The organism is Georgenia daeguensis, assembly GCF_039537705.1.
GTDB classification, from domain to species: domain Bacteria; phylum Actinomycetota; class Actinomycetes; order Actinomycetales; family Actinomycetaceae; genus Georgenia; species Georgenia daeguensis.
The window spans coordinates 1-55,047 of record NZ_BAABBA010000024.1; the positions used below are offsets into that span (position 1 = coordinate 1).

56 protein-coding genes, 1 tRNA gene and 1 pseudogene (1 of these 58 only partly in view) are annotated in these 55,047 nt (G+C 74.5%); 23 read left to right on the forward strand and 35 right to left on the reverse strand.

Annotation, left to right across the window (positions count from 1 at the left end):
• From ABD774_RS17910 to ABD774_RS17935, 6 genes and pseudogenes are all read right to left on the reverse strand, one after another.
• Positions 1–649, reverse strand: a pseudogene (locus ABD774_RS17910) (hypothetical protein); the annotation flags it as partial.
• Between the two features lie 360 nt (positions 650–1,009).
• On the reverse strand, positions 1,010–1,213 hold the full coding sequence (locus tag ABD774_RS17915; protein WP_345044225.1) for a YbdD/YjiX family protein: 204 nt from the start codon (positions 1,211–1,213) through the stop codon (positions 1,010–1,012).
• Positions 1,210–3,519, reverse strand: coding sequence for a carbon starvation CstA family protein (locus tag ABD774_RS17920; RefSeq protein ID WP_345044227.1), 2,310 nt, complete (start codon positions 3,517–3,519; stop codon positions 1,210–1,212). The genes ABD774_RS17915 and ABD774_RS17920 overlap by 4 nt, the downstream gene beginning before the upstream one ends.
• A 129-nt stretch (positions 3,520–3,648) precedes the next feature.
• Entirely contained in the window at positions 3,649–5,199 is a 1,551-nt protein-coding gene (locus ABD774_RS17925) for a DUF7059 domain-containing protein (protein WP_345044231.1), read from the reverse strand.
• 21 nt (positions 5,200–5,220) lie between these two features.
• Complete coding sequence (locus ABD774_RS17930) at positions 5,221–6,105, reverse strand: NAD(P)H-hydrate dehydratase (RefSeq protein ID WP_345044234.1); 885 nt, start codon at positions 6,103–6,105, stop codon at positions 5,221–5,223.
• Entirely contained in the window at positions 6,102–6,833 is a 732-nt protein-coding gene (locus tag ABD774_RS17935) for a histidine phosphatase family protein (RefSeq protein ID WP_345044237.1), read from the reverse strand. Before ABD774_RS17935 ends, ABD774_RS17930 begins: the two co-directional genes overlap by 4 nt.
• A gap of 145 nt (positions 6,834–6,978) precedes the next feature.
• Between ABD774_RS17935 and ABD774_RS17940 the strand changes: the two genes are divergently transcribed.
• Positions 6,979–8,718, forward strand: coding sequence for a phytase (locus ABD774_RS17940; protein ID WP_345044239.1), 1,740 nt, complete (start codon positions 6,979–6,981; stop codon positions 8,716–8,718).
• Positions 8,719–8,810: 92 nt separating this feature from the next.
• Here ABD774_RS17940 and ABD774_RS17945 read toward each other — a convergent pair whose 3' ends face one another.
• Together ABD774_RS17945 and ABD774_RS17950 are read right to left on the reverse strand one after the other, a co-directional pair.
• Positions 8,811–11,219, reverse strand: a complete 2,409-nt coding sequence (locus ABD774_RS17945) for a sodium-translocating pyrophosphatase (RefSeq protein WP_345044242.1) — start codon at positions 11,217–11,219, stop codon at positions 8,811–8,813.
• 137 nt (positions 11,220–11,356) lie between these two features.
• A complete protein-coding gene (locus tag ABD774_RS17950; RefSeq protein WP_345044244.1) occupies positions 11,357–11,719 on the reverse strand; it encodes an STAS domain-containing protein in 363 nt (120 codons plus the stop codon).
• A gap of 129 nt (positions 11,720–11,848) precedes the next feature.
• Here ABD774_RS17950 and ABD774_RS17955 point away from each other — a divergent pair, with 129 nt between their 5' ends.
• The gene (locus ABD774_RS17955) at positions 11,849–14,302 is read left to right on the forward strand and encodes a DEAD/DEAH box helicase (protein WP_425554595.1); all 2,454 of its coding nucleotides are present in this window, start codon (positions 11,849–11,851) and stop codon (positions 14,300–14,302) included.
• Between the two features lie 23 nt (positions 14,303–14,325).
• Here ABD774_RS17955 and ABD774_RS17960 read toward each other — a convergent pair whose 3' ends face one another.
• The 7 genes from ABD774_RS17960 to ssd all read right to left on the reverse strand — a co-directional run bounded on the left by ABD774_RS17960 (position 14,326) and on the right by ssd (position 18,979).
• Positions 14,326–14,688 (reverse strand): Rv3654c family TadE-like protein, encoded by a 363-nt coding sequence (locus ABD774_RS17960; RefSeq protein WP_345044249.1) that lies wholly within the window; start codon positions 14,686–14,688, stop codon positions 14,326–14,328.
• A gap of 17 nt (positions 14,689–14,705) precedes the next feature.
• On the reverse strand, positions 14,706–15,026 hold the full coding sequence (locus ABD774_RS17965; protein ID WP_345044252.1) for a TadE family type IV pilus minor pilin: 321 nt from the start codon (positions 15,024–15,026) through the stop codon (positions 14,706–14,708).
• A 74-nt stretch (positions 15,027–15,100) separates the two neighbouring features.
• Positions 15,101–15,319 carry a DUF4244 domain-containing protein gene (locus ABD774_RS17970; RefSeq protein ID WP_345044255.1) on the reverse strand — a complete coding sequence of 73 codons (219 nt, stop codon included), beginning with the start codon at positions 15,317–15,319 and terminating at the stop codon, positions 15,101–15,103.
• 150 nt (positions 15,320–15,469) lie between these two features.
• Positions 15,470–16,048: a type II secretion system F family protein gene (locus ABD774_RS17975; RefSeq protein ID WP_345044258.1), complete on the reverse strand. Its 579-nt coding sequence runs from the start codon at positions 16,046–16,048 to the stop codon at positions 15,470–15,472.
• Positions 16,045–16,794: a hypothetical protein gene (locus ABD774_RS17980; protein WP_345044260.1), complete on the reverse strand. Its 750-nt coding sequence runs from the start codon at positions 16,792–16,794 to the stop codon at positions 16,045–16,047. Before ABD774_RS17980 ends, ABD774_RS17975 begins: the two co-directional genes overlap by 4 nt.
• Positions 16,791–17,981 carry a TadA family conjugal transfer-associated ATPase gene (locus tag ABD774_RS17985; protein ID WP_345044263.1) on the reverse strand — a complete coding sequence of 397 codons (1,191 nt, stop codon included), beginning with the start codon at positions 17,979–17,981 and terminating at the stop codon, positions 16,791–16,793. The genes ABD774_RS17980 and ABD774_RS17985 overlap by 4 nt, the downstream gene beginning before the upstream one ends.
• Entirely contained in the window at positions 17,978–18,979 is a 1,002-nt protein-coding gene (gene ssd, locus ABD774_RS17990; RefSeq protein WP_345044266.1) for a septum site-determining protein Ssd, read from the reverse strand. The genes ABD774_RS17985 and ssd overlap by 4 nt, the downstream gene beginning before the upstream one ends.
• 194 nt (positions 18,980–19,173) lie before the next feature.
• Between ssd and ABD774_RS17995 the strand changes: the two genes are divergently transcribed.
• Positions 19,174–19,971 carry an HAD family hydrolase gene (locus ABD774_RS17995; protein WP_345044268.1) on the forward strand — a complete coding sequence of 266 codons (798 nt, stop codon included), beginning with the start codon at positions 19,174–19,176 and terminating at the stop codon, positions 19,969–19,971.
• Positions 19,972–19,983: 12 nt separating this feature from the next.
• On the opposite strand, the gene ABD774_RS18000 is transcribed toward ABD774_RS17995, so the two are convergent.
• A complete protein-coding gene (locus ABD774_RS18000; protein WP_345044271.1) occupies positions 19,984–20,898 on the reverse strand; it encodes a Fic family protein in 915 nt (304 codons plus the stop codon).
• A 71-nt stretch (positions 20,899–20,969) separates the two neighbouring features.
• Here ABD774_RS18000 and ABD774_RS18005 point away from each other — a divergent pair, with 71 nt between their 5' ends.
• The 6 genes from ABD774_RS18005 (at position 20,970) to ABD774_RS18030 (ending at position 27,294) form a co-directional block, all read left to right on the forward strand.
• The gene (locus ABD774_RS18005; RefSeq protein WP_345044273.1) at positions 20,970–21,971 is read left to right on the forward strand and encodes a hypothetical protein; all 1,002 of its coding nucleotides are present in this window, start codon (positions 20,970–20,972) and stop codon (positions 21,969–21,971) included.
• Positions 21,972–22,045: 74 nt separating this feature from the next.
• Positions 22,046–22,972 (forward strand): hypothetical protein, encoded by a 927-nt coding sequence (locus tag ABD774_RS18010; RefSeq protein WP_345044276.1) that lies wholly within the window; start codon positions 22,046–22,048, stop codon positions 22,970–22,972.
• Between the two features lie 117 nt (positions 22,973–23,089).
• Positions 23,090–25,087 (forward strand): acetate--CoA ligase, encoded by a 1,998-nt coding sequence (gene acs / locus ABD774_RS18015; RefSeq protein WP_345044279.1) that lies wholly within the window; start codon positions 23,090–23,092, stop codon positions 25,085–25,087.
• A 97-nt stretch (positions 25,088–25,184) separates the two neighbouring features.
• On the forward strand, positions 25,185–26,018 hold the full coding sequence (locus tag ABD774_RS18020; protein WP_345044281.1) for an AzlC family ABC transporter permease: 834 nt from the start codon (positions 25,185–25,187) through the stop codon (positions 26,016–26,018).
• Entirely contained in the window at positions 26,011–26,334 is a 324-nt protein-coding gene (locus ABD774_RS18025) for a branched-chain amino acid transporter permease (protein ID WP_345044284.1), read from the forward strand. The genes ABD774_RS18020 and ABD774_RS18025 overlap by 8 nt, the downstream gene beginning before the upstream one ends.
• 42 nt (positions 26,335–26,376) lie before the next feature.
• Positions 26,377–27,294 carry an alpha/beta fold hydrolase gene (locus tag ABD774_RS18030; RefSeq protein ID WP_345044286.1) on the forward strand — a complete coding sequence of 306 codons (918 nt, stop codon included), beginning with the start codon at positions 26,377–26,379 and terminating at the stop codon, positions 27,292–27,294.
• A 12-nt stretch (positions 27,295–27,306) separates the two neighbouring features.
• Here ABD774_RS18030 and nth read toward each other — a convergent pair whose 3' ends face one another.
• Positions 27,307–28,035 (reverse strand): endonuclease III, encoded by a 729-nt coding sequence (nth, locus tag ABD774_RS18035; RefSeq protein WP_345044288.1) that lies wholly within the window; start codon positions 28,033–28,035, stop codon positions 27,307–27,309.
• Between the two features lie 119 nt (positions 28,036–28,154).
• Between nth and ABD774_RS18040 the strand changes: the two genes are divergently transcribed.
• Positions 28,155–28,844, forward strand: a complete 690-nt coding sequence (locus ABD774_RS18040; protein WP_345044290.1) for a Crp/Fnr family transcriptional regulator — start codon at positions 28,155–28,157, stop codon at positions 28,842–28,844.
• A 91-nt stretch (positions 28,845–28,935) separates the two neighbouring features.
• Here ABD774_RS18040 and ABD774_RS18045 read toward each other — a convergent pair whose 3' ends face one another.
• The 3 genes from ABD774_RS18045 to ABD774_RS18055 are packed head-to-tail and all read right to left on the reverse strand — an operon-like array spanning position 28,936 to position 29,952.
• Positions 28,936–29,403, reverse strand: coding sequence for a RidA family protein (locus ABD774_RS18045; protein ID WP_345044293.1), 468 nt, complete (start codon positions 29,401–29,403; stop codon positions 28,936–28,938).
• A complete protein-coding gene (sp36, locus tag ABD774_RS18050) occupies positions 29,400–29,564 on the reverse strand; it encodes a Sp36 family protein (protein ID WP_345044295.1) in 165 nt (54 codons plus the stop codon). Before sp36 ends, ABD774_RS18045 begins: the two co-directional genes overlap by 4 nt.
• A gap of 46 nt (positions 29,565–29,610) precedes the next feature.
• Positions 29,611–29,952 carry a WhiB family transcriptional regulator gene (locus ABD774_RS18055; protein ID WP_345044298.1) on the reverse strand — a complete coding sequence of 114 codons (342 nt, stop codon included), beginning with the start codon at positions 29,950–29,952 and terminating at the stop codon, positions 29,611–29,613.
• A gap of 212 nt (positions 29,953–30,164) precedes the next feature.
• On the opposite strand from ABD774_RS18055, the gene ABD774_RS18060 reads away from it, so the two are divergent.
• From ABD774_RS18060 to ABD774_RS18070, 3 genes are all read left to right on the forward strand, one after another.
• On the forward strand, positions 30,165–32,600 hold the full coding sequence (locus ABD774_RS18060; protein WP_345044301.1) for a penicillin-binding protein: 2,436 nt from the start codon (positions 30,165–30,167) through the stop codon (positions 32,598–32,600).
• Between the two features lie 89 nt (positions 32,601–32,689).
• Entirely contained in the window at positions 32,690–33,541 is an 852-nt protein-coding gene (locus ABD774_RS18065; protein WP_345044304.1) for a metallophosphoesterase, read from the forward strand.
• Positions 33,542–33,659: 118 nt separating this feature from the next.
• Positions 33,660–33,733 (forward strand) — tRNA-Pro (locus ABD774_RS18070).
• 90 nt (positions 33,734–33,823) lie between these two features.
• Here ABD774_RS18070 and ABD774_RS18075 read toward each other — a convergent pair.
• Both ABD774_RS18075 and ABD774_RS18080 read right to left on the reverse strand, forming a co-directional pair.
• Positions 33,824–34,501, reverse strand: coding sequence for a TetR/AcrR family transcriptional regulator (locus ABD774_RS18075; RefSeq protein WP_345044307.1), 678 nt, complete (start codon positions 34,499–34,501; stop codon positions 33,824–33,826).
• Between the two features lie 135 nt (positions 34,502–34,636).
• Positions 34,637–34,777 carry a hypothetical protein gene (locus ABD774_RS18080; protein ID WP_345044309.1) on the reverse strand — a complete coding sequence of 47 codons (141 nt, stop codon included), beginning with the start codon at positions 34,775–34,777 and terminating at the stop codon, positions 34,637–34,639.
• A 159-nt stretch (positions 34,778–34,936) separates the two neighbouring features.
• On the opposite strand from ABD774_RS18080, the gene ABD774_RS18085 reads away from it, so the two are divergent.
• Both ABD774_RS18085 and ABD774_RS18090 read left to right on the forward strand, forming a co-directional pair.
• Entirely contained in the window at positions 34,937–37,006 is a 2,070-nt protein-coding gene (locus tag ABD774_RS18085) for a PhoX family protein (protein WP_345044311.1), read from the forward strand.
• A gap of 123 nt (positions 37,007–37,129) precedes the next feature.
• The gene (locus ABD774_RS18090; RefSeq protein WP_345044314.1) at positions 37,130–37,615 is read left to right on the forward strand and encodes an NUDIX hydrolase; all 486 of its coding nucleotides are present in this window, start codon (positions 37,130–37,132) and stop codon (positions 37,613–37,615) included.
• Between the two features lie 43 nt (positions 37,616–37,658).
• Here the strand turns inward: ABD774_RS18090 and ABD774_RS18095 are convergent, their stop codons facing one another.
• From ABD774_RS18095 to sqr, 3 genes are read right to left on the reverse strand one after another with little or no spacing between them, the layout of a single operon-like run.
• Positions 37,659–38,234 (reverse strand): DsrE/DsrF/DrsH-like family protein, encoded by a 576-nt coding sequence (locus tag ABD774_RS18095; RefSeq protein WP_345044317.1) that lies wholly within the window; start codon positions 38,232–38,234, stop codon positions 37,659–37,661.
• 11 nt (positions 38,235–38,245) lie between these two features.
• Complete coding sequence (locus tag ABD774_RS18100; RefSeq protein WP_345044319.1) at positions 38,246–38,560, reverse strand: TusE/DsrC/DsvC family sulfur relay protein; 315 nt, start codon at positions 38,558–38,560, stop codon at positions 38,246–38,248.
• A gap of 5 nt (positions 38,561–38,565) precedes the next feature.
• Positions 38,566–39,813 (reverse strand): type III sulfide quinone reductase, selenoprotein subtype, encoded by a 1,248-nt coding sequence (gene sqr, locus ABD774_RS18105; protein ID WP_345044322.1) that lies wholly within the window; start codon positions 39,811–39,813, stop codon positions 38,566–38,568.
• Between the two features lie 150 nt (positions 39,814–39,963).
• On the opposite strand from sqr, the gene ABD774_RS18110 reads away from it, so the two are divergent.
• Positions 39,964–40,431 (forward strand): YgaP-like transmembrane domain, encoded by a 468-nt coding sequence (locus ABD774_RS18110; RefSeq protein ID WP_345044324.1) that lies wholly within the window; start codon positions 39,964–39,966, stop codon positions 40,429–40,431.
• Between the two features lie 15 nt (positions 40,432–40,446).
• On the opposite strand, the gene ABD774_RS18115 is transcribed toward ABD774_RS18110, so the two are convergent.
• The 7 genes from ABD774_RS18115 to trxA form a co-directional block, all read right to left on the reverse strand.
• Entirely contained in the window at positions 40,447–41,526 is a 1,080-nt protein-coding gene (locus ABD774_RS18115; protein WP_345044327.1) for a sensor histidine kinase, read from the reverse strand.
• Positions 41,523–42,212, reverse strand: coding sequence for a response regulator (locus ABD774_RS18120; protein ID WP_345044329.1), 690 nt, complete (start codon positions 42,210–42,212; stop codon positions 41,523–41,525). Before ABD774_RS18120 ends, ABD774_RS18115 begins: the two co-directional genes overlap by 4 nt.
• A 59-nt stretch (positions 42,213–42,271) precedes the next feature.
• Entirely contained in the window at positions 42,272–42,577 is a 306-nt protein-coding gene (locus ABD774_RS18125; RefSeq protein ID WP_345044331.1) for a hypothetical protein, read from the reverse strand.
• Positions 42,578–42,695: 118 nt separating this feature from the next.
• The gene (locus ABD774_RS18130) at positions 42,696–42,857 is read right to left on the reverse strand and encodes a hypothetical protein (protein ID WP_345044333.1); all 162 of its coding nucleotides are present in this window, start codon (positions 42,855–42,857) and stop codon (positions 42,696–42,698) included.
• Positions 42,857–43,120, reverse strand: a complete 264-nt coding sequence (locus tag ABD774_RS18135) for a metal-sensitive transcriptional regulator (RefSeq protein WP_345044335.1) — start codon at positions 43,118–43,120, stop codon at positions 42,857–42,859. Before ABD774_RS18135 ends, ABD774_RS18130 begins: the two co-directional genes overlap by 1 nt.
• Positions 43,121–43,194: 74 nt before the next feature.
• On the reverse strand, positions 43,195–43,584 hold the full coding sequence (locus ABD774_RS18140) for a DUF302 domain-containing protein (protein ID WP_345044337.1): 390 nt from the start codon (positions 43,582–43,584) through the stop codon (positions 43,195–43,197).
• Between the two features lie 56 nt (positions 43,585–43,640).
• On the reverse strand, positions 43,641–44,018 hold the full coding sequence (gene trxA, locus ABD774_RS18145; protein WP_345044339.1) for a thioredoxin: 378 nt from the start codon (positions 44,016–44,018) through the stop codon (positions 43,641–43,643).
• Between the two features lie 189 nt (positions 44,019–44,207).
• Here trxA and ABD774_RS18150 point away from each other — a divergent pair, with 189 nt between their 5' ends.
• The 5 genes from ABD774_RS18150 to ABD774_RS18170 all read left to right on the forward strand — a co-directional run bounded on the left by ABD774_RS18150 (position 44,208) and on the right by ABD774_RS18170 (position 50,678).
• Positions 44,208–44,585, forward strand: coding sequence for a rhodanese-like domain-containing protein (locus tag ABD774_RS18150; RefSeq protein WP_345044342.1), 378 nt, complete (start codon positions 44,208–44,210; stop codon positions 44,583–44,585).
• Between the two features lie 44 nt (positions 44,586–44,629).
• A complete protein-coding gene (locus ABD774_RS18155; protein ID WP_425554599.1) occupies positions 44,630–46,339 on the forward strand; it encodes an FAD-dependent oxidoreductase in 1,710 nt (569 codons plus the stop codon).
• Between the two features lie 25 nt (positions 46,340–46,364).
• Positions 46,365–47,885 carry an NfeD family protein gene (locus tag ABD774_RS18160; RefSeq protein ID WP_345044347.1) on the forward strand — a complete coding sequence of 507 codons (1,521 nt, stop codon included), beginning with the start codon at positions 46,365–46,367 and terminating at the stop codon, positions 47,883–47,885.
• Positions 47,882–48,721 carry a slipin family protein gene (locus ABD774_RS18165; RefSeq protein ID WP_345044349.1) on the forward strand — a complete coding sequence of 280 codons (840 nt, stop codon included), beginning with the start codon at positions 47,882–47,884 and terminating at the stop codon, positions 48,719–48,721. The genes ABD774_RS18160 and ABD774_RS18165 overlap by 4 nt, the downstream gene beginning before the upstream one ends.
• Before the next feature lie 91 nt (positions 48,722–48,812).
• On the forward strand, positions 48,813–50,678 hold the full coding sequence (locus ABD774_RS18170; protein ID WP_345044351.1) for a S9 family peptidase: 1,866 nt from the start codon (positions 48,813–48,815) through the stop codon (positions 50,676–50,678).
• Here ABD774_RS18170 and ABD774_RS18175 read toward each other — a convergent pair.
• Both ABD774_RS18175 and ABD774_RS18180 read right to left on the reverse strand, forming a co-directional pair.
• Complete coding sequence (locus ABD774_RS18175) at positions 50,639–52,390, reverse strand: alkaline phosphatase D family protein (protein WP_345044354.1); 1,752 nt, start codon at positions 52,388–52,390, stop codon at positions 50,639–50,641. The genes ABD774_RS18170 and ABD774_RS18175 overlap by 40 nt on opposite strands.
• A gap of 67 nt (positions 52,391–52,457) precedes the next feature.
• The gene (locus ABD774_RS18180) at positions 52,458–53,144 is read right to left on the reverse strand and encodes a TetR/AcrR family transcriptional regulator (protein WP_345044356.1); all 687 of its coding nucleotides are present in this window, start codon (positions 53,142–53,144) and stop codon (positions 52,458–52,460) included.
• A gap of 126 nt (positions 53,145–53,270) precedes the next feature.
• Between ABD774_RS18180 and ABD774_RS18185 the strand changes: the two genes are divergently transcribed.
• Positions 53,271–53,816, forward strand: coding sequence for a hypothetical protein (locus ABD774_RS18185; RefSeq protein ID WP_345044358.1), 546 nt, complete (start codon positions 53,271–53,273; stop codon positions 53,814–53,816).
• 59 nt (positions 53,817–53,875) lie between these two features.
• Complete coding sequence (locus ABD774_RS18190; protein ID WP_345044364.1) at positions 53,876–54,499, forward strand: hypothetical protein; 624 nt, start codon at positions 53,876–53,878, stop codon at positions 54,497–54,499.
• A gap of 483 nt (positions 54,500–54,982) precedes the next feature.
• Here ABD774_RS18190 and ABD774_RS18195 read toward each other — a convergent pair whose 3' ends face one another.
• A protein-coding gene (locus tag ABD774_RS18195; RefSeq protein WP_345044367.1) for a hypothetical protein crosses the window boundary here: on the reverse strand, positions 54,983–55,047 show its end. 379 nt of this gene lie beyond the right edge of the window; 65 of the gene's 444 nt are visible here — the last part of the coding sequence; the start codon falls outside the window, past its right edge — the gene reads right to left on this strand; the stop codon is at positions 54,983–54,985.

Here is a 55,047-nt window from a genome sequence, read left to right on the forward strand (position 1 = left end):
CCTGGACCCGCCGGTGCGCCGCCAGGACCTCGATCCCCGCGACCCGCCCCAGCCTCGACACCTCCGTGCCGGTCAGCACCGCCGCCAGGTCCGCACCCCCACGCATCCCCGCCAGCACCCCCACCCCCAGCGACGCCGCACCCTCCCCCGCCACCGCCGGGTCGAAGACCTCCGACACCCGCCGCCGCAACGCCCGCGACCACGCCGGACCACCACCCACAAAACCCTCAGGATCCGGCGCCCCAGCACCGTCACCGGCCACCTCGGCGGCCCCGGCGTCTGCCTCGGCGGTGCCGGCGTCGGTCTCGGCAGGTGCCTCGGCCGGCAGCGCGCTCGTCCGCGTGAACCCCGCCGGCGCCAGCCCGGCCAGCACCGCGAACCCCTCCACGTCGTCCGACGCCACAGGCCCGGCCGCGGGCTCGTCGTCCGGGCCCAGCAGCTCCTCCAGCACCCCCTGCGCCCACGGGTCACCCGCCTCCAGCAGCACACCAAGACCCTGCAGCCCCGCGCTCGAGAGCTCGTCCGCCCGCGCCAGCCGCTCCGCCGCCCTCTGCTCAGCGGCGAAAGCACGCAGATGCCGGCATGGGCCGTGCCGCCCGTCCTCCGAGCAGCACCACCCGCCGCCACCACTCCGAGCGTCTTCGAACATGAGTACAAGGCTAGGGGAGCCCACTGACATTTGGCTCGACGCCCGCCCCCGTCTGTGGAAATCCCTGCGTCAGGGAAACGAGGCGGGCACTGGGCCGTGTGTCTGGGGAAGCGTCACTCCCGGACGGCGCCGAGTCGCGCCGGCCCAGGGCTGGGAGGCCGCCGGCCGCCGAGGACCCCGGCGAAGTCTGCCGGGTCGAGCCACCCACCGCGGCAACCGTGAACGCCGGTGTCCGACGCCGCCACCGGACGGACAGGAGGACGCAGACCGACCAGTGCACCAGAGAACGGCCGAGGCCCCCACCCAATCGGGTGAGAGCCTCGGTCCGTGGTGCGCTCGGGGCGCGCTTGGCCGCCGCGCTCAGCAGCAGCGCGCGTTCGGCTCCGCCTCCTGCTCGGCCCAGCGCCGTCGCCAGAACTCCTTCTCGCCCGGCACGGGCGCCGACGGGTGAGCCCGCCGCTGGTGGGCGACGAACCGCTCGTAGTCCTTGTCGCCCATGACGGAGCCGACGTACCAGTGCACGGCCCGGAGGCCGCGCGCGATGCCGCTGACCAGAGCCGTCATCGCACGGGCTCCCGGACGCCGTCGTCGTCCCCCGAGCGCGTGCGGTCGTGGGCGTGCCCCTTCGCGCCGTGGAAGACGGCGTCCGGGTCGACCGCGAGCCACTGGGCCTCGATCTCCTTCTCGGCCGGCGTGGCGATCAGGCCGCGCGGCGCGAACCGGTGCGAGGGCTCCTCGCCCTCCTCCGACGTCGGCAGCCCGCCGGCCCGCACGGACCGGACGACGACGACCATGCCCGCGACAAAGACCGTCAGGACCAGCACGGCGAAGAGCACCGACAGGGTGGTCTGGATGTAGGTGTTGCGGATGACGGCGTCCATCGCCTCCGGCGTGGTCGCGGTTCCCAGCGAGGTCTCCCCCGCCTCCCGGGCCGCCACGAAACGCCGATTCTGCGCCCAATAACTGAGCGCAGGGTCGGCGGAGAAGATCTTCTGGTAGGACGCGGTCATGGTGACCGTCAGGTCCCAGGCGAGCGGGACGCCCGGGATCCAGGCCCACTTGTACAGCTTCTTCTTCATGACGACGACGAAGATCAGCGTCAGCGCGATGGCGGCGAGCAGCTGGTTGGCGATACCGAACAGCGGGAACAGCGTGTTGATGCCGCCGAGCGGGTCGGTGACGCCCATGAGCAGGATCGCGCCCCACGCGGCGACGACGACGGCGGAGGCGACCCAGGCGCCGACGCGCCACGACGGGTCACGGAACTTCTTGAAGCCCCCGCCGAGGTTGCCCAGGGTGTCGGTGAGCATGAAGCGGGCGGTGCGGGTGCCGGCATCGACCGTCGTGAGGATGAACAGCGCCTCGAACATGATGGCGAAGTGGTACCAGAACGCCTTGAGCGAGTCCCCGCCGAGCAGCTTGGAGAGCACCTCGGACATCCCGAAGGCGAGCGTCGGGGCGCCGCCGGTGCGCGAGATGATCGACTCCTCGCCGACCGAGGCCGCAGCGCCGGAGATCTGCTCGGGGGTCACCGCGGACGTGGCCAGGCCCAGCCCGTTGACGTACTCGGCGGCCGTCTCGGGCGTGCCGCCGGTGAGGGTGGCGGGGGCGTTCATCGTGAAGTAGAGGTTCTGGTCGATGACCACCGCGGTGACCAGCGCCATGATCGCCACGAAGGACTCGGTCAGCATGCCGCCGTAGCCGATGATCCGCGCCTGGCCCTCCTTCTCGAGCAGCTTGGGCGTGGTGCCCGAGGCGATGAGGGAGTGGAAGCCGGACAGGGCGCCGCAGGCGATCGTGATGAACAGGAACGGGAAGAGCGAACCCGCGAAGGCGGGCCCGGTCCCGTCCAGGGCGAAGTGGCTGACCGCCGGGGCCTGCACGGTGGGCCCGACCCAGAGAATGCCGACGGCGAGCAGCGCGATGGTGCCCACCTTCATGTAGGTGGACAGGTAGTCGCGCGGCGCGAGCAGCAGCCACACCGGCAGCACCGAGGCGGCGAAGCCGTAGATGATCAGGCACCACGCCAGCGTGACCTTGCTCAGCGTCAGGTACTCCTGGCCCCACGCCGTCTCGTTGACCCAGCCGCCCGCGACGATGGCGAGCAGCAGCAGCGCGACGCCGATGGCGGAGACCTCGCTGACCTTGCCCGGCCGGATGTACCGCAGGTACAGGCCCATGAAGATCGCGATCGGGATGGTCATCGCGATGGAGAACACGCCCCACGGGCTCTCGGCGAGGGCGTTGACGACGATGAGGCCGAGCACCGCGATGATGATGATCATGATGGCGAAGACGCCGACCAGGCCGGCGACGCCGCCGACGGTGCCCGTCTCGTCGCGGACCATCTGGCCCAGGGAGCGCCCGCGGCGCCGCACCGACAGCCAGAGGACCAGGTAGTCCTGCACGGCGCCGGCCAGGACCGCGCCGATGATGATCCAGATGGTGCCCGGCAGGTAGCCCATCTGGGCGGCCATCACGGGGCCGACCAGCGGGCCGGCCCCCGCGATCGCGGCGAAGTGGTGCCCGAAGAGCACCCGCCGGTCGGTGGGCTCGTAGTCCTTGCCGTTGTCGTACAGCTCGGCGGGGGTGGCCCGGTCGTCGCGGGGCCGGACGACTTTGTACTCGACCAGACGGGCGTAGAACCGGTACCCGACGATGTAGGTGCCGATGGCCGCGACGACGAACCAGCGCGCGTTCACCTCCTCGCCGCGGGCGAACGCGATGATCGCCCAGCCCACGGCCGCCGCCAGCGCGATGGCGGCGAAGAGGAGTTTCTTGCGGAAGGTCATCGGTGTGCGGTCGACCACCGCGACCGGCGGGCGGTCGGGGCTGGTGCGCACGACGTCGATGTGTCTGGTCTGAAGCATCGTTACTCCACGTAGGGAAACCGCGGTGCCGCTCGGCATGGCCGACGGGCAGCGTCCCAACCGGACGCCGCCGTATTCTATAGCGCTGCGTTCCGCATCCTCGGCGCCCCTCCCAGGGACGCCGGCGTCTCAGGCGAGGTGCAGGAAGCCGTCCACGAGAAGCTCCCGGGCGGCCGGCAGCAGCTCCGCGGCGACGTCGTCGGCCGGCACCTCGAGCAGAGCAGCGAGGGCGCCGGCGATCTGACCGAGGGAGAGCTCGCCGTCGCACGCCCCGACGGCGCCCGCCACCAGCGTCCCGGGCCGCACCACCCGGCCGAGCCCGCCGCCCTGGCGGAGCTGGAGGACCTGCGGGTCGGCGTCACCCGGGGTGAGGTGGTGCTCCTCGGTGACGTCCGCGGACCGCACCGGCCGCAGGCCGGCGAGGGCCGCGTCGTCGAGCTCGGCGAGCCTCTCGCGAACGGCCAGCGTGGCGGCGACGTGCGGCCCGAGCGGCTGGCGCACCGGGCCGGTCACCTCCTCGAGCCGCCGCCACGGTGCCCGGGCCGTCGCGGGCCGCTGCACGAGCACGCAGCCGAAGCCGACGCCCTCCACACCGCGTGCCTCGAAGTCCGCGAGCCAGGCGGCGTAGGCGGCCTCGTAGCCGCCGCGGTCGAGCTCGGGGCGCATCCCGCCGTCGCGCAGCCACAGCTCGGCGTACTCGGCGGGGTCCTGGACCTCACGCTCGACCACCCACGCGTCGCACCCCTCCGGCAGCCAGGCCCCCACGCGCTCGCGCCAGTCCTCGCCCGCGTGGTGCTCCCAGTTCCCGAGCAGCTGCGCCACCCCGCCGGGCGCGAGGTGCTCGCCGACGGAGGAGACCAGGTCCTGCACGAGGTCGTCCCCGCCTCGCCCGCCGTCGCGGTACTCCATCACCGGGAGCCCGGCGTCGTAGGCCGCGGCCGGCGTGATGACGAACGGCGGGTTGGACACCACGAGGTCGAACGTCTCCCCCGCGACCGGCTCGAGCATCGACCCCTCCCGCAGCTCCAGGTCCACGCCCGCGAGCCGGGCGTTGAACGCGGCGAAGCCGAGCGCACGCGCGGAGATGTCCGTGGCCACCACGTGCTCGCTGTGCCGGGCCGCGTGCAGGGCCTGCACGCCGCACCCGGTGCCCAGGTCGAGGGTGCGCCGCCGCGGCGTGCGCACGGTGACCTGGGCGAGCGTGAGCGAGGCGCCCCCGATCCCGAGCACGTGGTCGGCGTGGAGCACGGCCCCGGTGGCCAGCTCGCCGAGGTCCGAGGCCACCCACCACAGCGCCGTGCCGGCAGCGTCCGCCGCCGCGTAGGGCCGCAGGTCGACGACGGCGCTCGCCAGGTCCCCGTCCGCCTCGCCGGCCGTCCGCACGAGTCCGAGCCGGACGGCGCCGTCGGCGCCGGTCGCCGGCAGCGCCCGGTCGACCTCGGCGCGTGTGACGTGGTCGCCGAGCATGAACAGACGCAGCAGCACGGCGGCCGGGTGGTCCTGGCGCCGCGCGGCACGCATCGCGGGCAGCCGCTGCTCCCGGTGGAGGGCCCCGGAGGCGACGTCTCCCACGAGGGCATGGACGCTCTCGAGCGTGAAGTCGGCGCCCTCGAGGTCACGCCGCAGGGTGTCGACCTCGGCCCGCTCGCCGGCCGGAGGTGGTGCTGCGCTCGAGGTCATCCTGGCAGCGTAGTGAGGTGCTCAGGCCGAGAGCTCGTGCAGCCGGTGAGGCAGCTCGTCGAGCAGCTCGCGGGCGAGGAAGCCCACCTTCCCCACCCGCGCCGTCAGCGAGTCGCCGGCCGCCGCGTGCAGGTGCATCGCCCACACGGCGGCCTGGGCGGGGTCCGCGCCGCGCGCGACCAGGCCCGCCAGCGCCCCGCCCATGACGTCTCCGCTGCCGGAGGTGCCGAGCCCCGTGTGACCGGTGGTCTTGCGCCACAGCCGGTCGCCGGCACTGACGAACCCGTGCCCGCACACCACCGCGTCGAAGCGGCCCGCGGTCTCGACGACGGCGTCCGCGGCGTCGTCGTCCTCGATCTCCTCCCGGCCGAGGAGCCGGGCGAGCTCGACGAGGTTGGGCGTGAGCACCAGCCGGCCGCGGAGGGCGTCCAGCACGTCGTCGGGCGCGTCGGCGAGCACCCCGAGCGCGAAGGCGTCCAGCACCACCGGCACCTCCGGCGGCACGTGCGGGACCAGCCCGCGCAGCAGCGCGAGCGTCCCGCCCGGCTCGCCCAGCCCGGGTCCGAGCAGGACCACGTCGGCGCGCCCGGCGTCCTTCGCCAGCACGTCCGCGTCGGTTCCGGTGACGTCCCCGCCGTCGTCCTCCGCGAGACCGCGGACCCCGGCCTCCGGGACGGCGACGGCCACCGCGGGGGCCACCGAGCGCGCGACGGCGAGGGTGAGGCGCCCGCCCCCGACGCGCAGCGCCGCCAGCCCGGCGAGCATCGCGGCCCCCGGCGTGGCCCGTGCGCCGCCGACGACGAGGACCTGACCGCGCCCGTACTTCGACCCGTGCGGCTCGGGGATCGGCCATGCGCGCAGCAGGGCGGGCACCACAGGTTCGGCCCGCTGCGCCGCGCCGGTCACCCGAGCTCCTGCACGGGGCTCGGCTCGTCGGTGCGCGGGGCCCCCTCCTGCGCCAGGTGCTCGTCGACGTTGTAGTCCGCGAGCCGCCAGCCCTCGCCGTCGCGCACCAGCCGGGTCACCGCGGCGTTGCGCACGCCGTCCGTGCGCCCGATCTCGAGGATCCCCGCCTCGTCCAGCTCCTCGCAGACGTAGCGGAAGACGAGCACGACGACGTCGTGGCAGGTGATCAGGACCCGTTGATGGCGTTCCTGACGCTCGAGGTCGGCGAGCACGCTGCGCACCCGCAGGGCGACGTCGGCCCAGGACTCCCCGCCCGGCGGCCGGTGGTAGAACTTGCCCAGCCACCGGCGCCGCTCGGCCTCCCCGGGGTAGCGCGCGAGAACCCCCGCCGTCGTCAGGGTGTCGGTGATGCCGAGGTCGCGGTCGCGCAGCCGCTCGTCCACCCGCAGCGGGAGCTGCACCTCGGCCACGTCGACCGCGGTGCGGGCGGTGTCGAGCGCCCGCCGGTAGGGCGAGGACCAGACGGCGTCGGGCCGCCGGTCGCGCGGCAGGTCCCGCAGCCACGCTCCCAGCGCCGCGGCCTGCTCCTGGCCGGTGGGCGAGAGCTCGACGTCCGGGTCGCGCGCCGGCACGTCGATCGTCTCGGCGCCGCTGGCCTCGGCGTGGGAGGCGGCAACGTTCGCGGCGCTCTGGCCGTGCCGGACTAGAAGGATCTCCGTGACACCCATGCCCGCAACGTAGGTTCCGCCGCCGTCCGGCGCTCGCCGAGAGGTCACCCACAGTTCTCCTGCGCCCCCCGCGGGACGCCGGTAGCGTGACCGCCAGTCCCGGGGAAGCACGGACCACCTGCTGCCGCCCGAAGGGTCTCCACACATGAATCACCGGTTCACGGCCACGTGCTCGCTCGCCCTTCTCGTCGCGCTCGCCGCGCTCGGCGTGAGCACGTCCGCCCCCGCGGCGGCGGTCGCCGTCCCGGCGGCCGACGAGACCCAGGAGTTCCCGGCGGGTGCGGGCGACATCGCCGACGACCCGGCGATCTGGGTCGACCGCGCGTCGCCGAGCCGCTCCGTGGTCATCGGGTCGAGCAAGGACGAGGACCTCGGGGGGCTGTCGGTCTACGACCTCGCCGGCCGCCAGCTCCAGTTCCTCCAGACCGGCGAGACGAACAACGTCGACCTGCGCTCCGGCGTCCTCGGGGGACGCACCCTGGTGGTCGCGAGCGACCGGACCCGCGACGCCCTGGCGTTCTTCTTCCTGAACCCGAGCACCCGGACCCTCTCGCCCGCGGGCAGCACCCCGCTGGGCTTCGAGCCGTACGGCACGTGCCTGTACGCCAGCCCGGCCGGCCCGCTGTACGCCTTCGCCACGGAGGCCACCGAGTCCTCCGGCCAGCTGGACCAGTACCGACTCACCCTTTCCGGGGCGTCGGTCACCGGGACGAAGGTGCGCGACCTGAGCACCGCGTCCCAGGCGGAGGGGTGCGTGGCCCACGACCCGGCGAGGCGGCTGTTCCTCGCGGAGGAGGACCTCGGCCTGTTCAGCTACGGCGCCGAGCCGTCGGCCTCGACGGCGCGCACCACGATCGACCTCGTCTCCGGCCCCAACCTCGAGGCCGACGTCGAGGGCGTGGCCGTCGCCGTCGGCGCCGCCGGCGGCCCCTCCTACCTCCTGGCGTCCTCGCAGGGAGACAGCACCTACCACCTCTACGACCTCGCGCCGCCGCACACCCACCGGCGCGCGTACACGGTCACCGCCTCCGGCACTGTCGACGGCGCCACCGGGACGGACGGGCAGGCCGTCACGCTCGCGAACCTCGGCCCGCAGTTCCCCGGCGGGCTCGTCGTGGTGCACGACGAGGACAACACCGGTGGCAGCACCTCCAACTTCAAGTACGTCGACGCCCTCAAGGCCCTCGGGCCGCTCCACGGCGCCTTCACCGGGTTCCTCCTCAACGACTCGTGGGGGCCGGAGGCCGACCACGCGTTCCGGTACGGCCTGCTCACCGACAGGGTGCTGATCGGTGACTGGGACGGGGACGGCGACAGCACGATCATGGTCCGGCGCGGGAACCGCTTCTACGTGAGCAACGAGCTGCAGGCCGGCCGGGCGCAGCAGGAGTTCGTGTACGGGCGTGCCGGGGACACGGTGCTCGTGGGCGACTGGGACGGCGACGGGGACGACACGCTCGCGGTGCGGCGCGGCAACGTCTATCACCTGAGGAACACCCTCGCCGCCGGAACGGCCGACCGGGTGGTCGCGTACGGTCGCGCCGGCGACGCGGTGCTCGTCGGCGACTGGGACGGCGACGCGGACGACACCCTCGCGGTGCGGCGCGGCAACGCCTACCACCTCAAGAACACCATCAGCGGCGGCCCGGCCGACCGGACGGTCCTCTACGGCCGCGCCGAGGACCAGGTGCTCGTCGGCGACTGGGACGGCGACGCGGACGACACCCTCGCGGTACGTCGTGGCAACGCCTACCACCTCAAGAACACCATCAGCGGCGGCTCGGCCGACCGGACGGTGCGCTACGGCCGGGCGGGCGACGAGGTCTACGTCGGCGACTGGAACGGCGACGGCGCCGACACCCTCGGACTGCGCCGGCTCGGCTGAGACCCGTCCTTCTGCGTCTGCGGTGCACACGAAAAGGGGCCCGCCGGCCGGCGGGCCCCTTCCGTGTGCCTGAACGCGAGAGCGGGTCGGCCTCAGCGGCGCTCGACGGGCTCGCTCGCCTCGGCGCTCCCGGGGCCGGCGGCCCGGCCCCCGATCACCGGCTCCTCCACGGCGGTCTGCTCCAACGGGTCCTCGTGGTGGGGCCGGGTGGCGATCGTGTTGTCGATGTCCTCGGCGGTGTCCGCCCGGCCCGCCCGGCGCCGCGAGGTGAGGACGGCGGCGAAGGCGATGGCCGCGGCGACGAGGGCGATGCCGATGCGCAGCGCGTGGTTCGTGTCCTCCGGCACACTCAGCTGGACCACGGCGGGCGCGATGAGCAGCGAGACGAGGTTCATCACCTTGATGAGGGGGTTGATGGCCGGGCCGGCGGTGTCCTTGAACGGGTCGCCGACGGTGTCGCCGATGACGACGGCGGCGTGGGCCTCCGAGCCCTTCCCGCCGTAGTGGCCGTCCTCGACGATCTTCTTGGCGTTGTCCCACGAGCCGCCGGAGTTCGCGAGGAACACGGCCATGAGCACGCCGGCGCCGATGGCTCCGGCGAGGAACCCGGCCAGCGGACCGACGCCGAGGCCGAACCCGACGGCGATCGGCGCGAAGGCCGCGAGGAGCCCCGGGGTGGCGAGCTCGCGCAGGGAGTCCTTGGTGCAGATGTCCACGACCCTGGCGTAGTCGGGCCGGGTCTGGCCGGTCATGATCCCGGGGAAGTCCCGGAACTGGCGGCGGACCTCGAAGACGATGGCGCCGGCAGCCCGCGTGACGGCGTCGATGGCGAGGCCCGAGAAGAGGAAGACCGTCGCCCCGCCGAGGATCACGCCGACGAGCGTGATCGGGGAGATGATCTCGTAGCTCACCATCGCCCCGACCATCCCGTCGCTCAGCTGCGCGCCGGCCTCGGAGATCTCGGCCAGGGCCACGCGGACGGCGTCGGCGTAGGAGCCGAAGAGCGCCGTCGCGGCGAGGACCGCCGTCGCGATGGCGATGCCCTTGGTGATGGCCTTGGTGGTGTTGCCCACCGCGTCGAGGTCCGTGAGCACCTGCGCGCCCGCCTCGTCGACCTCGCCGGACATCTCCGCGATGCCCTGGGCGTTGTCGCTGACCGGGCCGAAGGTGTCCATGGCGACGATGACGCCGACGGTGGTGAGCAGGCCGCAGCCGGCGATCGCGATCAGGAACAGCGAGAGCCCCAGGTTGCCGCCGGCGATGAGGAACGCCCCGCAGATGGCGGCGGCGATGATGCCCGCGGTGTAGACGGCCGACTGGAACCCCACCCCGATCCCGGAGAGGACGACGGTCGCCGCGCCGGTGCGCGAGGTCGAGGCCACGTGCACGGTGGGGCGCGAGGTGGTGCCGGTGAAGTAGCCGGTCAGCCAGAGGATGACGCCCGCCAGGACGACGCCCACGACGACGGCCGCGGTGACCATCAGGCGCGGGTCGCCGGTGTGGTCGGCGAGGTCCTCGCTCACGCCCTCGATCGCGGCGAAGGAGGAGGGGAGGTAGACGAACGCGGCGACGGCGGCGAGCAGGACGCCGACCACCGCGGAGACGTAGAAGCCGCGGTAGATCGCGGTCAGCCCGGACTCCTCGCCGCGCACGCGGGTGATGACGACGCCGAGCAGCGCGACCAGGGCGCCGACGGCCGTGACGATGAGCGGCAGGATCAGGCCCTGCTCGCCCATGGCGGCCTTGCCCAGGATCAGGGAGGCCACGAGCATCACGGCGTAGGACTCGAAGAGGTCGGCGGCCATGCCCGCGCAGTCGCCGACGTTGTCGCCGACGTTGTCCGCGATGGTGGCGGCGTTGCGCGGGTCGTCCTCGGGGATGCCCTGCTCGACCTTGCCGACCAGGTCCGCCCCGACGTCGGCCGCCTTGGTGAAGATGCCGCCGCCGACGCGCATGAACATCGCCAGCAGGGCGGCACCGAAACCGAAGCCCTCGAGCACGGCCGGGGCGTCCCCGCGGTAGAAGATCACCACGCCGGCCGCACCCAGCAGGCCGAGACCGACGACGCTCATCCCGACGACGCCGCCGGTGCGGAACGCGATGCGCGCGCCCTCCGTGCGTCCGCCGGGGCGGGTGGCCGAGGAGGCGACGCGCACGTTCGCCTTCACCGCGAGCGACATGCCGAGATACCCGATGGAGGCGGAGAACCCCGCACCGAACAGGAACGCGATCGCGCGGCCGATCTTGATCTCGGGCTCGGCGGGCAGCAGGAAAAGGAGGCCGAAGACGACCACCGCGAAGATGCCGAGGGTGCGGAACTGGCGCCTCAGATAGGCCTGAGCCCCTTCCTCGATCGCGCCGGCGATCTCCCGCATCCGTGGTGTGCCCGCGTCGGCGGCGAGCACCTGACGGCGCAGCGCCACCGCGATGACGAGCGAGACGATCGCGATCCCCGCGATGATCCCGACGATGGTCAGGCTCGTGGCCCCCAGTTCAAGCATCCGCCCTCCTCGGCAGTGCGTCCCACCTGCGACGACGCCGTCGCGGTGGCTGTTTTCCCGGCGAGCCTACCCGGGCCGCGGCCCGGTTCGGCACATTCCGTGTTGCCGTCCGCGCGTGTCCGATGGGGGCGCCGGCCTCAGCCGGCGGCCGCCAGCCCCGCCGGATCCGCCCCGAGGACCTCGGAAAGCTCGCGGTGCAGCGGCTGCCCCTCCAGGAGCCCGGACAGCTCGAGGACGGCCCGCACCTGCTCCGCACCCGCCACCACGTGCAGGCGCGAGTCGAGTGCCCTGATCACCGATCGGCGGTCCAGCACTGCCCGGACGCCGGCGGAGTCGATGAAGGTCACCGCCGTGAGGTCCACGACGACGGCGGCCGGGAGCGCGTCGAGCGCCCGGTCGACGGCGGCCCGCAGACGGCCGGCGGTGGCGCCGTCGAGCTCTCCGGCCGCACTGACGACCCACGCCGTCCCGACAGCCCGCTCACCCACCCGAAGTGCCATGGCGCCCCACCCCCCTGTCCGCGAATCGTCCCACCGCCGCGAGGTTCGTCCAGAGGAAGACGCTGGCCAGAACTGCCCGTGGCAACGACCTGCCACGAGCGCCGGTCGCCGGCTGTCGGTGTCTGCGCCATGGCGCACACTGGGCAGGTGCCCCGCCCGGACCTCGTCGAGCTGCTGCGCGCCACCGGTGCGCGCGACGGCCGCCTCGTCCACCTAGAGCAGCTGCCGGCGCGCCCGGGCCGGACGGCGGACTGGCCCGCGTGGGCGGACCCGGACCTGGTCGCCGGCTACCGGCGGCTCGGCGTGGAGCGGCCGTGGCAGCACCAGGTCCAGGCGGCCGAGGCGGCCTGGGCGGGCCGCCACACGGTGATCGCGACGGGTACCGGGTCCGGGAAGTCCCTCGCGGCCTGGCTCCCCGCGATCTCGGCGGTCCGCGCCGACGCCGCCCAGGCGGCCCGCCCCGACGCCGGCAGCATCGCCGCGTACGGCCGACGCCCCACCACCCTGTACCTCTCCCCCACCAAGGCGCTGGCGGCGGACCAGCTCTCCGGGCTGCACCGCCTCCTCGACGCCGCGGGGCTGCGCGGGGTGCGCGTGACCACCTGCGACGGCGACACCCCGCTGGAGGAGCGCGACTGGGCCCGCGACCACGCCGACGTGGTGCTCTCCAACCCCGACTTCCTGCACTTCTCGATGCTGCCGGGGCACCGGCGGTGGCAGCGGCTGCTCAAGGGCCTGCGCTACGTCGTCGTCGACGAGTGCCACGCCTACCGGGGCGTGCTCGGCGCGCACGTGGCGCTCGTGCTCCGCCGCCTGCTGCGCCTCGCGGCGCACTACGGCGCCAGCCCGACCGTCCTCGCGGCGTCCGCAACGACCGCGGAGCCGGCGCTCACCGCGGCCCGGCTCGTCGGCGTCCCCGAGTCCGACGTCGTGGCCGTGACGGAGGACGCCGCACCGGCGGGCCGGCGCACCGTCGCGCTGTGGCAGCCCGCGCTGTCCCCCGGGTGGGCGGCATCCTGGCCCGGGGAGGGCGTCGAGCTCGGCGCCAGCGGCGCGGACGACGAGGCCTTCGAGTCCGGGCCGCGTCGCAGCGCCACGGCGGAGGCGGCGGACCTCCTGGCGGACCTGGTCGTCAGCGGCGCCCGCACGCTGGTGTTCGTGCGCTCCCGCTACGGCGCCGAGGTGATCGCCGAGCAGGCCCGCCGGCACCTGCGCGAGATCGACGGCGAGCTCGCCGCCCGCGTGGCGGCGTACCGGGGCGGGTACCTGCCCGAGGAGCGCCGCGAGCTCGAGCGGGCGCTGCGGTCCGGGGAGCTGCTCGCGCTCGCGACGACCAACGCCCTCGAGCTCGGCGTCGACGTCGCGGGGCTGGACGCCGTCGTCATCGCGGGCTGGCCCGGCACCCGAGTCTCGATGTGGCAGCAGGCGGGGCGGGCCGGGCGGGCCGGGGCCGAGGGGGTCGCGGTGCTGGTGGCCAGCGAGGACCCCCTGGACGGGTTCGTGGTGCACCACCCGGAGGCGATCTTCGGCGCCGGCGTGGAGGCGACGACGTTCGACCCGGCCAACCCCTACGTGCTCGCCCCCCACCTGTGCGCCGCCGCGGCGGAGCTGCAGCTGACGGAGAGCGACCTGCCGCTCTTCGGCCTGCCGGACCCCGCGCTGCTCGACGAGCTGGTCCGGCGGGGGCTGCTGCGCCGCCGGCCGACCGGCTGGTTCTGGAACTTCTCCCGGCCGGAGCGTCCGCAGGACCTCACGGACCTGCGGGGCGGCGGCGACCGGCCCGTCCAGGTGGTGGAGTCGGGGACGGGCACCGTGCTCGGCACGGTCGACGGGGCCCGCGCGGACGCCACGGTGCACCCCGGGGCTGTCTACCTGCACCAGGGGCGCACGTTCGTCGTCGACGCGCTGGAGGACGACGTGGCGCTGGTGCACGCCGAGACGGAGCTGGGGCACCGCACCAAGGCGCGGTCCTCCTCCTCGGTACGCGTGCTGTCGGTCCGGGACCGGCAGCTGTGGCGGGCCGCCGACGGCACCGAGGCCGCATGGTCCTTCGGCGACGTCGAGGTCACCAGCCAGGTCACCGGCTACGACAAGCGGCGTCTGCCCGGCATGGACATCATCGGCTCCTACCCCCTGGACATGCCCGAGCGGGTCCTGCCGACGACCGCCGTGTGGTGGACGCTCTCCGCCGAGGCGTGCGAGGCGGCCGGCGTGGGGAAGGACTCCCTGCCCGGTGCGCTGCACGCCGCCGAGCACGCGTCGATCGGTCTGCTGCCCCTGCTGGCCACGTGCGACCGGTGGGACATCGGCGGCCTGTCGACGGCGGTGCACCCCCAGACCGGGCAGCCCACCGTCTTCGTCCACGACGGCTACCCGGGTGGGGCCGGCTTCGCCGAGCGCGGGTACCGCGCCGCCGTCGAGTGGATCCGCGCCACCCGCGACGCGATCCGCTCCTGCGGCTGCGCCGACGGGTGCCCGGCCTGCGTGCAGTCGCCCAAGTGCGGCAACGGCAACTCCCCGCTGGACAAGGCCGGCGCGGTGCGCCTGCTGTCCCTGCTGCTGCGCTGCGCCCCGGCCGGCTGACTAGCCCGGGCCGAGGCGGCCGGTCAGGCGGCCGGGCCGGCACGCGCGCTCGCCCGCGCCGCGAGGCCCGTGCCGTCCGCGAGCGCCACGCGGGTCGAGACCACCACCTCCCCTCCTCGGCTCCGGCAGGAGGTGAGCTCGGCGCCGTTGGCGGCGACCACCCGGCCGGCGACGGCGCACGGATCCCCGGCGGGCCCCGTGAGGTCGTGGAGCGCGGTCGCAGCGGCGAGCGCACCGAGGTCCGCCGCGGCCTGGGCCGTCCCGCGCGCGTGGACGGCCCGGGCCACGCCCACGACGGCCAGGGTCAGCACCACCAGGACCGCCACGAGGGCGAGGCCGAGCACGGAGCCGGAGCCCCGGTCCAGGCCGCCCGCGCGAGACCGCACCCACCGCCGCACCGCCCTCACTCCCCCGGCTCCGGCAGCGCCCGGGCGCTGGACCGGGCCGTCAGACCGGCCCCCCGGAGAGGGCCGGCAAGGTCGCGGGAGACCTCCACGACCACGTACCCGCCCGCCTCGGACACCAGCACCGCGGCATCGTCGCCGGCGAGCTCCCGCGCGACGCCCGCGACCTCGCCGTGGGACTCCCCCAGCGCCGCGGCACGGGCCCCGGCCCGTGCGGCGTCGGCCACCCGGACCTGCGTGAGCGCGGCGCTGGCCGCGGTCAGCAGCGCGACGAGCAGCAGCACGACCCCGGGCAGCACGAGGGCGAGCTCGGCGGTCACCCCGCCTCGCTCCCGGCCGCCCGCCGGCGGGCCGGACCGCGCGGCCCGGCCCACCGACGGACGTGGGTGTCGTCTCATCCCAGCCCGAGCGCCTTGCGGATCAGGTCCGACACGAGCTCCCGGACCCAGTCGCTCTTCAGGACCCACAGCAGGACGCTGGCCAACGAGGCGGCCGCCACCGTCCCGATCGCGTACTCGGCGGTGGCCATGCCGGCCTCCCCGCCGCACCGCAGCGCGTGCACCCGCCGGGTCAGCGCGACCCGGACCCTCCCCCAGCGACGTCGAACGCTCATCGTGCTCTCCTCCCCACGCCCGTCGGGCGCCTTCGCGCGGACCGGCCGACTGCCGTCCGTCGGGACCGAGCCTGCGCGGATACCGCCGCCCGGGCCCGACGGCCGCCGCCCCGCTGTGGAGGACCGGGCACCGGCGGCCCGTGTGGAGGCTCAGCCACCGAGGACTGCGCCGCCGGCGGCAAGGACCACCGGCACGAGCCCGAGCAGCACGAAGGCCGGCAGGAAGCACAGCCCGAGCGGCAGGACGAGGCGCACCCCGAGGCGCGCCGCGGCCTCCTGGGCCTCACGGTGCCGGGTGGCGCGCACCGACCCGGCCGCCTGACGCAGCAGAGGGCCGGGGGCGGCACCGTCGACCCAGGCTGGCTCGAGGGCGTCCGCGAGCGGGCCGAGCCCGTCCGGAGCCCCGTCCCACGCCTCCGCCCAGGGCGCCCCGAGGAGCAGGGCCCGGCCGGCGCGCCGCAGCGCCGGGCCGCTCCCGCCGTCGTCGCCGGCCTCCGGCGCGTGGCCGGCGACGGCACGTCCCAGAGCCAGCAGCGTGCCGGGAACCGAGGCTCCGGCGCCGAGGGCGGCGTCCGCGAGATCGAGCAGCACAGCCACGTCGATCTCGCCGAGCCGCTCCGGCACCGGGCCGGCGCCGGGTCCGGTCGGCCGTCGCGTGCGGGTGCGCCCGGTCAGGGTCCACGGCAGCGCGGCGACGACCCCGATCAGCAGGAACGTCAGGGTGGTCACCGCGCCGCCCGCCCGTCCCCGCCGGTGCCCGCCGCACCGGCGGCCCGCTCCAGCGCGACCACCCACCGGCGGCCGGCCACCATGAGCACGACGCCCGCCAGCAGGCAGGCGCTGCCGAGCCCGCCGCCCAGCAGCACCCCCACCGGGTCGGCGCCGATGCCCGCGCCGAGCACCAGCCCGAGCACCGGGAGCCAGCCGAGCAGCCGGGCGGTGGCCCGGGGCCCGGCCAGCGCCACCGCGCGTGCCGCACGCGCGTGCCCGGCCTCGGTCAGGCCGTCCGCGCAGCGCACCAGGACCTCGGCGAGCGGCGCCCCGAGCTCATGCGTGAGCCGGCAGGCGGCGATCGCGCCCGGCAGGGCGCCCGCGGTCGTCGAACCGATGCCAGGCGGGTGACGCACCAGGCGGCGCACCGGGCGCGGCAACCGGTCGTGCGCGGCGTGCCGGGCCGCCAGCTCCAGCAGCTGGCCGGGCACGCCGTCCTCCCGCGCCGCCGTCCGCCCGGTCAGGCCCGCCCGCGCGAACGTCTCGTCCCAGGCGGCGTCGACGTCGGCCCCGGCCTTCAAACGCGTGGCGACCTCCGTGACCAGGACCCCGAGGTCGATCTCCCGCGTGCCGGGACGCCGACGGGCGCGGGGCCGCAGCCTCTTGCGTCGGCGCTGGGAGCGGGGGGCGGGGTGCCTGCCCGGCCGGACGAGCAGCAGGACCGCCGAAGCCACCAGCACCGCGACGGTCACGACCTCCGTCACGGGCCCGCGGCGTGCCGGCCGCGCCCGCCGCCCAGCTGCGCCCCGCCGTCGGTCTGCCGGGCCAGGCCCAGCCTGGCGGCGAGCCGGGGCCATGCCCCGCCCCGTGAGACGACGCCGCCCGTACCCACCGTGAGCGCGGGCCGGCAGACCAGCTCGTCGCCGGCCCGCTCGAGCACGCCCACTTCGACCAGGCGGCGCGCTCCGTCGTCGTCCCGGCGCAGGTGGAGCACCGCATCCAGCGCGCTGACCGCCTGGGCGGTCATCGTCGCGCCCGTCATGCCCGCCAGGGCGCCGAGCGCGACGAGCCGGGCGGGCACGTCCACGGCGGTGTTCGCGTGCACGGTCGCCCAGCCGCCGTCGTGCCCGGTGTTCAGGGCCCCGAGGACGTCGCGCACCTCGGCGCCGCGGCACTCGCCCAGGACGATGCGGTCGGGGCGCATGCGCATCGCGGCACGGACAAGCTCGGCCAGCGGCACCTCGCCGACGTGCTGGACGTTCGCCCGCCGCACCTGCAGGTGGATGACGTGCGGGTGGTCCGGGCGCAGCTCCGCGGACTCCTCGATGCAGACGATCCGCTCGCCGTGGCCGACGAGCGAGAGCATCGCCGCCAGCAGCGTCGTCTTGCCGGACCCCGTCGCCCCGGAGACCAGCACGTTGGCGCGGGCGTCCACCAGCGCCCGCAGCAGCGGCGCGAGCTCGTCCGGCACGGTCCCTCCGGCCACCAGCTCGGCGAGGGTGAGCACCCGGGTGCGGTGGGTGCGCAGCGAGATGAGCGTCCCGGTGGCCGAGAGCGGGGGCAGCACCGCGTGCAGGCGGGTGCCGTCGGGCAGGGTGCCGTCCACGACCGGGCTGGCGTCGTCGAGGCGCTGGCCGCAGGCGGCGGCCAGGCGGGTGGCCAGCGCCCGGACGGCCTGAGGGTCGGTGAGATCGTCGCCGGCCTCGACCCGTTCCAGCCCGCCACCGCGGTCGACCCACACCCCGTCCCCGCCGTTGACCAGGACGTCGGTCACCGCCGGATCCTCGAGGAACCGCTGGAGGGGCCCGGCGCCGCGCACGTGCGCGCGCACCTCGGTGTCCAGCCGCAGCAGCCCGTCCGCGCCGACGCCGGTGTCGGCCGCACCGAGCGCGCCGGCGAGCGGCACCCCCCGCACCAGCGCCTCGCGCACCTGCGCCACGGGGGTGCTCACGGCGCCAGCTCCAGCCGGGTCACCAGCCCGCGGGCGGTCGACATGAGGGCCCCGCGCCGGCGGTCGCCCGGCCGCGCCCCCCGCTCGACGTCGGCCCCCAGGTTCCGCTCCTCGCGCAGCACCGCGGCCAGGGGGAGCCCGGCCGCCTCCGCGACCTCGGCGGCCTCCGCGGCCGGGGCCCGCACCACGAGGTGCATCGCGCAGCCCGCGCGCGCCAGCGGGGCGGCGGCGATCGCGGCCGCGCCCGCCCGGACCCCGCCCCCGCTGACCAGGACGACGTCGCTGCACCGGCCGAGCCACGCCTCCTGCGCGGTCCCGGGCGCGAGGACCTGGCGTGGCAGGTCGAGGACGACGACGTCGTGACCCTGCCCGAGGGCGCGCACCGCCGAGCGCACCGCGAGGTCGTCGGCCGCCGCGCCACCCCGCCGGTCGCCGGAGAGCACGCGCACGAGGTGCCACGTGGGCAGCGCCAGCGCGAGGCGTTCGGGCAGCAGCGCCCCGCGCTCCTCCCGCACGTCGGCCCAGCGCCGCCCGGGGTCGAACTCCAGCCCGAGCAGCACGTCGAGCCCGCCGCCGGCCGGGTCCAGGTCCACCAGCGCCGTGGCGGCCCCGGTGGCCACGCAGGCGCGGGCGAGGACGGCGGCGAGCACCGAGGCGCCCGCACCGCCGTGGGCGCCCACCACCCCGACGGTGCGTGCCCGCTGCGGCGTGGCGGCCGTGACGAGGACGTCGAGCAGCGCCGCCTCCTCGCCCGGCAGGACGACGGCGGCGGGCGGCGGGGCCTCCGCCGCCGCCGTCCGCGCGGGGTCCACCCGCACCGTCAGCGCGCCGCCGGGCCCGGCCGCGTCGAGCACCACCGCGGCGTCGGGCAGCACCCGGTCGGCGGGGACCACTGTCAGCCCCACCCCGGCCAGGTCCGTCAGGCGCCTGACACGCTCGGCCAGGGCAGCGTCGTCGCTGCGCAGCGCCACGGCGCTCTCGGTCAGGGTCGTCGTCATGGGACCTCCTCGGCGGTCGGGTCCCGAGCATGTCCCGCCGGCCGCCGAGCGCGCCGTCGCGCTGTGGACAGAGCGAGGCGGCCGCGCGGGTGTGGACGCGTCCACCAGGCAGAAGCCCGCGCCCGGCAGACGCGCGCGCCTCCGGGTGCCAGAGTGTGACGCATGGAGTCCCCGCCCCGTCGGCCGCGGCGCCGATGACCCGCACCGCCGCCTTCTTCGACCTGGACAAGACGGTCCTGGCCACCCCCTCCTCGCTCGCGCTCGCGCGGCCCCTCCTGGCGGCCGGCCTGCTCACCCGCGCCGACCTCGCCCGCTCCGCCTCGGCGCAGCTGGCCTACGTCCTCGTCGCGGCGGACCACCGCCGCAGCGAGCGGGTCCGCGAGCAGCTCTCCCGCATGGTCGACGGCTGGGAGGTCACGCGGCTGCAGGAGGTGGTCGAGAAGGCGATCACGACGTTCGTCGAGCCCCACGTCTACCTCGAGGCGATCGAGCTGATCACCCGCCACCACGCCGAGGGCGCGGACGTGGTGATCGTCTCGGCCTCCAGCGACGACGTCGTCGCCCCGATCGCCCGCCTCGTCGGCGCGGACCACGTGGTGGCGTCACGGATGGCGGTGGTGGACGGCCGGTACACGGGAGCCATCGAGTACTACGCGTACGGCCCGGCCAAGGCGGCCGCCCTGCGTGATCTCGCCGAGACGCACGGCTACGACCTCGCCCGGTGCTGGGCGTACACCGACTCGGTGACGGACCTGCCCATGCTCGAGGCGGTGGGGCACCCGGTGGCCGTCAACCCTGACCGCGCGCTGCACCGCCTCGCCCGCCGGCGCGGCTGGGAGGTGCGGCGCTTCGCCCGGCCGGTGCCGCTCCTGCCGCGGCGGCAGCTCTCGGCGGGCCTCCTCGCGCTGTGCGCGGCCGCCGGCCTGGCGGGGTGGTGGCTGATCCACCGGTCCCGACGGCGGAGCCGCGGTCGCCCGGGCCGTCCGGCCTGACGGGGCCGGCCGTCAGGCGGGCGCGGTCCGCCCGGCGCGCACCGCCGTCGCCACCGCGGCGCCCTCCGCGGCCCCGGCGACCACGGCGTCGGCCTGGTAGCGCAGCCAGTGCGCGACGCCGGCCGGGGTGCCGGAGGCGTAGCCGGCGAGCGCCTCCCGGTAGGCGGCCGGACGCATCGCCGCGTGGGCGTCCAGCACCGCGACCCCCGTGGGCTCGAGGCCGCTGCGTACCGCGACGAGGCGGGCCACCGCCCGGGCGAGCAGGCCGTTGCCGGTGGCGAACGGACGAAGCGTGGCCAGCTCCCCGTGCACCACGCCGACGCGCACCAGCGCGGGCGCCTCGTCCGCGGCGAGCACCGCGAGCACCGCCGCGAACCGCGCCCGTAGCTCCGTGCCCACCGGCGCCGGGGCAGGATCTCCGTCGCCGCGGAGGGTCACCGGCGGGTCGAGCGGCCCGCCCTCGCGGGGCTGGTCGTCGGTCCGCGGGCGCCCGACCGCCGCTGCGGGCAGCGCCCCGGCGGCGACGAGGTGCGCCGTCAGGTCACGGTGCAGCCCGGCGACGAGCTCACCGGCGGGCGCCGCGGGCGGCCGGTCACGGCCACCCAGGTCGCCGAGCAGCTCGCCGACGTGCACCTGTGCGCGCCACGCCGCCAGCACCAACGCCTCCCCGGCGGGCAGCCCGGCCGGTGCGACGGCACCCGAGGCCACCCGCTCGCGCAACCACCCGGCGTCGGCGCGCACACCCTCCAGGGCGACGGTCGCGACGGCGGAGCGGACCGCCGTCTCCGCCCGCGCCTCCCGCCACCGCCGGCGCAGGCCCTCGTGCCAGCGCAGCTCGGTGGCGGCCTCGCGGGCCCGGTCCGCGGCCTCTGCCACACCGGGCAGCCGGGCCAGGGCGTCGAGGGCGTCGACGACGTCGGAGCTCATCCGGCCAGGCTAGGCGGCCGCGGCGCCCGGACGGCCACGGGCGCGTACGCTTCCCAGGATTGGAGGACCGCGTGAGCAGCCAGCACAGCCAGCCGCCCGAGGGACCGGAGGAGCTTCTGCGAGGCCTTCCCGGGCCCCCCGCGCCTCCCCGCTCGCGGATGCGGGGCCACGTCCTCGCCGTGGTGGTGGGACTGGTCGTCACCCCGGCCGCCCTCTACCTCGCCCTGCTCGGCATCGACATGCTCCTGCCGCTCGAGGGATCCTCCGACGTCGTGGGCGCCGCACCGCTGGTGCTCGGGCTGCTGCTGCTCGCCGTCCTGGGCATGGTGGCGGCGCGGGCCTCCAGCCTCGCCCTGGTGGTCGGCGGGCTCCTCTGGGGCGTGCTTCCCGGCCTGGTCGGCATGCCGCTGCTCCGTCCCGTCCTCGGCGCCTCGACCGCCCCCCTGACGGACCCGCTGCTGCGGCCGCTCACCTCGGGACTGGTGCTCGCCGCCGGGGCCGCGCTCGCCGCCGGCGGCGCGGCCTGCCACCTCGCGCGCCGCGCCGGGCGCCGGCAGGAGCGCGAGGAGGCGGCCCTCGTACGCGGCGCCGGGGCGGAGACGCCGGCGGCTCCCCGCTCGCGGATGTGGGGCCACGCCCTCAGCGTCTTCTTCTCGCTCGTCCTGCTTCCGCCGGTCGCGGTGCTGCTGGGACGCGGCATGACGGCGGCCCTCGTCTTCGGCACGACCCTGACCCGCCAGCCGTGGCAGGAGCCGAGCCTCCTGGCGGGGACGGTGCTGCTCGCCGTCGTCGTCCTGCTCGCCGGGCTCTCCTCCCTGGGTCCTCAGCTGGCGGGCTGGCTGCTCGTCGCCGTGGGCGTGGTGGCGGTGCTGTTCGCGCAGGGGCTCGACGGGCTCGAGCCGCTGCTCAGCGCCCTCAGCGCGCTGCCCGGCGGGTTCCAGCTCCTCGTCTCCGGGACGTGGCTCCTGCTCGGGGGGATCCTCGTGGTCTGCGGCGGCGCCGCCCACTTCGCCCGCCGGTCGGGCCGGCGGTACGAGCGCGCCGACCTCGCGCTCACCTCGGCCGAGGCCTGAGCTCGGCGGCGCGCCCCGCGGGCGTCGTCGGCGGTGTCCGTTAGCGTGACCGCGATCGACCCAAGGAGGCTCTCGTGACCACGCCCAGCCCCGACGACGACCGGACGCCCCGCCGGGACGAGCCGACGCCGGACCTCTCCCCCACCGGCGGCACCTCCGACGCCGGCGAGCCCGCCGGCGCCCGCACCGGCAGCACCGGCAGCGCCCCGAGGCGGCCCCGCGAGTGGGACGACACCTCGGACCTGGAGACCACCGCGACCCGGCGGCAGGGGTTCCTGGGCCTGCACGGCGACGCGAGTGACGCGGGCCCGCAGCCCGGGCCGCACGTGACGACGGGCGGGGGCGACGCCTCGCGGGACGCGCCCACCACCGGCGGCCGGTCCGCCCGTACGCCCGAGGAGGCCGCGCTGCGGGACCGCTGGCGTGAGCGGGAGGCGTCCGCGGGCGTGCTCGACGGCGCCACGCAGGCGGCCCCGCGCTCCCGTGCGGGCGCGCACTGGTGGAGCCTCCTCCTCACGCTCGTCCTGACCCCGGTGGCCTGGTACCTCGTGGCCGACGCCGGAGCTCGCCTCACGCTCGGCGACGACAGCCCGTGGGCGCGGGGAGAGGTGGCCCCGGCCGCCCTCCTCGAGCTCCTCGCCGGGCTCGTCGTCACCGCCGCCGTGCTCCTGGCGGCCCGCTGGTCCTCCCTCGGGGCCCAGGTGATCGGCACCCTGGTGCTCCTCGCCGGCCTCGCCTTCGTGATCCTGCCCTCCCAGACCGCCGAGGTCGTCGGGCCGGCGGTGACCTGGCTGGAGGACCTCAACGCGCTCGGCCGCAACACCGCGCACCACCTGCTCGCGGACGGCCCCAGCGGCTGGCTCGCGCTGTACGGGCTGGGCCTGCTCTCCCTCGGCGTCGTCTCCCACGGCGCCCGCCGGCTCGGCCGCGCGGACGAGCGCGCCCGCGAGGCCTACGCAGTGCGCACCGGCCGCTCCGCGCGCCGCGGCGACGGGCGGTAGGCCGGGCCCGCCGGTGGCGGGGCTGTCTGGAGCACGGACGAGTTCGCTATGTTGCATGCGACAGGTTCTGTGATGCGCGGCACACGCCGCCGCCATGCTTCCCCAGGGAGGACGTAGATGTCCCAGCACGACGCCACCACCACGCCCCAGGCCCCCGAGGCCGACCTGGAGAACCTCCTCCACGAGACGCGGGCGTTCCCACCGAGCCCCGAGTTCGCGGCCCAGGCCAACGCCACGCCGGAGATGTACGAGCGGGCGGCCGCCGACCGGGTCGGCTTCTGGGCGGAGCAGGCGCGCGAGCTGCTGACCTGGTCCAAGGACTTCACGGAGACGCTGGACTTCTCGGGCGCCCCGGTGGCCCGGTGGTTCGCCGACGGCGAGCTCAACGCCGCGTACAACGCCGTCGACCGGCACGTGGAGGAGGGCCGGGGCGACCGCGTCGCGATCCACTTCGAGGGTGAGCCCGGCGACACCCGCACGCTCACCTACGCCGACCTGAAGGAGCAGACGTCCCGGGCCGCCAACGCCCTGAGCGAGCTCGGCGTTCGGACCGGTGACCGTGTCGCGATCTACCTGCCGATGATCCCCGAGGCCGTCGTCGCGATGCTCGCCTGCGCACGCATCGGGGCGCCGCACTCCGTGGTCTTCGGCGGCTTCTCCGCGGAGGCCCTCCACAGCCGCATCAACGACGCCGACGCCCGCGTGGTCATCACCGCGGACGGCGGCTACCGGCGCGGCAAGCCCAGCGCCCTCAAGCCCGCGGTGGACGAGGCCCTGGAGAAGGGCACGCCGGTGAAGCACGTGCTCGTCGTCGAGCGCACCGGCCAGGACGTCCCCTGGACGGAGGGCCGGGACGTCCGGTGGGCCGACGCCCTCGCGGCCGCCTCGCCCGAGCACACCCCGGTGGCGGTGGAGGCCGAACACCCCCTGTTCATCCTTTACACCTCCGGCACCACCGGGAAGCCGAAGGGCATCCTGCACACCACCGGCGGGTACCTCGCCCAGTGCGCGTTCACCCACAGGTACGTCTTCGACCTCAAGCCGGAGACCGACGTGTACTGGTGCACCGCGGACATCGGCTGGGTCACGGGCCACAGCTACGTCACGTACGGCCCGCTCGTCAACGGCGCCAGCCAGGTCATCTACGAGGGCACGCCCGACACCCCGGACAAGGACCGGTGGTGGGAGATCGTCGAGAAGTACAAGGTCTCGATCCTCTACACGGCGCCCACGGCGATCCGGACCTGCATGAAGTGGGGCAAGGAGTACCCCGAGCGTCACGACCTGTCCTCGCTGCGCGTGCTCGGCTCCGTGGGCGAGCCCATCAACCCCGAGGCGTGGATGTGGTACCGCGAGACGATCGGCGCCGGGAAGACGCCGGTGGTCGACACCTGGTGGCAGACCGAGACGGGCGCCATCATGATCTCCCCGCTCCCGGGCGTCACCGCCGCCAAGCCCGGCTCGGCGCAGACCCCGCTGCCCGGCATCGCCGCCGACGTCCTCAACGAGGCGGCGGAGCCGGTCCCGAACGGGGGCGGCGGCTACCTCGTCCTGACCGAGCCGTGGCCGTCGATGCTGCGCGGCATCTGGGGCGACCCCCAGCGCTTCCAGGACACCTACTGGTCGCGCTTCGAGGGCATGTACTTCGCCGGCGACGGCGCCAAGAAGGACGAGGACGGCGACATCTGGCTCCTCGGCCGGGTCGACGACGTCATGAACGTCTCCGGGCACCGCCTCTCGACGACGGAGATCGAGTCCGCGCTCGTGTCCCACCCGATCGTCGCCGAGGCGGCGGTGGTCGGCGCCAAGGACGACACCACGGGGCAGGCCGTCGTCGCCTTCGTCATCCTGCGCTCGGACGCCGTCGAGCGCGCGGACGAGACCGGCGAGGGGGCCGACGTCGTCGCCGAGCTGCGCAACCACGTCGCCAAGGAGATCGGCCCGATCGCCAAGCCGCGCTCGATCCTCGTGGTCGCCGAGCTGCCCAAGACCCGCTCGGGCAAGATCATGCGCCGTCTGCTCAAGGACATCGCCGAGGGCCGCCAGGCCGGCGACGTCACCACGCTGGCGGACTCCTCCGTGATGGACCAGATCAGCCGCGGCATGCAGCGCTAGGGTCACCGGCCGGCGGTCGTTCCACGTGGCGGCCTCCCCGCCTCCCGAGGCATGGGCACGAACCGGCCCGCCGGGCGCCGCGACCTAACCTGGCCCCATGTCCGCCCGAGCCGTCCCCGCCGCCGGGGGCGACGGCGGCCGCTCCGGCACCGGGCACGACGCCGGAGCACCGGTGCGGGGGCGCGGCGCCTACCGGCGGCACCAGGTGGCCCTCGCGGCCCGGGACACGCTCGGCGTCGGCATGGGCTACCTGCCCCTGGGGACGGCGTTCGGCGTGCTGCTCGCCACCAGCGGGCTCGACTGGTGGTGGGCGCCGGTGTTCTCGGTGCTCATCTACGCGGGCTCGATGGAGTTCCTCGCCATCGGGCTCGTCACCGGCGGGGTCGGCCTGGCCCAGGTGGCCGCCACCACGTTCTTCGTGAACTTCCGCCACGTCTTCTACGGCCTGAGCTTTCCGCTGCGGAAGATCCGCTCCGGCGTCGGGCGCCTCTACGGCGTCCACGCCCTCACCGACGAGGCCTACGCGCTGCTCGCCACGCGGCCCCCGCAGAGCCTGACCGGCACGCGGGTGCTCGCCACGGAGATCTTCTGCCACCTGTACTGGCTCACCGGCTCCACCGTGGGAGCCCTGCTCGGCGCGGGCCTCGGCCTCGACGCCGAGGGCCTCGGGTTCGCGCTGACGGCGCTGTTCGTGGTTCTCACGATCGACGCGTACCGCGCGGCCCCCGACCTGCCGACCCTGCTCATCGCACTCGCCTGCGCCGGGCTCGCCCTCGCCGTCGCACCGGGCGGCATGCTGGTGCTCGCGCTGACGGCGTTCGTCGTCGTGCTTCTCGCCCGCCTGCTCCGGCAGCGGGCACGCCCGGGGGCGGCCGGGACCGCGGGGGCCGGGACCGCGGGGGCCGGCGACGCGGAGGGCCGCCATGCCTAGCGCCGGCCAGATCCTCCTCACCCTGCTGGTGATCTCCGCCGTCACGTACGCGCTGCGCCTGGCACCGTTCGTCGCGCTGCGCCGGGTCCGCGGCTCCGCCGTCGTCGACCACCTCGCGCGGACCATGCCGCTGGGCGTCATGGCGATCCTTGTCGTCTACACCCTCTCGACGGTCGACCTCACCACCGCCCCGCACGGCCTGCCCGAGCTCGCCGGTGTCGGGGTCACGGCCGCGCTCCACCTGTGGCGGCGCAACGCCATGCTGAGCATCCTCGGCGGCACCGGCACGTACATGGCCCTGCTGGCCGTGCTGTGACCGGGCGCGCGAGCGACCGGCCGGACGCGGGGAGCCGGTAACGTGCCGACCGTGGTCGCCGACTCGAGCTGCGTGCTGGTCCCAGGTCCCTGGCAGCACCGCGACGTCCCCGCCAACGGCGCCCAGTTCCACGTCGTGACCGCGGGCGAGTTCCGCCCGGACCGCCCCGTCGTGCTGCTGCTGCACGGCTTCCCCGAGTTCTGGTGGGCCTGGCGCCACCAGATCCCGGCGCTGGCAGAGGCGGGGCACGCCGTCGCCGCGATGGACCTGCGGGGCTTCGGCGGCTCGGACAAGCCGCCCCACCGGCACGAGACGGCCGTCTTCGCCCGGGACGTGGCCGGGGTGATCCGCTCCCTGGGCGCGGCGAGCGCCGTCGTCGTCGGCCACGGCTTCGGCGGCACGGTGGCCTGGGCGATGCCCCACGTCGCCCCGGACCTCACCCGCGCCGTCGCGGCCCTGGCGAACCCGCACCCGGTGCCGCTGCACCGGCTCAGCAACCCGCTGCCCGCACGGGCCCTCGGCACCCTGCTGCGCTTCCAGATCCCCTGGTTCCCCGAGCGGGCGCTGCTCGAGGGCGGCCTCGTCGCCAAGCTGCTCCGGGCGTGGTCGGCCCCGGGCAACGACGGCGCCACCGCCGAGGCGGCCCTGTACACCGAGGCGATGGGCCTGCCGTTCGCGGCGCACTCGACGATGGAGCACTTCCGCTGGCTCGTCCGGTCCACGCCGCGCACCGACGGGCGGCGCTACCTCGCGCAGGTGAGCCGGCCGGTCGGGGTGCCGACGCTGACGGTGCGCGGCGCCCAGGACCCGCTGCTCCCGGCCCGCGTCTTCCTCCACGACGCCTCCTACGTCACCGGACCGTTGCGCCAGGAGGTCGTCGAGGGCGCCGGGCACTTCCTCCCGGAGGAGGCGCCGGAGCGCGTGACCGCGCTGCTGCTGGAGTTCCTCGCCGGCCTCTGACGCGTCCGCCGGTCAGACCGCGACCAGCGCGCGCGCCTTCTCCGGGTCGGTCTCCCCCTCGCCGTAGGAGGGACACAGCCCGGCCAGCACGCAGGCGCCGCAGGCCGGGCGGCGGGAGTGGCACACGCGCCGGCCGTGGAAGATGAGGCGGTGGCACGCCATCGTCCACTCCTCCGGCGGCAGCAGCTCGGCGATCGCCCTCTCGACCTTGACCGGGTCCTTCTCCTTCGTCCACCCGAGCCGCCGGGAGAGCCGGCCCACGTGCGTGTCCACCGTGATGCCGGGGATCCCGAACGCGTTGCCCAGCACGACGTTCGCCGTCTTGCGGCCCACCCCGGGAAGCTTCACGAGCTCCTCCAGGCTCGCCGGCACCACGCCGCCGTGGTCGGCCACGAGGGCGGCGCCGATGCCCTGCACGGACGCCGCCTTCGCGCGGAAGAACCCGAGCGGCTTCAGGATCTCCTCCAGCTCCTCCCGCCGGGCAGCGGCGTACGCGGCGGCGTCGGGGTAGCGCGCGAAGAGCGTGGGGGTGACCTGGTTGACGCGTTTGTCGGTGGTCTGCGCGGAGAGCACCGTGGCCATGAGCAGCTCGAGCGGGGTGGTGAAGTCGAGCTCGCAGCGGGCGTCCGGCCAGGCGGTCGCGAGGAGCTCGTCGACGGCGAGCGCCTGCTCCCGGGCGGCCTTCCTCGAGCGCGGCCGGGGCGGTCGGGCGCCGGCGGCGCGGGGCGTGGCAGGGCTCATGCGGCCCAGCGTAGATCGGCGCGCCGCGGCCGCACCCGTGCCCGGGCTCACAGGTGGTGGCAGGATGGGGCCGATGTCGTGGCTCGTCAGCGGGCCGCGTCAGCAACGACCGGCGGCAGATGGGACCCACTGTGGAACAGAACGTGATCGGCACCGTGCCACTCTTCGACGCGCTCGACGAGCAGGACCAGGCCGAGCTGCGCTCCCTGATGTCCGAGACGACGCTCCGGCGTGGCGAGATCCTCTTCAACGAGGGCGACCCCGGGGACCGCCTGTACATCCTCCTCGACGGCAAGGTGAAGCTGGGCCACACCGCCAGCGACGGCCGTGAGAACCTCCTCGCCGTGCTCGGCCCCGGCGAGCTGCTCGGCGAGCTCACCCTCTTCGACCCGGGCCCGCGCTCGACGACGGCGACGGCCGTGGCGCCCACGCGTCTCCTCGCGCTGGACCACGACGCCCTCATGAGCTTCGTCGAGACCCGTCCGGGCCTGTCCAGGCACATGCTCAAGGCCCTCGCCCAGCGTCTGCGCCGCACCAACGAGTCCCTCGCCGACCTGGTGTTCTCCGACGTGCCCGGACGCGTGGCCAAGGCCCTCCTCGACCTCGCCGACCGCTTCGGCCAGACCACCGACGAGGGGATCCACGTCCCGCACGACCTCACCCAGGAGGAGCTCGCGCAGCTCGTGGGTGCCTCGCGCGAGACCGTCAACAAGTCCCTTGCCGAGTTCGTCTCCCGGGGCTGGATCCGCCTCGAGGGCCGGGCCGTGCTGCTGCTGGACGTCGACCGGCTCCGCCGCCGCGCGCGCTGACGAGCCGCCCCGGCACCCCCCGACGACGACGGCGCCCCCTCCCTCGGGAGGGGGCGCCGTCGTCGTACCGGGCGGGCCGGGGTGCCGGACGTCAGCGGACGGCGACGACGATCTCTACCTCGACCGGCGCGTCCAGCGGCAGGGCGGCCACGCCGACGGCGGAGCGGGCGTGCCGGCCGGCGTCGCCGAAGATCTCGCCGAGGAGCTCGGAGGCGCCGTTGACGACGCCGGGCTGGCCGGTGAAGGAGGGCTCGGAGGCGACGAAGCCGGTCACCTTGACCACGCGCACCACCTGGTCGAGGCCCCCGACCTCGGCCGCGACGGCGGCGAGGGCGTTGAGCGCGCAGGTGCGGGCGGCGTCCTTGGCCTGCTCGGGCGTGACCGAGCCGGCGGACTCGCCCACCTTGCCCGTCAGCGCGAGCGCGCCGTCGACCATCGGCAGCTGGCCGGAGGTGTGGACGAGGTCGCCGTGACGCACGGCGGGCACGTAGGCGGCCACCGGGGCGGCCACCGGGGGCAGCGTCAGGCCGAGCTCGGCGAGACGGTCAGCGACGCTCACTTCTCGCCCTTGGGGCGCTTGAGGTACGCCACCAGGTTGTTGGAGCCGGCCGGGCCGGGCACCACCTGGACCAGCTCCCAGCCGTCCTCGCCCCACTGGTCGAGGATCGCCTTCGTGTTGTGGATCAGCAGCGGAATGGTCGCGTACTCCCAAGTGGTCATGGCGCCATCCTAGGGGCGCCCGGCGCTCCCCCGGCCGGCGCGCCGGTCAGGCGCTGTGGGCCGCCCGCATGCGCGCGATGATCCGCGGGGCACGCTGCGCCCGGAGCTCGGTGATCAGCTCGTCGTCCTCCCTGCGCAGCCACGCCGGCCAGTCGCTGACCTCGGGGTAACGGCGCACCAGCGCACGGCGCTCGCGCTCGGTCAGTCCGCCCCAGACCCCGAACGACGCGTTCGAGGACAGCGCGTCCGCGAGGCACTCCATCCGTACCGGGCAGGTGAAGCACAGCTGCCGGGCCTGCCGCTGCGCCGCCCCGCGCACGAACAGCGCATCCGGCTCCGTCCCGGCGCAGGCCGCGCGGGACGCCCATGTCTGATCCTTGTCGAACATCGGGACCTCCTCACCATCACGCCCCCCGCCCCCGGCCGATCGGCCGGACTAATTCGACTCGGGCTGACGGTATCCGTGATGTACACCACACGGAAGGCCCGTGACACAACCGCGACCTTGCCTCCCCCGAAGTGGCGATGCCGCCTCCTGGCACGGCGTGGCGCGAGCCGCCTGGCGGGACCGGCGTCGGCGGGTCCACGTACCCTGGGCGTATGTCGTCTCCCTCGTCGGCGCCTGGCCGCGCCGTCAAGCCGAAGCAGCTGCTCGTCATGCTGCTCGCCTTCCTGCTGGTGGCCGGGCTGGGCGGCGTGCTCACCGCGGGGCTGGTCATGCCCGCGGTCGGCGCCGCCGGCGCGGTGAGCCAGTCCACGACCGAGCTGTTCGACGACCTGCCGAGCGAGCTCGCCATCCCCGAGCCGTCGCAGAGCAGCCAGATCCTGGCGGCGGACGGCTCCGTGCTGGCGAGCATCTACGCGGACAACCGCATCGTGGTGCCCCTCGAGGAGATCTCGCCGCACGTGCGCGACGCCGTCGTCGCGATCGAGGACCGTCGCTTCTACGAGCACCGGGGCGTCGACCCCGAGGGCATGCTGCGTGCCCTGGTCAACAACCTCACGGGCGGTCCGCTCGAGGGCGCCTCCACCCTGACCCAGCAGTACGTCAAGAACGTCCTCATCGAGGCCGGACGCATCTCGGGTGACGAGGAGGCGATCGACGCGGCCACGGAGACCACCCTGGGCCGCAAGCTCGAGGAGGCGCGCCTGGCGATCGGCCTGGAGCAGAAGGTCAGCAAGGAGGACATCCTCGAGGGGTACCTCAACATCGCGCAGTTCGGCCCGTCCCAGTACGGGGTGGAGACGGCCTCGAAGTACTACTTCTCCAAGTCCGCGAAGGACCTCACGGTCGCCGAGTCGGCCATGCTCGCCGGGATCACCCAGTCCCCGGCGCGGCACGACCCGGTGCGCAACCCGGAGAACGCGAAGGTCCGCCGGGACACCGTCCTGAAGCGGATGCTGGAGCAGAAGTACATCTCCCAGGCCGAGTACGACGAGGCCGTCGCCATCCCGATCGAGGAGATGCTGCGCGTCTCCCGCACGCCGAACGGCTGTGCCGCGGCCGGCATCTCCGCCTACTTCTGCGAGTACGTCGTCGACGACCTGCTGCAGTCCGAGGCCTGGGGCAAGGATCTGGCGGACCGTCAGCAGGCCCTCTACCGCGGCGGCCTCGTGATCCACACGACGATCGACCCGGCCAAGCAGCAGGCCGCCTACGACTCGGTGACCGCCAGCGTCCCCGTCAACGACCCCTCCACCATCAAGATGGCGCTCTCCTCCGTCGAGCCGGGGACCGGCAAGATCCAGGCGATGGTCCAGAACACCACCTGGGGGAACCCCACCGCGGAGGACCCGGGTGCGACGAAGGTCAACCTCAACGTCGGGCTCAGCCACGGCGGCGGCCGCGGGTTCCAGTCCGGTTCGTCGTTCAAGGTGTTCACCCTGGTCGAGTGGCTCAGGACCGGGCACACCCTCAATGACCAGGTCGTGGCGAACCGGCGGTCCTACCCGCGCGAGAGCTGGAACATCTCCTGCGGGAAGTACGAGGACAATTACGAGCCGAAGAACCTGGAGAGCTCTCCCGACGTCAGCCGGATCTCCGTCCTCGAGGCGACCCGGATGTCCGTGAACCTGCCGTTCGTCGAGATGGCGAACCAGATGGACATGTGCAACATCGTCGACACCGCGGCCAAGATGGGCATCCGGACCGGCTCCGGCGACCCGCTGACCCCGAACCCCGCCGCGGTCCTCGGCTCGAACACGGTGACCCCGCTGAGCCAGGCCGTCGCGTTCGCCACGCTGGCCGCGCGCGGCAAGATGTGCGAGCCGCTGGCGATCACCAAGATCACCGACCGCGAGGGCACCGAGATCGCCGCACCCCAGCCCACCTGCACCCAGGCGATCGAGCCGAACATCGCCGACGGCGCCACCGGGGCGCTCCAGCGCGTGGTGACCTCCGAACGTGGGTCCACGGGCAGCAACGCGGTCCTCCCCGACGGCCGTCCCGCCGCGGGCAAGACCGGTACCGCGAACGACGACTCCGCGGCCTGGTTCGCCGGCTACACCCCGCAGCTCGCGGCGGCGGTGTGGATGGGCTACCAGGAGGGCACGAAGTCGATGTTCGACTCGACCATCAACGGCCAGTTCTACGACCTGGTCTACGGTGGCCGGATCCCGGCCCCGACGTGGCGCAACTACGTGGCGGCCGCCCTCAACGGCGTACCGCACCAGCCGTTCCCTCCCGTCCCGCCGACCGCGCTGTACGGCAACCGGGTTCCCGTGCCGGACGTCGCGGGGCGGAGCGCCGCGGAGGCGCAGACCATCCTCACGCAGGCCGGCTTCCAGGTGCAGCTCGGCACCCCGGTAAGCTCCGGCTGGCAGGCCGGGGCGGCCGTCGCGACGAACCCCCGCGCGGGCACGCGCGCCGCGCCCGGCACCATGATCACCGTCATCCCGAGCGCCGGCCCCGCGCCCGAACCGGCTCCCGCCCCCTCGCCCGCTCCTGCCCCGCCCTCGCCGGCGGAGCCGCCGTCCGACAACCCCGGGAACAGCGGTGGCGACAACGGCAAGGGCAACGACGAGGACGACGACTGAGCGCCGCCGGTCCCCGGCTGGCCGCGGGCCTCGGCGCGCTGACGCTGGCGGGCGTCGGCGCCCTGGGGTGGGCCCTCGCCGAGACGTCGATGTTCACGCTGCGCCGCCACACCGTGCCGGTCCTCCCCGCCGGGGCGCGTCCGCTGCGGCTCCTGCACCTGTCCGACCTCCATCTGACCCCGAGCCAGCGGCACAAGGTGGCCTGGGTGCGTGACCTCGCCAGGTACGAGCCTGACGTGGTCGTGACCACCGGCGACAACCTGGCCCACCCGGACGCGGTCCCGGGCGTCCTCGAGGCGTACGCGCCGCTCCTCGACCTGCCGGGCGCCTTCGTCCTCGGGTCGAACGACTACTTCGCGCCGAAGCCGAAGAACCCGGCCAGGTACCTGCTGCCGGACGCGCGCACCGAGATGGACCACAGCCCCCTGCCGACGCCGGAGCTCACCGCCGCGTTCCGCGCGGCGGGCTGGAAGGACCTGACGAACCGACGGGACCTGCTCGAGATCGGCGGGACCCGGATCGACCTCGTGGGCGTGGACGACCCGCACCTGGACCGGGACCGCTTCCCCGCCGCGGCCCCGCGCGCCGAGGCACCGCCGGCGGACCACTCGGTCCTGCACCTGGGCGTGACCCACGCTCCGTACACCCGGGTGCTGGACGCGATGCACGCCGACGGGTGCGACCTCGTCGTGGCCGGGCACACGCACGGCGGCCAGCTCTGCCTGCCGTTCTACGGGGCGCTCGTCACCAACTGCGACCTCGACCGCGGGCGCGCCTCCGGCCTGCACGGGTGGCCGGGACCGCCCCCCGACGGCGACGGGGTGGCCGGCTCGACGTGGCTGAACGTCTCCGCCGGCCTGGGCACGAGCCCGTACGCGCCGGTGCGCTTCGCCTGCCGGCCGGAGGCGTCGCTGCTCACCCTCGTCGCGCGCGAGCGCTGACGGCCTCCGTGCGCCGGACCACGGCGCCCGGCTGCCGCCGTCAGCGTGGCGTGCGTCTCATCCGGGCGTATCGGTTTCACGACCGGGCCCTGGCTCGGCTATTCTGAACCGGTTCCACCGGGGTGTGGCGCAGCTTGGTAGCGCGCTTCGTTCGGGACGAAGAGGTCGTGGGTTCAAATCCCGCCACCCCGACAGTTGGAAGGGCCGCCGGCCTGCGTCAGACGCAGGCGGGCGGCCCTTCTGCTTGGGACGGGTCCGGGCCCACCCCGCCGCCCCGGCGTGTCAGGGCTGCGCCGGGACGGGCTGCCGCCGGAGCGTCCGGAGCTGGTGATCCACCAGCGCGGTGACGTAGCCCTCCAGCCCGGCGCGGAGCTCGGGCACCGTCGCGGTCGGGTTCACGAGGTAGTGCACGAGGATCGAGCCCTCGATCGCCTCCAGGAGCGGGCCGACCGCCGTCCCGGGCGCCAGCTCGCCGCGACGCACGGCCTCCTCCACCTGCTCGGTCAGCGCGCACATGCCGCGGGCGAGGTCGACCTTGCGGATCTCGTCGAGCACGTCGGGGTTGGCCGCCGCCGCCGTGCACAGGTTGGCCAGGGCGGGTCCGTAGGCGCCGGTCAGGAGGTCGGCGCGCGCCCGCGCGTGCGCCAGCAGGAGCTCCCGGATCCCCAGCCCCTCGGTGTCCGGGGCCGGGACCCGCGCCTGGAGGTCGCGGACCGCGTCGAGGAGCAGCTCGCCCTTGTCGTTCCACCGCAGGTAGATCGAGGACTTGCCGATGCCCGCGTGCGCGGCGACGCCGTCGAGCGTGAGTCCGGACCAGCCGCGGCGGCCGAAGATCTCGAGCGCGGACCGGTAGGCGCGTGGCTCCGTGTCGGCGTGCCGCGGGCGGCCGGGTCCGCGGCGCTGCGGCTCCGTCGGCCTGCTCGCGGCGGTGGGTGGCGCTGCCGCGACCATCTCAGTCATGTCGGTTCCTCGTGTCCGCGCTGCCCCCGACCAGCTCGCTCGTTCGGTCGATCCGGACACTACCGGCGCGCGGACGGCGCCGGGCGCTATTGACGTGGGGAGCGCACGCGGTCGGCGACCGTCAGGAGAGCGGCGTCAGAGAAGAAGGAACAGCACGAGCGCGGCGACCGCGACGGCGGCCAGCAGCACCACCACTCCCACGGCGACGCCGGGCCGGGGACGGCGCGGCTCCCCGGGGTGCTCCGCCTCCCGGCGCTCGTGCGGCTGGCCCGGCATGGCTCCTCCTGAGGGGACCTGGGCCCCAAGTGTCGGCCGACAGCACGGCGGACGCAACGGCGCGAGGTCTGTTCGCCCTCCGTTAACCGAGCGTCGCCCCTGTCGGACACCTGACGTCCGTACGTTGGCGCCGACACCCACCTTCTTCGAGGAGCCGTCATGCCCATCCCGACCTCGCGTCGTTCCCTGCTCCCCCTCATCGCCGGCCACGGCACTGGCCGGTCCGCCCTGACCTGTCGGTACCGCTGCGGCGACGCGTGCTTCCACGAGGTGCCCAACACCTCGGACAACCCCTACTTCGGCGACGTGGCCGCGAGCGCCTTCTCGCGCCGCAGCGTCCTCAAGGCGGGCGCCGTCGTCGCCCTCGCCGGTGCCGCCACCACCACCCTGGGCCGCCAGGACGCCGTCGCCGCCCCCACGGCCGGCGCCCCCGGTTCCAGCACGGACGCCGCCGTCGGCCTGCGGTTCACCCCCATCGCCCAGCAGACCGACGACGCCGTCACGGTCCCGGCCGGCTACCTCCACGACGTCGTGCTGCGCTGGGGCGACCCGCTCTTCTCCGACGCCCCCGCCTTCGACCCGGCGAACCAGACCGAGGCCGCCCAACTGCGCCAGTTCGGCTACAACAACGACCACGTCGGCCTGCTGCCCCTGAACAACCAGGACGAGCAGGTCATGGTGGTCAACCACGAGTACACGTCCGAGCCGATGATGTTCCCGGACTACGACCCCGAGAACCCCACGGAGGAGCAGGTCAGGATCGCCTGGGCCGCCCACGGCCTCACCGTCGTCGCGGTGACCGGCAAGCACCGCGGGCCGCGCTCCGGGGCGTTCGACGCGATCGTCGACCACCCGCTCAACCGCCGTCTCCACGTGCGCACCGAGTTCGAGCTCAGCGGCCCGGCTGCCGGCTCGGATTACCTCCGGACGACGGCGGACCCTGAGGGGCGCACCGTCCTGGGCACCCTGAACAACTGCGCCGGCGGGCTCACCCCGTGGGGCACCTGGCTGACGGCCGAGGAGAACTTCAACCAGTACTTCGCCAACGCCGGCGCCGTGACGGACCCGGTCGCCCGCCAGCGCCTCTCCCGCTACGGGCTCGGGTCCGGCGCCTCCGAGCGCAAGTGGGAGCGCTTCGACGACCGGTTCGACCTGGCCAAGGAGCCCAACGAGGCCAACCGGTTCGGGTGGATCGTCGAGGTCGACCCGTTCGACCCGACGTCGACGCCGAAGAAGCGCACCGCGCTGGGCCGGTTCAAGCACGAGGCCGCCACCATCCGCCTCGCCGCCGACGGCCGCGCCGTGGCGTACATGGGCGACGACGAGCGCTTCGACTACCTGTACAAGTTCGTCTCGCGCGACCGCTACCGGCAGGGCGACGCCGCCCACAACGCCACCCTGCTCGACAACGGCACCCTGTACGTCGCCCGCCTCACGGGCGACTCCCCCGCCACCGAGATCGACGGCACCGGCACCCTGCCCGCCGACGGCGAGTTCGACGGCGCCGGCGAGTGGATCCCCCTGGTCACCGGCAACGTCTCCCACGTTCCCGGCATGACCGCCGAGGAGGTCCTGATCTTCACCCGCCAGGCGGGCGACGCCGTCGGCGCCACGAAGATGGACCGTCCGGAGGACGTCGAGCCCAGCCCGAGGACCGGCACCGTCTACGTGGCGCTGACGAACAACACCCGCCGCACGGCCGCCCAGGCCCACGAGGCCAACCCGCGTGGCAACAACAAGCACGGTCACGTCCTGGAGCTGGAGGAGACCGGTGCCGACGCGGCCGCGGCCACGTTCGCCTGGCGGATCCTGCTGCTCTGCGGCGACCCGGAGGACCCGAGCACCTACTTCGCCGGGTTCGACAAGTCGCAGGTCTCGCCGATCTCCTGCCCGGACAACCTGGCCTTCGACGACCACGGCAACCTGTGGATCAGCACCGACGGCCAGCCCGGCACCCTGGGCACGAACGACGCCCTCTACGGCGTCGCCGTCGCCGGGAAGCGCCGCGGCGAGGTGCGCCAGTTCCTCGCGGTCCCGCACGGCGGGGAGACGTGCGGCCCGGTGGTGACCGACAAGCGCGTCCTCGTCGCCGTCCAGCACCCCGGCGAGATCGACGGCGCCTCCTACGAGAACCCGCTGTCCCACTGGCCCGACGGCGGCACCTCCATCCCGCGCCCGTCGATCGTCGTCGCCTACCGCGCCGACGGGAAGACGATCGGTCAGGCCTGACCGCACTTGACCGCACCTGACCGGCCGCCCGGCCGGACCGTCGAGGGCCGTCGCCTCCCCCGGGAGGCGGCGGCCCTCGCCGTCGTGCGCCATCTCGCGGGCGGCGGTCGGTAGGGTCGGGGTGTGCCCGTCCCGCCCTTCGTCGCCGCCCTGCGCTCCCGCATCGGTCACGACCTGCTCTGGCTGCCGGGCGTGACCGGCGTCGTCCTGGACAAGAGCGACCGGCTGCTGATGGGCCGCCGCGCCGACAACGGCCTGTGGGCGCTCATCTCGGGCATCCTCGAGCCCGGCGAGGAGCCCGCCCAGGGCCTCGTGCGGGAGATCGCCGAGGAGACCGGCGTGCGGGCGGAGGTCCTCGCGCTGACGTCCATCAGCTCGGGGGACCGCGTCACGTACCCCAACGGGGACGTCTCGCAGTACCTGGACCTGACCTTCCTGTGCCGCCACGTCGACGGCGAGCCGTTCGTGGCCGACGACGAGTCCACCGAGGTGGGCTGGTTCCCCCTGGACAGGCTGCCGGACCGCGTCACGGTCAGCTCGCGCAGCCGCCTCGCGGCCGCGCTGGAGTACCGCGAGGACCCGACGGCGGGCCCGGCCTTCGCGCGCTGAGCGCCGTCGGGCCCGCCCGCCCGCGCCACCGCCAGGGCAAGTGCTAGATGAAGAGCAGCTGCGCGCCCGCCGTCATCTCGATGAAGTCGCCCGCCGAGATGATCCCCTCGATGTCGTCGCGGAAGTCGGACTCGTCGAGGTCGTACATGTCCGCGGAGAGCCGGCACGCCCACAGGTGCCCGCCGGCCGCGACGATCTGGTCCAGGAACTCGGGGACCTCGGGCACGTCCAGCGCGGCGAGCTGCTTCTTCATCATCCGGGTGGCCATCGCCGAGACTCCCGGCGCCGGCGCCAGGGCCTGCGGCATGCGGATCTCCTCGGGCAGCCTCATCCGGGACAGCGGACCCGGCCGTGGCACCTCCTTGAGCGGCAGGTGCATCGCGGTGTTGGCGACCGGGGAGAACGTCAGGTCGCGGGCCCGGGACTTCATGATCATGTCGAAGCCCCAGAACGTGAAGAACAGGTGCGTCTCCACGCCCTCCCCCAGGGCGGCGTTGCCGAGGATGAGCCCGGGGTACGCCATGTCGAGGGTGCCCTTGGAGCAGATGATGGCGAGCTTGCGGTCGGTCTCCTCGTCGTCGAAGCTCGGGACGAGAAGCGGTGCGGTCTCGGTGGTCATGGCGGTGCCTCTCAGACGCAGCCGTGCGGCTTGGGGAGACCGGCGATGTAGGACATCTTCCGGCCGGGCTTCTTGGGGAAGAGGGCGAACTGCTCCTTCACGGGGATGCCGCCCACGGTGTTGACGCGCCGGGTCGTGGGCGTCTCGCCCTGCGCACGAAAGTCCTCCCGCAGGAAGCGGATCACCTTCCAGTGCGCGTCGGTCATCTCGATGCCGATCTGCTGGGCGAGGACGCGCGCGATGTCCTCGTCCCACTCGTCGTACTCGGTGAGGAAGCCCTCGTCGTTGACGTGGACCGGCTTGGTGCCGATCTCGATGACGGGCATGGTGGTCACCTTCCGCTCGTGCCGGCGGTCTCCTTGCCGGCCATGGACATGTGGTTCGGGACGGGCATCGGCAGGCCGCGCAGGAGGACGTTCCAGTACACGTGGCGGAAGGCGAGCTTCCCCCAGTGGTTGGCGCGGGTCTCCTTGAGCAGGCTCAGCGGCCCGACCTTCGGGTAGGGGTACACACCGGGCAGGGGCTCGGTGTCGTAGTTGAAGTCGATGAGCAGGCCCTTGCCGTGCCCGGACTCGATGAAGCAGTTGGCGTGCCCGTCGAAGAGGTCGGTCATCGGGCGGCCGTGGATGTGGTCGAGGAAGTTCTTCACGAAGCCGTCGGCCTCGAAGTGCGCCACCGACCCGGCCTTGGAGGCGGGGATGTCGCTGGCGTCGCCGACCGCGAAGATGTTGTCGTGGGCCCGGGAGAGCAGGGTGCCCTTGTCGACCGGCACGTAGCCCAGCTCGTCGCCCAGCCCCGAGCGCGTCACGAAGTCGGCGCCCATGTTGAGCGGGACGGTCACGAGGAGGTCGAACGGCACCTCGCGCTCGTCCATCGACACCAGCGTCTTCGTCTCGGGGTCGATGTGCTCGACGTAGAAGTCGGGCTCGATGGCGATGTGCCGGTCCTCGAACATGGTGCCCAGGTGCGCGGAGGCGACCGGCTTCGTGAACGGCCCCTCCAGCGGGGTCACGTAGACGATCTCGACCTTGTCGCGCATCTTCCTCTCCTCGAAGAAGGCGTCGGCGAGGAACGTGAACTCCAGGGGCGCCACCGGGCACTTGATCGGCATCTCGGTGACGTGGACGGCGAGCCGGCCCCCCTCCCACGACGCGAGCTTGTCGCGCAGCGCGACGGCGCCGTCGAGGGTGAAGAAGTCGAAGATGCTCCGGCGCCACTCCCCCTCGGCCATGCCCGGCGTCTCCTCGGGCCGCGGCGAGGTGCCGGTGGCGATGACGAGCTGGTCGTAGTCCAGGGCACGGCCGTCCGCCAGGAGCACGCGGTTCTCGCCGGGCTCGACCCGGTCGATCTCGCCGAGCACCAGGTCGACGCCCCCGGCCAGGTACCTGTCGCGGGGCTTGATGAGGTCCTTCGGCTCGTAGACACCGAAGGGCAGCAGGAGCAGGCCCGGCTGGTAGAGGTGGACGTCGTCACGGTCCACGACCGTGATGCGCCACTCCTTTCGTGGCAGCCGGCGGCGCAGCTTGTTCGCCACCATGGTGCCGGCCGTGCCGGCCCCGAGGATCACCAGATGTCGCATCACACTCTCCGCTCCGTCGCAGTACCTCCATCGTTCTCCCGCGACGGCGGCCGTTCGAGGGCCGTACGTCCTACCCCCGGGGGTATCTGGCGGGCGCGAGCGGCCGCACGGTCCTAGCCTGGCCGCACCCGACTCCCGAAGGAGACCACCGTGGAAGAGCTCGACCGGGTCCGCGCGCACACCGCGCCCGAGATCAACGACCGGCTGGACACCAGGCGGCTGGACCACGTCGCCGCTCTCGTGGGCGCCTCGCCGGAGGAGATCACCCGGCGGCTGCACGAGCTGGACAGGGAGTGGGACGTCGAGCGGACGCTCGAGGCGAACGCCGCGGCCCTGACGCTCCTGAGCCTGGTGCTCGGAGCCACCCGCTCGCGGGGCTGGTTCGCGCTCACGGCCGCCGTGCCGGCGTTCCTGCTCCAGCACGCCGTGCAGGGGTGGTGCCCGCCGCTCGCCGTGCTCCGCCGGCTGAACGTGCGGACGCGGCGCGAGATCGACGCCGAGCGCACTGCGCTGAAGGGGCTCCGCGGTGACTTCGACGGTCTCACCCCCACGGCCGGCGACCGGACGGCGGTGGCGCGCCGGGCGCTCGACGCCGCGGGCCGCCGCCAGCCCGCCTGACGGGAGCGGGCGCGGTCAGGAGCCGGGCGCCTCGGCGGCGGGCACGCTCAGCGTGAACGTGGCTCCGCGCCCGGGGCCGGCGGACGCCGCGGTGAGCGTGCCGCCGTGCGCCTCGGCGATCTTGCGGGAGATGGTCAGGCCGATGCCCGACCCGGCCCGCGGCCCCACCCGGTAGAAGCGCTCGAAGACCCGGTCGAGGTCCGGCTGCGCCAGTCCGACGCCGGTGTCGGCGACCTCCACCTGCGCCCGGCCGTCACGGCGCGCCGCCCGCACGACGATGCGCCCGCCGGCGGGCGTCGCGCCGAGCGCGTTCCCCACCAGGTTGGTGACCACCTGGGCGAGCCGGTCGGGATCGCCCCGGACCGGGATCTCGGGCCCGGCCTCCACGGCCAGCTCGACGCCGGCGTCCTCCGCCTGCGGGCGCAGCCGTTCGGCGGCCGCCGCGGCCACCCGGGCGAGGTCGGTCCCGACCGGCCGGAGGTCGAGCCGCCCCTCCTCCGCGCGGGACAGCGCGCTGAGGTCCTCGGCGAGCCTGCGGAGCCGGCGCACCTCCGCGGACATCTCGTCAAGGACCTGCGGGCCCGGGGCGAAGACGCCGTCCACCAGTCCCTCCACGTACCCGTCCAGGACGGTCAAGGGGGTGCGCATCTCGTGCGCGACCTCGCCGATCAGCCGCACGCGCCGCGCCTCCGTCTCGGCCAGGCGCGCGGCCAGGGTGTTGACGTCCTCGGCGACCGCCGCGAGCTCGCGCTCGCGCGGCAGCGCCACCCGCTGGTCGTAGCGTCCTGCGGCCAGCCGGTGGGTCGCGCTGCTGACCGCCTCCAGCGGGAGCATGATGCGGCGGGCGCCGTAGGCGCCGGCGACGAGCGCGGCCACCACCCCCGCGAGCACGCCGATCAGGAGCGCGTTGTTCATCGCGGCGACGGCGACGGCGCGCATGCCCCCGCCCGCGAGCATCCCGTGCCCGGCCATCATCCGCGCCTCGTGGTCGTAGAGCTGGGGGGCCACGAGCCGGACGACGAGGTAGGCGGTCAGGCCTGCGACCACCGCGACGACCGCGTGGCTGAGCAGCAGCCGCACCCAGAGGCGGTTCACCGGGGCTCCAGCAGGCACTTGTACCCGACCCCGCGCACGGTGCCGACGACGTGCGGCGCCGCGGCGTCGTCGCCGAGGTGCTTGCGCAGGTTGCGGACGTGGACGTCGACCACGCGTTCGTCGCCGTAGAAGTCGTAGCCCCAGACACGCTCGAGGAGCTGGCGCCGCGAGAAGACGCGGCCCGGCGAGCCGGCGAGCGCCGCCAGCAGATCGAACTCGAGGGCCGAGAGCACGACGCGCCGGCCGTCGACGTCGACCTCCCGGCCCGCCAGGTCCACCGTCAGGCCGTCGAGCACGAGCCGGTCCGCCTGCGCCTCCGGGGTGCGGCCGCGCCGCAGCACGGCCTTGACGCGAGCGGCCACCTCGCGGGGGCTGAAGGGCTTGGTCACGTAGTCGTCGGCGCCGACGGCGAGGCCGACGAGCTTGTCCGTCTCCTCGGCGCGGGCGGTGACGAGGACGACGTAGACGTCGGAGAACGTGCGGATCCTGCGCAGCACCTCGATGCCGTCGACGTCGGGCAGCATGACGTCGAGCAGGACGAGGTCGGGCGCCTCGCTGCGCACCTGCGCCACGGCGGCCTCCCCGCTCGCGGCCTCGGTCACCTGGAGGCCGTCGGCCTCGAGGTAGCCGCGGAGCACACGCCGGATACCGGCCTCGTCGTCGACCACGAGGATCCGCCGCGCCATCTCAGCCCCTCACGCAGGTTGCCGGGCCGCCCTTGCGGGCGACCCGGCCGGCCATCCGTTCAGCTGGAGGCACCATCCCACATGTGGCCCCCCATCGGGCCGTGCCCGCCGCCGCCTCGGTGCATGCCGCCGACCTGCTCATGGTGCTCCTGCATCTCGGTCCGGTGCTCCTCACGCCGGGCCTGCATCTCCTCGGAGTCCCACATCTCCTGGCACTCCTCGGGCGCCCACGCGGGCGGCCCGTCCTGCTGGACGGAAGGCTCGGGGTCCGGCGTCACCTCGGTGCTCGCGAACGCCACCCCCGGCACCCCGATCGCCGCCGCGAGGCCCACGGCCACCAGCGACCTTCTCACTGCCGTCCTCATCGTCATCACCTTCGTCGTTCCCCGGGTCCTCCCGGCTGGTTCCAGCGTCCCGCGGGAGCGTGTCGCCCCTGGCGCGGGCTCCGTGAAGATCGTGTGAAGGTGCCGTCCCGGCCGTCGATCAGGCGCGGCGGGCCACGACCACCGCGTCGAGCACGGTGGCACCGTCCTCGCCGACGGCGCGCGGGACCCGCTCGGCCCGCACCAGCTCGAGGCCGGGCCCTGGAAGGGCAGCGAGGTCCGCGAGGACGTCCTCAGCGGTGAAGAGGACGGCGGAGTCCATCAGGCCAGGGAGAGGAACAGTTTCTCGAGCTTCTTGACGTCGAGGGTCTCCTCGCCGTCGGACTCCACCAGGCACTGCCGCATGCCGGAGGCGATGATCGCGAACCCGGCCCGGTCGAGCGCCTTGCTCACGGCGGAGAGCTGGGTGACGACGTCGGCGCAGTCCTTGCCCTCCTCGAGCATGCGCAGGACGCCCGCGAGCTGCCCCTGGGCGCGCTTGAGACGGTTGATGACCTTGCCCATGTCGGTCGGGTCGAGCTCCATGCCGCCTCCTCCTCCGCGTCGCTTCTCCGAAGGATACCCGGCCGGGTAACCGGGGATCCCCTGCTGCGCCACGCTCACGCCGTCAGCGCTCCGAGCGCGGCGCGCAGGCGGGCGGCTGCGTCGTCCGCGACGGCGGCGAGGGCGGGGTTGCCCGTCACGCCGACCATGACCTGCGGGTCGAGCGCCTCGACCACGACGGCGCCGTCGCCGCCCCGCACGACGACGTTGCAGGGCAGGAGCAGGCCGATCGACTCCTCCGCCTGCAGCGCGCGGTGGGCGAGCGGCGGGTTGCACGCACCGAGGATGACCTGGGGGGCGATGTCGACGTCGAGCTTCTTCTTGAGGGTGGCGGCCATGTCGATCTCGGTGAGGACGCCGAAGCCCTGCCCGGCGAGCGCCTCGCGGACCGCCGCCACCGCGGCGTCGAACGGCTGGTCGAGAGTGACGGAGATTCCGTAGGTCATGAGCTTCCTTTCGTCGGGCGAGCGGCTTTCCGCCGGCGCGCCGGTCGTGGCGGGGTTCAGGCGTCGGACGACGCCGGCTGGCGGGACGCGAGCTGCGAGCGCACCTCGTCCATGTCGAGCTCGCGGACGGCGGTGAGGACCTGCTCCAGGGCGGCCGCCGGCAGCGCGCCGGGCTGCGAGAAGACGAGGATGCCGTCCCGGAACGCCATGAGCGTCGGGATGGACGAGATGCCGGCCGCGGCGGCGAGGTTCCGCTCGGCCTCGGTGTCGACCTTCGCGAAGACGACGTCGGGGTGCTTCTCCGACGCCTTCTCGAACACCGGCGCGAACATGCGGCACGGACCGCACCAGGCGGCCCAGAAGTCGACCAGGACGATGCCGGGCCGGGTGACGACGCGCTCGAAGCTGTCCTCGGTGAGGTGGATGGTGGACATGTCTCTCCTTGGTGGTCGCTGTCTCATACCCTGGGGGGTATAACACCGAGGGCGCCAGCCTATTCCCCGGCCATTCCGGAGCCAGCGGCGGCGGCGCCGCGAGCGGGACGGTGGTCCCACCACGACCGCACTCGCCTCCGGGAATATTGATACCCCCACGGGTATTGAGACTCTGACGAAAGGACCACTGTGACCACATCACCCACCCCCTCCCTGCTCGACCGGCTGAAGTCCCTGTTCGGCGGCTCGTCCGACGGCCGCCTCGGCTCGACCGTGACCGCCGCGCGCGCCGTGGAGCTCGTCCGCGAGGGCGCCAGCCTCGTCGACGTGCGCGAGAAGGCCGAGTGGCGGTCCGGCCACGCGCCGCAGGCCGTGCACATCCCGCTCGCCGACCTCGAGAAGGGCGCTCGGCGCCTCTCGCAGGACCGGCCCGTCGTCGTCATGTGCGCCTCGGGCATGCGCTCGCGCACGGGCGCGAAGCACCTGCGCTCGCTCGGCTTCGACGCCACCAGCGTCTCCGGCGGCATCGGCGCCTGGCAGCGCGCGGGCGGGGCGGTGCGTCGGTGACCGCCTCACGGCGCATCGTCGTCGTGGGCGGCGTGGCCGGCGGCATGAGCGCGGCGGCCCGTGCCCGGCGGCTCGACGAGCACGCGGACATCGTGGTGCTCGAGCAGGGGGACTTCGTCTCCTTCGCCAACTGCGGGCTGCCGTACCACCTCTCCGGCGAGATCGACCGGCGCGACTCCCTGCTCCTGCACACCCCCGCCACCCTGGCGTCCACCCTGAACCTCGACGTCCGCACCGGGCACCGGGTCACGGCGATCGACCGTGACGCGAGGGAGGTCACCGTCCAGACGGCCGAGCGCACGTACCGCCTGCCCTACGACGCGCTGCTGCTCGCCCCCGGGGCCACCGCGGTGCGCCCGCCGGTCGAGGGGCTCGACCACCCGGCGGTGCACGCGCTGCGGGTGGTGCCGGACGTCGACGCGCTGCGCGCCACCGTGGACGGGCTGCTCGCGAGCCGGGACGACGGCGACCGGGCCGCCGAGCCGCCCACCGCCGTCGTGGTCGGGGCAGGGTTCATCGGGCTCGAGGCCGTCGAGGCGCTGGCGGCCCGCGGCCTGCAGGTGCACCTCGTCGAGCTCGCCGACCACGTCCTGCCGCCCCTTGACGCCGAGCTCGCCCCGCTGCTCGCGGAGGAGCTCGCCTCCCACGGCGTCCGGCTCCACCTCGGGGCCGGGGCCCGGAAGATCAGGCCGGCAGCCGAGGCCGCGGACTACGGGGAGGAGACGGTACGCCCGGCGGGTCCCGTCGTCGTCACCCTCTCCGACGGGGACGAGGTGACCGCCGATCTCGTGGTGGTCAACGTCGGCGTGCGGCCCGCCTCCGCCCTCGCCCGGGAGGCGGGGCTGGACCTCGGCCCCTCCGGCGCCATCCGCGTCGACGGCGACCAGCGCACCTCCGACCCGCACATCTGGGCGGTCGGTGACGCGGTCGAGGTGGTCCAGGCCGTCACCGGCGCCACCGGGCCCGTGCCGCTCGCCGGGCCGGCGAACCGTCAGGGACGCCGCGCGGCCGACTCCATCTGCGGGCGGCGGACCACCCCGCAGGCCCCGGTGCTGGGCACGGCCATCGTGCGGGTGTTCGGCCTGACGGCGGCGGTCACCGGCGCCAACCAGGCCACGCTGCGCCGGGCGGGGATCGACCACGAGGTCGTGCACGTCCACCCGGGCCACCATGCGGGCTACTACCCGGGGGCCGAGCAGATCCACATCGTCGCGAGCTTCGCCCCCGACGGGTCGCTGCTCGGCGCGCAGGCCGTGGGCCGCGCCGGGGTGGACAAGCGCATCGACGTCCTCGCGACGGCCCTGCGCGCCGGGATGGGGGCGGACGACCTCGCCGAGCTGGAGCTCGCGTACTCGCCGCCCTTCGGCTCGGCGAAGGACCCGGTGAACATGCTGGGCTTCGTGGCGCAGAACGTCCTCGACCGCACCATGCCCCAGTGGCAGGCGTGGGAGCTGGACGAGGTCCGCGAGGGCACGCTCGTCCTCGACGTGCGCTCGCGCGGGGAGTTCGCAGCCGGTCACCTCGACGGCGCCCTGAACATCCCGCACACCGAGCTGCGCGACCGCCTCGACGAGGTGCGCGACGCCGCCGGCGGCAGGCCGGTCAGCGTCCACTGCGCCTCGGGCGTGCGCTCGTACCTGGCCACCCGGATCCTGCGCGGCGAGGGCGTCGACGCCCGCAACCTCTCCGGGGGCTGGCTCACCCTCACCGCGGTGCACCCCGAGCTGCTGGAGGACGTCGCCGTGCGCGCCTAGCATGGGTGGTGAGGACGTGAGGACCATGGGAGCACGTCGCACCGCCGCGAGCCGGTCTCTGACCGGCGTGCTGAGCCTCCTTGCGGTTCTGGCCGGCGTGGTCTCGGCGGTCCTGCTGGCCGGGCCGGCCTCGGGCGCGCCGAGGCCGGACGACGCTCCCCGGGTGCTGGTGACGACCCTCGCGACGCCAATCACCCCCGTCGTCGCCGACCACGTCTCCGACGGCCTCCGGCGCGCGCGCGAGGCGGGCTACGACGCGTACGTCATCGAGCTGGACACGCCCGGCGGTCTCGTCACGGCCATGCGCGAGATCGTCGGCGACATCCTCGCGAGCGAGGTGCCGGTGGTCGTCTACGTCTCCCCCGCCGGTGCCCGTGCCGGCTCGGCGGGCGCAGTCATCTCCCTCGCCTCCCACGTGCTCGTCATGGCGCCGGGAACGACCGTCGGCGCCGCGACGCCGGTGGGCCTGGAAGGGGAGGAGGTCTCCGACAAGATCGTCAGCGACGCGGCGGCCCAGGCTGTCGCCCTGGCGAACCTCCGGGGCCGGGACGCCGGGTTCGCCGAGGACATCGTGCGCGACGGGCGCAGCGCGACCGTGGAGGAGGCGGTCGAGCTGGGGGTCGCGGACGGGCGGGCCACCGACCTCGCCGGCGCGCTGCGGCAGGCCGACGGGCTGCTCGTCACCGTGGCCGGCGAGCGGGAGGTCACCGTGCGGACGGCCGGTGCGGTCGTCGAGCGGCAGGACCTCGGGGCGTTCCGGCGGGTGCTGCAGGTCCTCGCCGACCCCAACCTCACCTTCCTGCTCCTGACCCTCGGCACGCTGGGACTGATCTACGAGCTCGCCACGCCCGGCGTCGGCGTCGCGGGCTCCGTCGGCGCGGTGGCGCTGGTCCTCGCCCTCTTCTCGCTGTCCGTGCTGCCGGTGAGCGCCGTGGGCGTCCTGCTGCTCGTCGTCGCCGTCGCCCTGTTCGTGGCCGAGGCCCTGGCGCCGGGGGTGGCGGGGTTCGCGTTCGGCGGTGCCGTCGTGCTGGTGCTCTCCGCGCTCTTCCTCTTCGACTCCTCGGAGGGCGTCTCCGTCGACCCCGCCGCCGCCGTGCCGCTGGCGGTCGTGCTGGCCGTCGCGGCGGTCCTGGCGGGCAGGGTGGTGCTCCGCACCCGTCACCTGCCGTCGACGGCGACGGGTGCCGACCTGCTCACGGGCCGCACCGTCCTGGTCGACGAGACCGACGGCACCACCGGTCGCACGTTCACCGAGGGAGCCTGGTGGTCGGTGCGCAGCACCGGACCCGCCCTCGTGCGGGGCGGTGCGGTGAGGGTGGTCGGACTCGACGGTCTCACCCTGCTCGTCGGGCCGGCCGCCGCCGCTGGCGAACCCGCGGCCACGGCCGGTCCCACCGGACGCGGGGACGACGCCGGAGCCTCCGCCGTCGTCGACCCGACCGTCACCCCCGGACCCGCCGTCGTCGTCGACGAGCCGGTGGTCCCGGGTCCCGCACTCGTGGACAACCCCGGCCGGGGGACCACATCAGGGAAGGACTCGTCATGAGCACCGCACTCCTCGTCGGTCTCGGCGTCGCCGCGCTCGTCCTGCTGGCGCTCCTCATGGCCGCCGTGCACGTGCTGCCCGAGTACGAGCGCGGGGTCATCCTGCGGCTCGGGCGGATCCAGCCGCTCAAGGGGCCGGGACTGATCTTCATCATCCCCGTGGTCGACCGTCTCACCCGGGTCAACCTGCGCACCCAGACCTACGACGTCCCGCCGCAGGACATCATCACCAGGGACAACGTGACGGTCCACGTCAACGCGGTGACGTACTTCAACGTCGTGGACGCCATCCGGTCCGTGCTCTCCATCGACGACTACCGCTTCGGGACGCAGCAGATCGCCCAGACCACGCTGCGCTCCATCCTCGGCCAGACCTCGCTCGACGACCTCCTGACCAAGCGCGACGAGGTCAACCAGCGCCTGCAGCACGTCATCGACTCGGTCACCGACCCGTGGGGCGTGAAGGTGACGATCGTCGAGGTCAAGGACGTCATCCTGCCCGAGGGCATGCGCCGCGCGATGGCCCGCCAGGCGGAGTCCGAGCGCGACCGGCGCGCCAAGGTCATCCACGCGCTCGGCGAGAAGGAGGCCGCCGCCAACCTCGGCGACGCCGCCCTGGTCCTCGAGGCGCACCCCGCCGCCCTGCAGCTCCGGCTCCTGGGCACCCTGCTCGAGCTCGGCTCGGAGAAGAACTCGACGATCGCGTTCCCCATCCCCATGGAGTTCCTGCGCACCCTCGACACCCTGCGGCCGCCGGCCGCGGCCGGGGAGGCGGGCCCCACCGTCGCGCCGCCGCGCACCGTCCCGCCCGACATCGCCCCGCCCGCCGCGGCGTAGTTCGGGGCGGGCCGGGCCGCAGCGTAGGCCGGGCCGGGCCGGGCCGGGGGGTGCGGCCACCGCCGCCCTGCCCCCGCCCTACGCTTCGACCATGAGCACCACCTCACCCGCCCCGCGCACCGACCCGAACGCGTGGCCGCCGCCGCAGTGGGAGCTGCGCCTGCGCGCCCGGGAGGTGGAGCTGCCCGAGTGGGCGGAGGACGCCCCGGACCGCGCCGTCGTCGTCGCGACGGACCGCGGCGTGCTCCAGGTGCACTCCTTCGAGGCCTCCACCGGCCGGCTCGTGCCCGCCACGGACCGGTCGCAGGGCACCACCACGTGCGCGATCGACCCTCGCGGGGCGTGGGTGTGGTGGTTCGACGACACCGACGGTGACGAGTTCGGCCGCTGGCGGCGCCAGCCGTTCGGCTCCCCGCCGGGCCAGGGCGTGCAGGACCCCGTCAACCTGCCCGACGCCTACCCCGCCGGCCTGCTCCTCGCGCGGGACGGGACCGCCGTCGTGGGCCGAACCGACGACGGCGGCACCACCGTGCACCAGGTGGTCGTCGGCGGCACCGGGCACGGCACCGACACCCCCGTGCTGCTCTACCGCCACCCGAACGACGCCGTCGCCGCGGCCCTCTCCCACGACGGCAACCTCGTGGCGATCGAGCACTCCGAACGCGGCGACAACCGCCATCCCGCGCTGCGCGTGGTCCGCACGGACACCGGCGCGGTCGTCGCCGACCTCGACGACGGGCCGGGCAAGGCCCTCAGCGCCATCGACTTCGCCCCGCTCGACGGGGACCTGCGGCTCCTGGTCGGGCACGAGCGCCGCGGCCGGTCCGAGCTGGCGATCTGGGACCTGGGCACGGCCCTGGTCCGGGACGTCCACCTGCTCGACGGCGCGGGCGACCCGCTACCCGGCGAGGTGACCGAGGCGTGGTGGTACCCCGACGGGCGGACGCTGCTCGTGGCCGTCGACCACCACGCCCGCACGCGCCTCCACCGGCACGTGCTTGCCACCGGCACGACCACCCCGCTCGGACCGCCGGACGGCTCGGTCGCCGAGGCGGGGCCCCGGCCCGACGGCGACGTCTGGCTGCGGTGGTCCTCCGCGGCCCGCCCGCGGCAGGTGATCTCCGCCGCCACCGGCCGCGAGGTGATCAGCGCCGGCGGGCACCGGCCCGCGCCCTCCGTGCCCGTCCAGGACGTCTGGGCCGACGGCCCCGGCGGCCGCGTGCACGCGCTGCTGCGCGTGCCGGGGTCCGGCTCCGCGCCGTACCCGACCGTCGTGGACGTGCACGGCGGCCCGGCCTGGCACCGCTCGGACTCGTTCTCCCCGTACCTGGCCGCGTGGGTCGACCACGGCTTCGCCGTCGTCTCGGTGAACTACCGCGGGTCCACCGGCTACGGCGCGGCCTGGCGCGACGCGCTCGAGGGCCGGGTGGGGCTGACGGAGCTGGAGGACATCGCGGCCGTCCACGACCACCTGGTGGCCGACGGCGTCGTGGACCCGAGCCGTTCGGTGCTCGTCGGGGCGTCCTGGGGCGGCTACCTCACCCTGCTCGGCCTGGGGGTCCAGCCGGAGCGCTGGGCGCTCGGCCTCGCGGACGTGCCGGTGGCCGACTACGTCACCGCGTACCACGAGGAGATGCCGGACCTGCAGGCGTTCGACCGGTCGCTCTTCGGCGGGTCGCCCCAGGAGGTGCCCGAGCGCTACCGCGAGTCCAGCCCGCTGACCTACGTGGACCGGGTCCGCGTGCCGGTCCTGATCACGGCCGGCCGCAACGACCCGCGCTGCCCGCTCGGGCAGATCGACTCCTACGTCGGCGCGCTGCGAGCGCGCGAGGACCACGACGCCACGGTCGAGCTCTACACCTACGGCGCCGGGCACGGCTCCGTCGTCGACGACGAGGAGGTCTCCCAGCTGCGGCGTCAGCTGGACTTCGTCGCACGCCACCTGCCGGCGGGCTGATCCACCGGGCGCACCGCCGTCGTGAGCGGGACGGTCACGGTCCGGGTCAGCCAGGACCGTCCGTCGCGGACGTCGCCCTCCCCGACCTCGACCCGCGCCTCACGTCCGTCCACCACGAGCGTCATGACGCCGTTGACGAACCACGGGCCGTTGTCGATCTGCCACCTGATGCGCACGTCGTCGACGCCGGCCGAGCGGGCCATGCGGTGCCACAGCCGCCGGAGCGGGGCCCACTCGATGGCGGTGTAGGCGACCCGCAGCGGGGTCTCCATGGGGTTGCGGAAGGGGGACTGCGTGAGCTGGTGGACCGCGGTCGCCGGGTGGGGCACGGGCAGCCGCGCCCGGGCGGTGTAGGAGCAGTGCACGTCCCCGGACAGGACGAGCACGCTGGCCGGCGGGTTCGCGCCCTGGGTGACCTCGACCAGCAGGTCGGTCAGCTGCTCGAACGAGCCGCGGAAGGCCGCCCAGTGCTCGAGGTCGACGAGCCGGCGCAGCCACTCCCCCGCCCGCGCCACCACCGGACCCCAGGTGCGCCGGGAGGTGACGGCCTCGTTCCAGCCCTGCACGTGATGCATGCCCTCCGGCAGCAGGAACGGCAGCGTGGTGCCGATGAGCAGGTGCTCGAGGTTGTCGACCTGCACGTGGTCGAGGACCCACTGCCACTCGACGTCGTCGACCATCGCCCGGTCCTCCGGCTCGAGCCGGCGTGAGCAGCGCGAGTCCACCACCACGAGGCGGATCTGGTGCTCGTCCGTGCCGAAGTCCCGGAAGAAGCTCCAGCGCGCCGTCGTCGGCTCCGCGTCGGTGCGGAAGGCGAACTCGTCCAGGGCACGGGTGCGGGCGCCGTCGTCGGCGGTCGAGCGGACGGTCGCCCACATGCCGTCCTCGGCGAGCTCGCCCGGAGAGAGGTTGCCGAGGTGCTGGTACACCCAGTACGAGGCGAACGCGCCGGTGACCCGGCCGCGCCACCACTCCTGGGCGGTGGCCCACCGGCGCCAGGACAGCGAGGAGTTCCAGTCGTCGCGGAGGTCGTGGTCGTCGAGGATCATGGCGCTGGGCACGGTGGAGAGCAGCCAGCGGACCGCGTGCGGGGACCACGTCTCGTGGTAGAGCCAGGTGTACTCCTCGAAGTCCCGGACCTCCGCCTTCACGGCCCGGGACCCGCCGTCGTGGGCCTCCTTCAGCCGTTTCGTCAGCTCCGGCGAGGGGTCGTCGGCGTAGATCTGGTCGCCCGCGAGAAAAAGCGCGTCGGGCCACTCCTCGTGCGGGGTCAGGACCATCCGCTCGGCGAGCCCGGCGAGGGCGTCGACGCCGAACGCGCGGCGGGCGCGGCGGTCGTCCGGGGCGCACCGGCGGCAGGACCCGAACGCCAGCCGCAGCGACTCGTCGGGGCGGATGGTGCGGATCACGCTGGGCGGGTACGGGCTCCCCGGCTCGGGCCACACGCGGCGGCCGTCCACCGCGACCTCGTAGGGAAGCTCCGACGACGGCGGCAGCCCGGTCAGGGCGAGGAGCGCGTAGTGGTGGCCGTGCACCGACCAGGTCCGCTCCACCACGCTGCGGTCGTCGGCGCGGAGCTCGACGAAGCAGGGCCCGTCCGTCTCGACCCAGACGGTGGCGCTGGTCTCGTCGACGTGGCGCAGCAGGGGGCCGAGGAGCAGGCGTGGCGAGTCCACCGTCGGGCGGCGGTCCGTGGGGGCTTCGGTGCCCATGTCAGGAAACGGTAGTCCCCGTGCCCCGGGTGCGCCGCTGATCGAGCTCCGGGTACGGGACCGGCGGTCAGGCCGTGACGGTCCGCGGCGTCGCGCCCTGGGCGAGCCCGGCCACGATCGTCCCCAGCATCCGCTCGAACTCGGCCTGGTCGCCGAACCCCGCCTGCAGGGGCGCCAGGGCGGCAAGGGTCGGGTGCTGGGACGGGTCGAACGCCGGCGGGGCTGCGGCCCCCGCCCCTTCCGCGCCCGCGGCGGGTTGACCGTCCGCGCCCGTACCAGTGCCCACCGTGGCGAGCAGGTACCCGTTGAGGAACCCGAAGAGCACCATGGGGGCGTCCGCCACCGCCTGGTCCGGGATCCCGGCGCGACGCATCGCCGCGGTCAGTCGCTCGATGGCCTCGAGGGCGGTCGCCGAGGTCTGCGCCCGGGTCGCCAGCAACGGGAAGATGCGGGGATGGCGTCTCGCCATGTCGCGGTACTCGCGAGCCATCGCGAGGACGATGTCCCGCCAGTCGTCCGGCCACTGCCCGGCGGCAGAGGAGGCCTCGGTGAGGACGGCTTCGGAGACGGCGTCCAGCAACGCGGCCTTGCCCTTGATGTGGTTGTAGATCGACATCGGGTCGACGCCGAGCTCGGACGCCAGGCGCCGCACTCCGAAGGCGTCCAGTCCCTGGCGGTCGACGAGGTCCACCGCCGCCGCCGTGATCCGCTCGCGGCTCAGCCCGGCCGGTCGGCCCCGTGCACGTCTCGCCACACTCACCCCTGCCGTAAACGCCTTGCAACCTACACCGTAGGACCCTACTCTACCGATCGTTACCTACAACGTAGGTTATCGACCGCCGGCACGCCGCGGGCGCTTCGTCCTCAAGGAGACAGTGCGATGGCAGACAGTGCGACGACAAGCAGTGCGACGACAAGGAGTGCGACGAGCAAGACCCGTCCCGAGCGAGCAGCCCTCGGCGCGATGTACGTGGGCCTCGCGCTCACGGTCGTCGCGGCGATCACGCCCTACATCGACCGGGCCACCGGCAACCTGCTCGCCACCCATCTCCGGGCCGGCTACCCCTCCTACACGCAGGACCGCGTCGACAGCGCCGTGACGACCTGGCTCGTCTACCTGTCGGTCCTCGGAGCGCTCGGCCTCATCACCTGGCTCGTCACCATCTGGGCCGTGCGGACGGACAGGAGGTGGGCGCGCCCGGTCACCACCCTGGTGCTGGCGCTCGGCCTCGGCGTCGGCCTGTTCAACCTGCTTGTGACGGACACCTCCGGAGACACGGGCCTGCCGCTGCTGCTCGGTTCGGTCGGGATGCTGCCGTCCTTGGCCGGCCTCCTGGCGGTCACGCTGCTGTGGAGGGGAGGGCTCCGGCGGGCGCCGCGCCGCGGACCCGCGGAGCGTGCCCTGCCGTCCTCCTCGGCTTCCTGACGCACACGCCGCCCCGCTCGTGACGCCCGAAGGCACCGGCGGGCTGCCATGCTTCCGCCATGGCAGCGCAGCAGACGACGTCGTCCGTCGGGAGAGGCCTTCCGGGCCGGTTCGAGGGGCGGCGCCTTGCGTGGCTCGCCGTCGGGCTGGGCGTCCTCGCCCTGGTGCTGGCCGTCGTGGGCCTCGCGGCCACGGTCGTGCGACCGCAGCTGGCCCCGGGAGCCTCCAGCGGCGCCTTGGGGACGACGCTGACGGCGACCGCCGAGACGTACACGTTCACCGACCCTGACGAGGCCGCCGCGGTCTACTCCGTACGCAACGCCGGGCTGCTACCGGTCACCGTGCGGTCGGGAGCCCTTGAGGACGGGGGCGTCGTCGAGGTCCTCGACGCCGCGGCCGAGTCCCTGGACGCTTTCGACGGCCCCGCGGTGCCGTCACGCACGGTTGCCGCGGGCGAGGAGCTGGCGGTGCGGGTGACGGCGGCCTGGCCGCGTTGCGGGGCCTTCGCGCCCGGCTCCGGAGTGGTGCGCACCGAGATCACCGTAGCCACCACCGTTCTCGGCGTGCACGGGAGCGCCGTCGTGGAGCTGAGCCCGACGCTCGAGCTGCGGGCCACGGCGCCGGTGGAGCCGGCCGACGACTGCGAGGGCGTCCTGCACGCGGGCGAGGGCGAGGGCCGTTGAGCGAGGGCCCCTGAGCGAGGGGCCACCGAACTCCACGCTTGAGGACACCCCTCCTCGAGAATGCCCTAAGTCCCCATCGAGACGCACAGACGGGCACTTAGGGCATGGTCTCGACAGTTGAGGTGCGGCTGGCCTCCGACCCCCGTCAGCACCGTCCGACCGCCCTGGCACCGCGACTGTCAGCCAGACCTCTTCGATCGTCCTGGTGCCCTCGTCTCTCCTGGTGCCCATCTGTCGAGCGCGCGACGGACCGTCCGAGCGGATCACACCCGGAACAGAAGCCTCGCGAGCCGTGAACCTCAACAGGCGTGCCTCACCGTGCAAGATCAGCAGGTTCTGGCGACCCCGATCATGCAGCAACGCCTCCGGCGCCTCGTGGAACTCCCGGCCGTCGAGCTCAACGAGCAACCAGGTGCCGCCGTCGAGACGCCATCCCATGTCACCGCGGCCGAGCAGACGTCCGTGGTCGTCGAAGATCTCCACCTAAAGTTCGTCGGGTGGCAGGCCGCCCTCGATGCAGTCCACACGGCCGAAGCTCTCGAGCGGCG

Excerpts from the sequence above, each read along its gene's own strand:
- ABD774_RS17915 (WP_345044225.1), bottom strand. The coding sequence starts at position 1,213 with ATGACGGCTCTGGTCAGCGGCATCGCGCGCGGCCTCCGGGCCGTGCAC.
- ABD774_RS17920 (WP_345044227.1), bottom strand. The coding sequence starts at position 3,519 with ATGCTTCAGACCAGACACATCGACGTCGTGCGCACCAGCCCCGACCGC.
- ABD774_RS17925 (WP_345044231.1), bottom strand. The coding sequence starts at position 5,199 with ATGACCTCGAGCGCAGCACCACCTCCGGCCGGCGAGCGGGCCGAGGTC.
- ABD774_RS17935 (WP_345044237.1), bottom strand. The coding sequence starts at position 6,833 with ATGGGTGTCACGGAGATCCTTCTAGTCCGGCACGGCCAGAGCGCCGCG.
- ABD774_RS17940 (WP_345044239.1), top strand. The coding sequence starts at position 6,979 with ATGAATCACCGGTTCACGGCCACGTGCTCGCTCGCCCTTCTCGTCGCG.
- ABD774_RS17945 (WP_345044242.1), bottom strand. The coding sequence starts at position 11,219 with ATGCTTGAACTGGGGGCCACGAGCCTGACCATCGTCGGGATCATCGCG.
- ABD774_RS17950 (WP_345044244.1), bottom strand. The coding sequence starts at position 11,719 with ATGGCACTTCGGGTGGGTGAGCGGGCTGTCGGGACGGCGTGGGTCGTC.
- ABD774_RS17955 (WP_425554595.1), top strand. The coding sequence starts at position 11,849 with ATGGCGCACACTGGGCAGGTGCCCCGCCCGGACCTCGTCGAGCTGCTG.
- ABD774_RS17970 (WP_345044255.1), bottom strand. The coding sequence starts at position 15,319 with ATGAGCGTTCGACGTCGCTGGGGGAGGGTCCGGGTCGCGCTGACCCGG.
- ssd (WP_345044266.1), bottom strand. The coding sequence starts at position 18,979 with ATGACGACGACCCTGACCGAGAGCGCCGTGGCGCTGCGCAGCGACGAC.
- ABD774_RS17995 (WP_345044268.1), top strand. The coding sequence starts at position 19,174 with ATGACCCGCACCGCCGCCTTCTTCGACCTGGACAAGACGGTCCTGGCC.
- ABD774_RS18000 (WP_345044271.1), bottom strand. The coding sequence starts at position 20,898 with ATGAGCTCCGACGTCGTCGACGCCCTCGACGCCCTGGCCCGGCTGCCC.
- acs (WP_345044279.1), top strand. The coding sequence starts at position 23,090 with ATGTCCCAGCACGACGCCACCACCACGCCCCAGGCCCCCGAGGCCGAC.
- ABD774_RS18020 (WP_345044281.1), top strand. The coding sequence starts at position 25,185 with ATGTCCGCCCGAGCCGTCCCCGCCGCCGGGGGCGACGGCGGCCGCTCC.
- ABD774_RS18025 (WP_345044284.1), top strand. The coding sequence starts at position 26,011 with ATGCCTAGCGCCGGCCAGATCCTCCTCACCCTGCTGGTGATCTCCGCC.
- nth (WP_345044288.1), bottom strand. The coding sequence starts at position 28,035 with ATGAGCCCTGCCACGCCCCGCGCCGCCGGCGCCCGACCGCCCCGGCCG.
- ABD774_RS18040 (WP_345044290.1), top strand. The coding sequence starts at position 28,155 with ATGGGACCCACTGTGGAACAGAACGTGATCGGCACCGTGCCACTCTTC.
- sp36 (WP_345044295.1), bottom strand. The coding sequence starts at position 29,564 with ATGACCACTTGGGAGTACGCGACCATTCCGCTGCTGATCCACAACACG.
- ABD774_RS18055 (WP_345044298.1), bottom strand. The coding sequence starts at position 29,952 with ATGTTCGACAAGGATCAGACATGGGCGTCCCGCGCGGCCTGCGCCGGG.
- ABD774_RS18060 (WP_345044301.1), top strand. The coding sequence starts at position 30,165 with ATGTCGTCTCCCTCGTCGGCGCCTGGCCGCGCCGTCAAGCCGAAGCAG.
- ABD774_RS18065 (WP_345044304.1), top strand. The coding sequence starts at position 32,690 with ATGTTCACGCTGCGCCGCCACACCGTGCCGGTCCTCCCCGCCGGGGCG.
- ABD774_RS18075 (WP_345044307.1), bottom strand. The coding sequence starts at position 34,501 with ATGACTGAGATGGTCGCGGCAGCGCCACCCACCGCCGCGAGCAGGCCG.
- ABD774_RS18080 (WP_345044309.1), bottom strand. The coding sequence starts at position 34,777 with ATGCCGGGCCAGCCGCACGAGCGCCGGGAGGCGGAGCACCCCGGGGAG.
- ABD774_RS18085 (WP_345044311.1), top strand. The coding sequence starts at position 34,937 with ATGCCCATCCCGACCTCGCGTCGTTCCCTGCTCCCCCTCATCGCCGGC.
- ABD774_RS18095 (WP_345044317.1), bottom strand. The coding sequence starts at position 38,234 with ATGACCACCGAGACCGCACCGCTTCTCGTCCCGAGCTTCGACGACGAG.
- ABD774_RS18100 (WP_345044319.1), bottom strand. The coding sequence starts at position 38,560 with ATGCCCGTCATCGAGATCGGCACCAAGCCGGTCCACGTCAACGACGAG.
- sqr (WP_345044322.1), bottom strand. The coding sequence starts at position 39,813 with ATGCGACATCTGGTGATCCTCGGGGCCGGCACGGCCGGCACCATGGTG.
- ABD774_RS18120 (WP_345044329.1), bottom strand. The coding sequence starts at position 42,212 with ATGGCGCGGCGGATCCTCGTGGTCGACGACGAGGCCGGTATCCGGCGT.
- ABD774_RS18125 (WP_345044331.1), bottom strand. The coding sequence starts at position 42,577 with ATGAGGACGGCAGTGAGAAGGTCGCTGGTGGCCGTGGGCCTCGCGGCG.
- ABD774_RS18130 (WP_345044333.1), bottom strand. The coding sequence starts at position 42,857 with ATGGACTCCGCCGTCCTCTTCACCGCTGAGGACGTCCTCGCGGACCTC.
- ABD774_RS18135 (WP_345044335.1), bottom strand. The coding sequence starts at position 43,120 with ATGGAGCTCGACCCGACCGACATGGGCAAGGTCATCAACCGTCTCAAG.
- ABD774_RS18140 (WP_345044337.1), bottom strand. The coding sequence starts at position 43,584 with ATGACCTACGGAATCTCCGTCACTCTCGACCAGCCGTTCGACGCCGCG.
- trxA (WP_345044339.1), bottom strand. The coding sequence starts at position 44,018 with ATGTCCACCATCCACCTCACCGAGGACAGCTTCGAGCGCGTCGTCACC.
- ABD774_RS18155 (WP_425554599.1), top strand. The coding sequence starts at position 44,630 with ATGAGCGCGGCGGCCCGTGCCCGGCGGCTCGACGAGCACGCGGACATC.
- ABD774_RS18160 (WP_345044347.1), top strand. The coding sequence starts at position 46,365 with ATGGGAGCACGTCGCACCGCCGCGAGCCGGTCTCTGACCGGCGTGCTG.
- ABD774_RS18165 (WP_345044349.1), top strand. The coding sequence starts at position 47,882 with ATGAGCACCGCACTCCTCGTCGGTCTCGGCGTCGCCGCGCTCGTCCTG.
- ABD774_RS18170 (WP_345044351.1), top strand. The coding sequence starts at position 48,813 with ATGAGCACCACCTCACCCGCCCCGCGCACCGACCCGAACGCGTGGCCG.
- ABD774_RS18175 (WP_345044354.1), bottom strand. The coding sequence starts at position 52,390 with ATGGGCACCGAAGCCCCCACGGACCGCCGCCCGACGGTGGACTCGCCA.
- ABD774_RS18185 (WP_345044358.1), top strand. The coding sequence starts at position 53,271 with ATGGCAGACAGTGCGACGACAAGCAGTGCGACGACAAGGAGTGCGACG.
- ABD774_RS18190 (WP_345044364.1), top strand. The coding sequence starts at position 53,876 with ATGGCAGCGCAGCAGACGACGTCGTCCGTCGGGAGAGGCCTTCCGGGC.